The sequence below is a fragment of the Streptomyces solicavernae genome, from assembly GCF_029968095.1.
Classification (GTDB): Bacteria; Actinomycetota; Actinomycetes; order Streptomycetales; family Streptomycetaceae; genus Streptomyces; species Streptomyces solicavernae.
Genome location: NZ_JASCIR010000022.1, coordinates 1 through 56,911, shown reverse-complemented (window position 1 = coordinate 56,911; position 56,911 = coordinate 1). Strand labels below are relative to the sequence as shown.

The following is a 56,911-nucleotide window of genomic DNA, read 5'->3' as shown; positions in this document are numbered from 1 at the left end:
GGCCCAGGCGCTGCGCCGCGTCGACGTTCCCGCCCAGCCGGACGCCGAGCCCACCGGGTCGCTCACGGTGCTGCTCAGCGGCCGCGAGTCAGCCCTGCCGGGACCGGCCCTCAACTACGCCGAGGGACGCCTGCTCGGGCAGCTCAGCACCGCTCGCTGACCCCTCAAGGGAGGGCGGTCACGCCGCCTCGGAGGAGGCGCGGTCACGCTCGGTGCGCACCTGCCTGCGGAGTGGGACACGAGTAGCCTTTTCGGTATGAGGCACCATCCGCACACCGCGCGGGGCGCCGATCAGCGCCCGCCGGAAGTCTGGATCGGACACGCGAGCAACCGCCTGCAGTGGGTGCTCGCCCTCGCGGGCGCCGCCTGCCTGGCGCTCGGCATCCAGCTCGCCGTCGGCTCGTCCTGGACCTCGGGAAGCGGGGCGCTGGTGATGGCCGTGGTCGGCTGCGTGGCCGCCGGACTCCTCATGCTGTTCGGCACGCTCGCGTTCGTCCACGTCGCTGTGCGCGTCGACGAGGAATCGATCGAGGTGCGCTGCGGTCACATCGGTCTGCCCCGGCGCCGTATCCCGCTGTCGCACATCGTCGACGCCGAAGTCGCTCCTCAGGTGTGCCCGCGCCAGTGGGGCGGCTGGGGCTATCGCTGGCGGCCGGAGAAGGGCACGGCGGTGATCGTGCGGCGGGGCGAGGCCGTGGTGCTGAACCTCGGTGACGGGCACAAGTTCACGGTCACCGTGGACGACGCGGAGTCGGCGGTGCGCGTCATCCAGGACCGGTTGCGGATGCGCTCGACGGGGCCTGCGGCGGGTTTCTGACGTTCACGCGCAGGCGCAGGCGCAGGCGCAGGCGCAGGCTCACGCTGACGCGCGGTGACGGTGTGGGTGCTGTTGGGGATGCCGGTGTGGTGCCGCCGCTGGTGCCGGTGCCGGTGCCGGTGGCGAAATCGTGCACCTACGTTGTGGTGACTGATCTCGTGGCCGCAGTAGGCGCCTCGTCCGACAGCTCCTCGCGCAGGCGACGCGCCGTGACCAGCCCCGCCAGGGCACCCGCACCGACGGTCACCGCCGCGAAGCTCAAGGTGTTGCCGACCGTGGCCGTGGCGCCGACCGAGGTCAGCGCGAACCCGCGATCACGTACTCACGCGCGTGCTGCCCTCCGACCGGCGCCGCCCGGCCGGGTGGGTGGCCTGGACCACCATGTCCGCATGTCAGTGCCGCGCCGTAGACTCCGCGAGGTGACAGCCACCACGACCTCCACCGACGTGCCGGGACCGCAGGAACCGCAACCCGAGCGCTCCGTGCGCGACAAGCTGCTGCGGCGGTTCGTGCCGCCCGTGGCCGCCGTGGCGTCGGGGCTGCTCATGTACGCAGCGTTCCCGCCGCGCGAGCTCTGGTGGCTCGCACCGATCGCCTTCGCCCTGTTCGGCCTCGCCGTGCACGGGCGCCGGGCGCGCGCCGGCTTCGGCCTCGGCCTGCTCATGGGGCTCGGCTTCCTGGTGCCGCTGCTGTCCTGGACGGGTGTCGACGTCGGGCCGCTGCCCTGGCTGGCGCTGGCCGTCACGGAGGCCCTGTTCGTGGCTCTGGGTGCGGCAGGCATCGCCTTCGTGACGCGGCTGCCCGGCTGGCCGCTGTGGGCGGCGGCCGTGTGGATCGTCGACGAGGCGCTGCGGGCCCGCTTCCCGTTCGGCGGCTTCCCCTGGGGCAAGGTCGCGTTCGGGCAGCCCAGCGGCGTCTTCCTGCCGCTCGCGTCGATCGGTGGGACACCGCTGCTCGGGTTCGCGGTCGTGCTCTGCGGGTTCGCGCTGGCCGCTCTCGCACGTCGCGTCGTCGCGGTGAAGCGAGTGTGGGACCGGGGCGTGATCGCCGCGGCCGCGTTGACGGCCGCGCCGGTGATCGCGGGGGCCGCGGTGCTGCCGACGGTGTCGAACGAGGCGGAGAACGGCACCGCGCGTGTGGCCGTCATCCAGGGCAACGTGCCCCGCATGGGGCTCGATTTCAACGCGCAGCGGCGGGAAGTGCTCGACTACCACGTGCGCGAGACCATGAAGCTCGCCGACGCCGAGGTGAAGCCCGACCTGGTGGTGTGGCCGGAGAACTCCTCGGACATCGACCCGTACGTCAACCCCGATGCGTACGCCGAGATCGACAAGGCCGCCAAGGCCGTCGGAGCGCCCATCTCCGTCGGCGCCGTCGTCACGGCGGAGGACGGCACCACGCGTAACCGGCAGATCCTCTGGGACCCGGAGACCGGCCCGGGCGCGGTGTACGACAAGCGGCAGCTGCAGCCCTTCGGCGAGTACATGCCGTACCGGAGCTTCTTCCGGATCTTCAGCGAGGACGTGGACCGCGCGGGCAGCTTCGTCCCCGGCGACAAGCCGGTGGTGTTCGACATGGCGGGCACCGGAATCGGGCCCGTGACCTGCTACGAGGCCGCGTTCGACGGGGTCGTGCGGGACCAGGTCGAGGCCGGTGCGGAGGTGCTGTCCGTGCCGAGCAACAACGCGACCTTCGGGCGCAGCCAGATGACGTACCAGCAGCTCGCCATGGACCGGGTGCGGGCGGTCGAGCACGGACGCGCGGTGCTGGTTCCGGTCACCAGCGGGGTCAGCGCGGTGATCCGCCCCGACGGGTCGATCGCGCAGGACACGGGGATGTTCGTGGCGGACACCCTCGTCGCCGAGGTGCCGAAGCGCACGTCCCTGACCGTCGCCACGCGCGTGGGCGCCCTGCCGGAGGCGCTGCTCGTCGCGGTCGGGGCCGGCGGCCTCGGTTGGGCCCTGGCGCGTTCCGTCAGGGCGCGGCGTCGGGCGGCCTGAGGCTCGTCCGGCGCGGGCGCTCGCGCGCACGGCGGGGAGTGTCGTAGGCGCCGGTTAGGGTCGACGGCATGGCGATTCCTGAGTTCCTTCGTGAGATCCGCGCCTCGGCGGGGCAGCAGCTGCTGTTTCTGCCGGGCGTCACCGCGATCGTGTTCGACGACGAGGGCAGAGTGCTGCTCGGCCGCCGCTCCGACACCGGGAACTGGGCGGTCATCGGCGGCATCCCCGAGCCGGGCGAGCAGCCCGCCGAGTGCGCGGTGCGCGAGGTGTACGAGGAGACCGCGGTGCGCTGCGAGGCCGAGCGGATCGTACTCGTGGAGACGCGAGAGCCGATCCGGTACCCGAACGGCGACGTCTGCCAGTTCATGGACATCACGCTGCGCTGCCGCGCGTTGACCACGGAGTGCTACGTGAACGACGACGAGTCGCTCGAAGTGGGCTGGTTCGAGCCCGACGCGCTGCCGCCGCTGGAGGAGTTCGGCACGCATCGGATCAAGCTTGCGGCGGGGGAGGGGCCCACCACCTGGTTCCAGGGGATGCCCCAGGGCTGAACTGGGCTCTCGTACGGTGCCCGCGGCACCGGCAACCGAGTGTTCGGCACCGCCGTTCGAGGAGTGCACCTTCGAGGAGTGCACATTCGACGAGTGCACAGGGGACGAGCAGTCCCGCGGCGGGTGCCCCGGTCCGTGCCGTCCCCCAACCGGGGGTGCGTCGGCCGGTCGTGAAGGCGTGTCCGGGTGGGCGGGCGCGCAGGGGGTGTTTCGATGGCGGCTCGTTGCACCCCTTGGAGCGGAGCGTGGTCCGATGCTGCTGACACTGCACGAGCGCGAGCGCCTGATGATCTACATGGCCGCCAAGCTCGCCGCCGAGCGCAGGGACCGCGGTGTGAAGCTCAACCTTCCCGAGGCGACGGCCCTGATCACGTCGTTCCTGTTGGAGGGCGCGCGGGACGGCCGGTCGGTGACCGATCTCATGGAGGCCGGCCGTGACGTGCTCGGACGGGACGACGTACTGGAGGGCGTGCCCGAGATGCTCGCCCAGCTGCAGGTGGAAGCGACCTTTCCCGACGGCACCAAGCTGATCACCGTGACGGGGCCGATCTCATGACCCGCGGAGAGCACCCCAGCGACGACCCGGGCGGTTCGGGACGCAAGGGCGCGTCGCGGCACCCGCACAGCGGTCCGAGCACTCCGAGCCTCCCCCGGCGGGCCGGGACGGGCGAGCGACAAGCACCTCGGCACCACTACACCGGCGAACAGCCGCACATCGACCGGCCGTTGGTCCCCGGCGAGATCCTCTACGGCGACGGCCCGGTGGTGATCAACGAAGGCAGGGACACGGTCACCATGCGCGTGATCAACACGGGAGACAGGCCCGTACAAGTCGGGTCGCACTACCACTTCGCCGAGGCGAACCCTGCGCTGGAGTTCGACCGGCAGGCGGCGTGGGGCAGGCGGCTGAGCGTGCTGTCCGGCGGATCGGTGCGGTTCGAGCCGGGCGCGCTGGTGGAGGTGGTGCTGATCCCGATCGCGGGACAGCGCGTCGTCGCCGGGCTGCGGGGAGAGTGCGGAGGGCCGCTCGATGGCTGACGTCCAACGCCGGGAGTACGCGGCGGCGTTCGGCCCCACCACCGGGGACCGCATCCGCCTGGCGGACACCAATCTGTTCATCGAGGTCGAGGAGGACCGCTGCGCCGGCGGTGACGAAGCGGTCTTCGGCGGCGGCAAGTCCATCCGCGAATCGATGGGCCAGTCCCGGGCCACCCGGGCGGAGGGGACACCCGACCTGGTCATCACCGGCGCCGTCGTCCTGGACCACTGGGGTGTGGTGAAGGCCGACGTGGGCATCCGCGACGGCCGGATCACGGCTCTGGGCAAGGCCGGCAACCCGGAGACCATGGACGGCGTCCACCCCGACCTGGTCATCGGACCGTCGACGGAGATCGCCGCGGGCAACGGCATGATCCTCACCGCCGGAACGATCGACACGCATGTGCACTTCGTCGGCCCGGACATGTTCGAAGAGGCCCTGGCCGCGGGCACGACGACCGTGGTCGGCGGCGGCACCGGCCCGACCCAGGGATCGCTCGCGACGCTGGCGACCCCCGGCGCGTGGTGGCTGGAGCGGATGCTGGAGTCGTTCGAGCCATGGCCGGTCAACGTGCTGTTCCTGGCCCGCGGCAACACGGTCTCCCACGACGCGCTGTGGGAGCAACTGCGGGGCGGGGCGGCGGGATTCAAGGTCCACGAGGACTGGGGGGCGACCCCCGCGGCGATCGACGCGGCCCTGACCGTCGCCGACGCGGCCGGAGTGCAGGTCGCGATCCACAGCGACACCCTCAACGAGGCCGGATTCGTGGAGGATCTGCTCGCCGCGGTCAGCGGCCGTACGTTCCACGCCTTCCACACCGAGGGCGCGGGCGGCGGCCACGCTCCGGACATCATCCGGATCGCTGCGGAGCCGTACGTACTGCCCGCCTCCACCAACCCCACCCGGCCGTTCACGCACAACACCATTGCCGAGCACCTGGACATGGTGATGGTGGCCCACCACCTCAACCCGCAGGTCCCCAACGACCTGGCCTTCGCCGAGAGCCGGGTCCGGACGGGCACCATCGCCGCCGAGGACGTGCTGCAGGACCTGGGCGCGCTGTCGATCATGTCCTCGGACGCACAGGCGATGGGCCGGATCGCCGAGGTCGTGTCCCGGACCTGGCAGACCGCCCACCGGATGAAGGCGCTGCGCGGGTCACTGCCGGGCGACGGCCCGGCCGACAACCACCGGGCCCGCCGCTACATCGCGAAATACACCATCTGTCCGGCCGTCGCCCACGGCTTGGAAGGCGAGGTCGGCTCGGTCGAACCCGGCAAGATGGCCGACCTGGTGCTGTGGCAGCCGGCCCTGTTCGGAGTGCGGCCGACCATGGTGTTCAAGGGCGGCATGGCGGCTTCCGCCGCGCTCGGCGACCCCAACGCGTCGGTACCCACTCCGCACCCGGTCCTGCCGCGGCTCGGGTTCAACGCCAAGAGCCCGTCGGCGGCCTCGACCAGCGTCGCGTTCGTCTCGCCGGCCGCGATCGAGGACCGTCTGTCCGAGCGGCTCCCGCGGGTCACCCGCCCGCTCGTGGCGGTCCGGAGCGTACGCGGCCGGGGCAAGGCGGACCTGCCCGAGAACACCGCGCTGCCCCGCATCGAGGTCGACCCCGACACGTACGGAGTCCGCGTCGACGGCGAGCTGATCGAACACGAACCCGCCCACGAGCTGCCCCTGACGCAGCGCTACTTCCTCTTCTAGATGACCGCATCGACCACCACGGCGACACCAGCGGCGCCGACCGGATCCGACTGTCCCCCACCACCGCCGGCACAGGGCTCGTTCGCCGCGCTGCTCCTGCTCGCCGACGGGCGTCTCCCCGCGGGGGCGCACGCGCATTCCGGAGGGCTTGAGGCGGCTGTCGCCTTGGAGGGCATACAGGACCTCGCCGGGCTGGAAGCGTTTCTGCGCGGTCGGGTGGCAACTGTGGGCCACGTCGCCGCAGCGTTCGCGGCCGCTGGTTGCGCGGCGGTGCGGTCCGGCGGCGAGGCGCAGGCCGGGAGCGGTTCTGTCGTCGCCGAACTGAGCCGACTCGACGACGAGTTGGAGGCGCGCACACCGTCCCCCGCCCTGCGCACCGCGTCCCGCCGACTGGGCCGCCAACTGCTGCGCTGCGCCCTGCGGGTGTGGCCGCACAGCACCCTCGACGAGCTCGCCGCGGCCGCGCCGCGCGGCCCGCACCAACCGGTCGCGCTGGGTGCCGTCGCGGCCGTCGCCGACCTGGAACCGCAGGCCGTCGCCTGGGCTGCCGTACACGACGCGGTCATGGTCCCGGCGACCGCCGCTGTCCGGCTGCTCGGGCTCGACCCCTACTCCGTCTACGCGGTACTCGCCCGGCTCGGCGACCAGCTCGACGCCGTGGCCACCGCCGCAGCCGCGCAGGCACACGACACCCCGGCGGATCTGCCGGCCCGGGGTGCACCGCTGCTTGACATCTCCGCCCAACTGCACGCCACCTGGGAGGTGCGTCTCTTTGCATCTTGACCACGCACGATCCGACACGTACGACCAAGAGCGGTCCGAGCGGCAGCCGGACGGCTCCCGGTCCCCCGCGGACACGACGCCGTCCTCCCCGGGACGGGCCGTTCAGGCCCTGCGGGTCGGGATCGGCGGCCCCGTCGGCTCCGGCAAGACCGCTCTCGTGGCCGCGCTGTGCCGCGTGTTGAGCGCCGAGTACGAGCTGGCGGTCGTGACCAACGACATCTACACCACCGAGGACGCCGACTTCCTGCTGCGCCATGGCGTGCTGCCCGCCGAGCGGGTCCGGGCCGTCGAGACCGGCTGCTGCCCGCACACCGCCATCCGGGACGACATCTCAGCCAACCTGGAAGCCATCGAGGAGCTCCAGGTGAGCCTCCCGCGCCTTGACCTCGTACTGGTCGAGAGCGGCGGGGACAACCTGACCGCCACGTTCAGCTACGGTCTGGTCGACCGCCAGGTCTTCGTCGTCGACGTGGCAGGCGGCGACAAGGTGCCGCGCAAGGGCGGCCCCGGAGTCACCCGGGCCGACCTGCTCGTCGTCAACAAGACCGACCTCGCGGTGAACGTCGGCGCCGATCTGACGGTGATGGCCCGCGACGCCCACGCGCAGCGCGGCGACCTGCCGGTGCTGTTCACCTCCCTGACCGAGGACCCGGGCGCCACCGCCGTCGCCGCATGGGTCCGCGAACTCCTCACCGTGCCCGCCCGCTGATGCGGGCCCGCGCCGAACTGGCGGTCGCGCTCACCGCGGGTTCCGGCGGCCGGGGCCGCAGCCGGGTCGCCCGGCTGCGGTCGGACGGCCCGCTGCTGCTGCGGCCCGCCATCGCCACCGGCCCCGAGCCGCTGCGGCGTTGGAGCCTGGCCGGCCAGAACACCGCCCGGATCTCCCGCGCGGCCGGCGCGGGCGGCCCCCTGGGCGGCGACGACCTGCGGTTCCACGTAGAGGTCGGCGCCGACGCCGCCCTCGTCCTGCGGGACGTGTCGGCGACCCTGGCCCTGCCCGGTCCGCACGGCGAGCCGTCCCGGATCCGGACGACGGTACGGGTGGGCCGGAACGCCACCCTGGTGTGGCTGCCCGAGCCGGTCATCGCCGCGCGCGGCTGCGACCACCACAGCAGCACACGTGTCGTACTGGAGCCGGGCGCGCGTCTGCTGCTGCGCGAGGAGCTGCTGCTCGGCCGGTACGGGGAGCATCCCGGGACCGTCAGGCAGCGGCTCCGGGTCTGCCAGGGAGACCGGCCGCTGTACGACCAGGAGCTGGCGGTCGGCCCCGGCACCCCCGGCTGGCAGGGGCCGGCCGTCACCGGTGGGCGCCGGGCGCTGGGTTCCCTTCTCGTGGTCGATCCGCGGTGGAGCGCCGAGCACGACGGCCCGCCCGCTGTCACGGCCAGGCCGGACACCGCGGTCCTTCCGCTGTCCGGTCCCGCGGTGCTGGTCACGGCCCTGGCCGAGGACGCGATCGGCCTTCGCCGCCGGCTGGACGACGGTGCCGCGGAGCTGGAGCAGACGGCGGCGGCGCCGGCCCGGTAGCCGGGGCGGGCGACCCCGCACCCGACACCCCCGCCTGCCAGTTCTCCCAGACCGCGGCCAGTTCCGCGTCGATCTCCGGGGCCACCGTGTCCAGGAGCCGTACCTGTGCCGCAGGACCCGCCAGCTCCATGCGGTACGGGTGGTGCGGGCCCTGCGGGCGGAAGCCGAGGGCGGTGACCGCACCGATCACGCGGTGGGGCCCCAGGACGCCGGGGAGTTCGCGTACGTCCGGGTCCGTCAGGTCCAGGTCCTCGACCAGCAGGTCGTGACCGTCGTAGGCGGCGCGGGTGGTTGCCCGGACGCTGCCGCCTCGCTCGCCGGAGCGTCCCAGGACCAGGGTGTCCCGCCACAGCATCCGCGCTCCGGCGGCCAGGGAGACGTCCATCGACCGTGTCACCCGGGCGCCGTCGCAGACCACGAACGGGCGGGCGTCCCAGTGCAGTTCACCGTACGCGGCGATGTCGACGCGGGCCCGCCACCGGGAGGTGCCGCCGCGGTGGTCGTAGGCGACCAGGCCGGACGGTTCCACCAGCTCCAGGCGGGCCCCGGGGCCGACCGAGATGTGCAGCACCAGATCGTCGCCGGCGAGCAGCCCGGCCCGGGTGCCGACCAGGGCGATCCGTACGCGGTCGGGGGCCGGGAGCAGGGGGCGGGGGGCGAGGAAGGCGCCGGGGCGCAGTTCGCGGACGAGGGTGCTGCCGTTGCGGGCGCGCTCCACGGTGACGACCGTGGGGTCGGCCGGCTCGGCGCCGGCCTTCGGGTGCCGGGTCACGAGTCGTGGCTGTGGGCGTGGCTGTGCGCGTGACTGGGGGCGTGACTGTGGGGTGCCATCGGTCCCGGGTCGCTGGGGATGTGGGTGCCGTCGCGGTGGCGGGCGAGCACCGACCGCACCCAGTCGGCGAGCTCGGCGACCGACCCGGGGTCCTTCCTGGAGAGCGCGAGGACCGGCAGACCGCCGCGGGCGCTCCGGGCGTCGGCGACCATGGCGGCCACGTCGACCTCGACGTACGGCGCCAGGTCGGTCTTGTTGACGATCAGCAGGTCGGCGCCGGTGATGCCGGGGCCGCCCTTGCGCGCCACGTCGCCGCCGCCCGCCACGTCGATGCAGAACAGCTGGGCGTCGGCGAGCGCCGGGCTGAAGGTGGCGGTGAGGTTGTCGCCGCCGCTCTCGACGAGCACCAGGTCGAGTGGCCCGTACGCCTCCTCCAGGTCCTCGACGGCGTCGAGGTTGGCGCTGACGTCGTCACGGATCGCGGTGTGCGGGCAGGCGCCGGTCTCCACCGCCCGGATGCGTTCCGTGGGCAGTACGCCGGCCGAGCGGAGGAAGCGGGCGTCCTCGTCGGTGTAGATGTCGTTGGTGACCACGGCCATGGCGAGTTCACCGGCCAGCTCACGGCACAGGGTGGCGAGGATCGAGCTCTTTCCGGTGCCGACCGGGCCCGCCACCCCGAGCCGGAGGGCGCGCGGGGTGCCGGTCGGCCGGTCGTGGTGGTCGCCGGGCTGCTGCTGGTTGGGCTGCTGCTGGGTGGGTGGCTGCTGGGTGGGCTGCTGCTGGTCAGGCAAGGAAGAGTCTCCGTTCTCGTCGTGCGTGCTGGAGCGCCCACTCTTCGGTGAGCGGGGCTGTACGGGCGGGCAGTTCGGCCGGGGTCCGTACGGCGAGGGCCTCGTGCGCCGCGGCCGTGGCGTCCGGCTCGGCGGCGAGGACCCAGGCGACCGTGTCGAGGGGGTCGCCGGGCAGCAGCTTGAGCGCCGCCGAGGTGATGGTCTGCAGTTCGTCGTAGACGACCGCGTGCGCCAGGTCTTCCTCGGACACGTTCAGGACGGCTCCGAGGGCGCCGAGCGTCACCGGCCGCAGGGGGCGGGGCCGGACCGCGGACAGGGCGGTGACCGCCGGACGGTCCGGGGCCAGCCGGCGAGCGAGGCGGTGCACTCCGCGGCCGAGTGCCGCCGACGCCTCGCGCAGGGGCGCTGCGGGAGTGCGGGCGGCCAGGGCCCGTTGTACGGGACCGTAGTCCACCAGGTCCTGTCCGGCGGCCCGCAGGGCGAGGACGGCTGCGGCCGCCTCGGTGACGGCCGCGGTGCGCAGCCGTGCCCGCAGCAGTGCGGGAATACGGTCGCGGGTGAGCCCTGCCGCGACGGCCGGTTCGAGTCCGGCGCTGTAGGTGTACGCGCCGACCGGGAGCCGGCCGTCGCCGAGCAGGAGGGGTGCCAGGCCCGGCATCAGAACAGGGAGTACCGCTGGGCGAGCGGCAGTTCGGCGGCCGGGGCGGGCTCGACGAGCTCTCCGTCGATCCGGATGGCGAAGGTCTCCGGGTCGACATCGATGTCGGGGAGCGCCGTGTTGTTCGGCAGGTCGGCCTTGGTGAGGTGGCGGGTGGGCCGCACCGCGACCAACTCCCGTTCCAGGCACAGCTGTTCGGCGAGGCCGTGCTCCAGGGCCGCCGGGGCGACGAAGCTGACCGAGAGGTGCGGGGCGGCGCCGGCCGCGGCGGTGGGGCGGAGCAGCACGGGCTGGGTGGTGGGGATGGCGGCGTTGGCGTCGCCGAGGGGCGCGTACACCACCATGCCGCCCTTGAGTACGGCTGCGGGGCGGATGCCGAAGAAGGCCGGGTCCCACAGCACGAGGTCGGCGAGTTTGCCGGGTTCGACGGAGCCGACGACGTGGTCGATGCCGTGGGCGACGGCGGGGCAGATCGTGTACTTGGCGACGTAGCGGCGGGCGCGCTCGTTGTCGGCGGGCAGGGCCTTGTCGGCGGGCAGGTCGCTGTGGCGGTCGCCGAAGCGCTGCTTCATGGTGTGGGCGACCTGCCAGGTGCGGCAGATGACCTCACCGATGCGTCCCATGGCCTGGGCGTCGGAGGAGGTGATGGACAGGGCTCCGATGTCGTGCAGGACGTCTTCGGCGGCGATGGTGGTGGCGCGGATGCGGGACTCCGCGAAGGCGAGGTCCTCGGGGACGCGCGGGTTGAGGTGGTGGCACACCATCAGCATGTCCAGGTGCTCGGCGACGGTGTTCACGGTGTGCGGGAGGGTCGGATTGGTGGACGCCGGGAGGATGTTGGGGTGGGAGGCGACGGTGATGATGTCGGGCGCGTGGCCTCCTCCGGCGCCTTCCGCGTGGAACACGTGGATGCCGCGTCCGGCGATGGCGTCGAGGGTTCCTTCGACGTAGCCGACCTCGTTGAGGCTGTCGGCGTGCAGGGCGACCTGCAGACCGTGGGCGTCGGCCGCCTTCAGTGCGGCGTCGATGGCGGCGGGGGTGGCGCCCCAGTCCTCGTGGACCTTGTAGCCTCCGGCGCCGCCGAGCGCCGCTTCGCGCAGGGCCTCCTCGCCGACGGTCGAACCCTTGGCGAACAGCATGATGTTGAGCGGTACGCGGTCCAGGGAGCGGTGCATCATCGCGAGGTTCCAGGCGCCTGGGGTGACCGTGGTGGCCTTCGATCCCTCGGTGGCGCCGGTGCCGCCGCCGATGACGGTAGTGGTGCCGGTGGCGAGCGCCTCGTGCAGGGTCTCGGGCATCAGGAAGTGGACGTGGGTGTCGACGGCTCCTGCGGTGAGGATGCGGCCCTCGCCGGAGACCACGTCGGTGCCGGGGCCGATCACCAGGTCAGGGTGGACGCCGTCGCTGATGTCGGGGTTGCCGGAGCGGCCGAGGGCCACGATCCGGCCCGCCCGGACGCCGACGTCCGTCTTGACGACGCCCCAGTGGTCGAGGACGACGACATTGGTGATGACGAGGTCGAGGGCGCCGCCGGCGCGCGAGGTGGTGGCCTGGCCCATGGATTCGCGGAGGGACTTGCCGCCGCCGAACACGGCCTCGTCGCCGCCGAAGCAGCGGTCTTCCTCGACCTCGATCCAGAGGCCGGTGTCGGCGAGGCGGACGCGGTCGCCGGTGGTGGGTCCGTAGAGCGAGGCGTAGCCGGCTCGGGTCAGTTGTGCCATGTCACCTGTTGTCCGTTCGTGCGGTCCGGGTGCCGGGCACGACGATGCCGGGCACCGCCCGACGGCCGCCCAGTTCGACGAGGCTGACCTCGGCACCGACTCCGGGTTCAAAACGCAGGGACGTTCCGGAGGGAATATCGAGCCGGAAACCTTCGGCAAGGGATCGGTCGAAGGAAAGTGCGGGATTTGCGTCGGGGAAATGCAGATGGGAACCGATCTGAATGGGGCGGTCGCCCTCGTTCACCACGGTCACATGAAGTTGAGTGCGGGTGTCATTTATTTTGAGTACGCCGGACCCGGTCCGGATCTCACCGGGGATCACGGGATCGGCGAGGTGATCGTGACGAGCTTGCGCCCATCGGGGAAGGTCGCCTCGACCTGGACGTCATGCAGCATCTCCGGGATGCCTTCGAGCACGTCAGCACGGGTGAGGACCTGTCGCCCCTCGGCCATCAGGTCGCTGACGCGGGCACCCTCGCGGGCCCGTTCCAGCGCCCAGCAGGCGAGCAGCGCGACGGCCTCCGGGTAATTGAGTCGCACGCCGCGCGCCCGCCGGTCACGAGCCACCATCCCGGCGACATTCAAAAGCAGCTTTTCCGTGTCGGACGGAGTCAGAAACATGGGGAACCTCCGGGGGAGGTCGTCACCGGAATTCCCGGAATTACTTCACTCACGCTCTTCTTATAAGCCTCCCGACGCCGTCGTGGCAACTCGCTCCGCGCCTTGATAAGTCCTTTTCTACCCTTATCGCCCTCCATATACGGGCAAACAGGGCAAAAATTTTTACCTTGCGACTCAGTGTTCGCAGAGGGAGAACTCTCGCTCGTAGAGCTCCTCGTTGTGTTCGTCGACGAAGAACTTGCGTTCGTGCATGAGCTGTTCGCGGTGGCCCTTGGCCTGCTCCAGGGTCATGGTCGAGGTCTCGGCCCAGGGTTGCTGCGGCGGAATGTCGGAGGTCGAGACGATCTGCTGATCCGGGTCGACCAGGAAGAACGCGAGGATCTTGCGGTGTCCCGGCCGGGTGGGGTCGGCGAGGCGGAACGAGCCGACGCGGTGCTGCAGGATGTTCGGGAACGCCAGGCAGCGGCCCTCCGGCGTCGACGCCGAACCGAGGACCTGGTTCAGCGGGTCCTCGTCGTCCAGGCCGTAGACCTCGCTCACGCCGGCGTCGTCGCTCTGCTCGTAATCCGGGTCGTCGAGCGCGGCGCGGAAGCTCAGCCGGCTGTCGGTGATGTTCTCGCTGTCCCAGTAGTGGATGGCGGTCGAGACGATCCGCTCGTTCAGCATGCCCTCGACGTGCCAGGAGCCGCCGGCGTACTCGGGCTTGTCCGGGGTGAGCCGGATGGTGGCGAGCTTCGCTATGACCTGCAGGCGCCGGCCGCGCAGGTCGGCCCGGGCGGTCGCGTCGGGTGCCGGGGGAGCGATGAACTCCGGGGCGTCCGGGACGACCGGGCGGCGGTTCTCCCACCAGCCGTCCATGGCTTCCTCATAGGCGGCGTACGCGTCTTCGTCGTCGCTGTCGGGCTCGACCGGTTCGCTGCCGTCGTACCAGGAAAACGGGTCCGCCTCGATGCGCAGGGGCCGTGGGTGGCGCAGGTCCGTGAGGACGTTTTCGAGAAGCGGGAGCATGCGGCCGAGCAAGTCCGGCAGTACAGCGGCGAGTTCGCGGTGGTGCACGGGGTGGACGTTGTTGACGTACGAGAGGAAGCAGACGTCGCCGTCGGCGCCGACCTGGACGTCGGTGGGCAGCCACTGGAACTTCTCCGAGAACTGGTACTTCGTCCAGTGCTTGTCCGCCGGGCTCTTCCACGCGTGCTCGGGTCCGCCGCTCACCTCGCGGACGTTGCAGAACAGGGAGGGGTGGACCAGGTCCAGTACCTGCCCGTCGGATCCCGGGTGCCAGTCCTTCTCCGCTTCGGGGACGTCTTCCAGGACCCGGACCGCCGCACGCAGCCGGGACTTGAGCTCGTCGTCGACCAGGGCGTCCGACTGCCACACGCCGTCGACGGCGGACACCTCGATGCCCGTACGTGCGTCGCGCAGCTCGGCGTAGTGCGCGAGTTCGGCGAGTACGTAGCGAATCTGTGCCTCGGTCATGCCCTGGTCGGCGGCTTCCCGCGTCCAGTTGGCGACGATGCCGGAGTCCTGCATCTTGGCGAACCAGTCCGGCTTCGAGCGTATGTGGGCGCTGCACTGGATCATCTCCAGTTCCCGCCGGGTCCTGGGCGGCGCCATCGGCATCGCGTGGGCAGTGGTGAAGGGCAGGGGGAACGTGGCCATGCCGGTCAACTCGCTGGATCCTTCCGGGTGGTGGGCAAGTGCCGGGAAGGCTACTTGAGGCTACTGACATCGCCCTTGCCCTCGCCCTCATGGTCGACGAGGTTCACCCCTCACCCCTCACCGCTCACCGCTCACCGCTCACCGCTCACCGCTCACCGCTCACCGCTCCGTGAGTCTGCGCAGGCGTCGGGCCATGGGCGGGACTGAGCGGGCTCGACGTGCGAGTCCTGTCCACGGGTTGCCGTCGAGACGGTCGCCGAGGTCGGTCAGGGTCCAGCGCCGGGCGGTGAGGTCCGGGGCGTCCAGCTCGTCCCAGGCCAGCGGGACGGCGACCGGGGCGCCGGGTCTGGCGCGTACGGCGAAGGGGGCGACGGCGGTCTGGGCGTAGCCGTTGCGGGTGACGTCCAGGTACAGGCGTCCGCGGCGGGCGGCCTTGCGGGTCTGGGTGGTGAGCTCCTGCGGATGCCGTGCTGCCAGCACTTCCGCGGTGTCGCGGGCGAAGGCGAGCACGTCGTCGGCGTCGTCCCGCCGGTTCAGCGGTACGAGGACGTGCAGGCCGCGGGAGCCCGTGGTCATCAGGCCCGAGGGGATGTCCAGCTCTTCCAGTACGTCGTGCAGGAGGTGGGCCGCCCTGCGGACCGGTTCGAAGTCGTCGTCCGGGGGGTCGAGGTCGAAGACAAGGCGGTCGGGGCAGCGGGGCCGGTCCGCGCGGCTCAGCCAGCGGTGCGGGGTGATGCACGCCTGGCTCGCGAGGTAGACCAGGGTCGCGGTGTCGTCGCAGACCACGTGCGTGACTTCGCCGCCCTCCTTGGGCACCCGGACGCGCCGCACCCACTCGGGGAAGTAGTCGGAGGCTTCCTTCTGGTAGAAGCCCTCATCCTCGATCCCGTCCGGCATCCGCTCCAGCATCAGTGGCCTGCCGCGCAGTTCGGGCAGCATCCGCGGCGCCACGCGACGGTAGTGCGCGACGAGGTCGGCCTTCGTGATCGCGTCCTGCGGAAACAGCTCCTTCCCGGCCCGCCTCACCTCGACCGACCGTCGCCCGGCCCGCACGACACGCCTGCCACTCACGACCTCACCGCCTCAGCTCCCCGTCCACGTCTCAGCTCTCCTCGTGGCTTCTCTGGCTTCTCCGGCTCTCTGGCTTCTCCGGCTTCTACGGCTTCTCCGGCTTCTACGGCTTCTACGGGACCGAAGCCCTGCCGCGCCTCCGTGAGTGCATGAAAGCAGTTAATCCGGGAACTTCGCTTGTGCAAGAAATGCAAGAAGCGGGGCGAGAACTGGAGCGAGAAGTGGAGGCAGACATGATTGTCCTCGGACTGATTCTCCTGGCCATCGGTCTGGTCGCCGGAATTTCCATTCTCACGACCATCGGCGCGGTTCTGGTCGTCATCGGCGCGGTGCTGTGGCTCCTCGGCTCGCTGGGGCACGCGGTGGCCGGGCGTCGGCACTACTGGTAAAAAACCGGGCACTACCGGCAAAAGCCCGGCGCACATTTCCCCGTGATCGATCAGCGGGGTGCGGTGCGCCGGGCTCCTGCCGCGGAATCACATGGCGGAATCACATGGGGTCGGTGGGCTTCTCCGGCATGGAACGGCGCGCCTCACGTGCGCGCTCCTGGGCCTTGCCGCGGAGCTTCTTCGCCTCGCCGCGGGCCTGTTCCGCCTTGCCCTCGACCTGCTGCTCGCGATTTCCCGTGACCTTACCGGCCACTTCCTTCGCTTTTCCCTTTGCCTTGTCCATGCCGCCCTTGTCGGCCATGGCTCCTCCTTGTTCGGAAAGGCTGACGTCGTTGTTCGGAAAGGCTGACGCTCCCAACCTAGGCCGGAGCGGCGCCCCGCACATCTTGGAGCTTGTCCGGCGCCCACTTCGGAGCGTCGGGGTCCTCGGCGACCTGGCGCAGGGTGCGGCCACTGCGTGCGGAACGGGCACGCCGCGGATCAGGGGTGCCACGGCCCGGACTGCGCCCGGATCCGGTCCGTACGAGGAGCCACACCGGCTGGGCGGAGGCGGCACCCCCGGCCGTTTCCTCGCGGCCGTGGAAGCGGGTGAGCGCGTACTGCCCGCGCAGCTTGCCGCCGTGCAGTTCGAACGTGACGTGCCCGCCTTCCAGGGCCTGGGCGAACGGCACCGGGCGGTGGCGCCTGTCGTGGCTCGTCGACCTGTAGGTGCCGCGGTCCCAGACGATGACGGTTCCGCCGCCGTACTCGCCCTGCGGGATGACGCCCTCGAAGTCGCGGTACTCCAGCGGGTGGTCCTCGGTGGGCAGCGCGAGTCGCTTGTCCCGCGGATCGGTGGAGGGGCCCTTGGGGACCGCCCAGGACTTCAGTACGCCGTCGACCTCAAGCCGGAAATCGAAGTGCAGCGTCCGCGCGTCATGGATCTGCACCACGTACGCAGGCTCCTCGTCGTACACGGGCTCCTCGTCGTACACGGGCTCCTCGTCGTACACGGGCTCCTCGTTGTACACGGGCTCCTCACCCGAGGCCCGCGCGTGCTGCTCCCGGGCGGTGCGCTCGCCACTCGGCTCACTCGTCGTGTCGAAATGTCGTCTGCCGCGGTACGTCCGCAGCCGGTCCTTGCCGCCCACGGCGGTTCCTTCCTCCCGCGCCTGCTCGTCGGGGGCAGCGCGTCGGCTGCCCTCCCCGTCTTCGTCCGATGCTCAGGAGGCGCATGTTCGTCACGGTCCCGGGCATGGATTAGAGCCGGCCCTGCACCCGGAGGACCGGCCGGGCGGCGTGCGCGCACCGATACGGGGCCTTTCGTCTGGACATAGCCGGGATATCGCTCTACGTCATCAGGTGTCGCAATCGTCACCAGATTTCACCCACGTAAAGCCGGCCGGTGTTGTGTTCACGACATTCATCGGAAAGGTCTTCCTCGGAGTGCTGCTCACGGGGTGAAGTGGGGCCGCGTGATCCCGATCAACGGCGGGCGTGCCGCCATGCCCGTCAAGCCGGGCGTGCCGCCATGCCCGGATCCGGGCGCCCACCCATGCGCACTTCTATGTCGAGTTGGAGGCAGGCCGATGACGGCAAGCACAGCGAACGGAGAACCCTGGTGATCGTCGGAGTCCTCAAGGAGGCGCGGGCGGGCGAGAGTCGGGTGTCGGCGACACCCGTCACCGTCGAACAGATCCGCAAGCTGGGGTACGAGGTCGTCGTGGACCCGGGCGCGGGCGTCGCGTCGAGCTTCGCTGACAGCGCGTACGAGGCCGCGGGCGCGACCATCGGCGACGCGGCGGCCGCGGACGTCGTCCTCGGTGTGAACGCCCCGAGCCCCGCACAGCTGGACGGGGTGCGGGCGGAGGCGACGGTGATCGCCCTGTTCTCGCCGGCCTTCGACCCGGAGATGGTCGAGGCGTTGGGGCGCCGTCCGTTCACGGCGCTGTCGATGGACGCGGTGCCGCGGATCAGCCGCGCGCAGTCGATGGACGTGCTGTCGTCGATGGCGAACATCGCCGGCTACCGGGCCGTGGTCGAGGCCGCGCACGAGTTCGGGCGGTTCTTCACCGGCCAGGTGACCGCCGCGGGCAAGGTGCCGCCCGCCAAGGTCCTCGTCGCGGGCGCGGGCGTCGCCGGACTCGCCGCGATCGGTGCCTCCGGCTCGCTCGGTGCGATCGTACGGGCGACCGACCCGCGGCCCGAGGTGGCCGAGCAGGTGCGGTCGTTGGGCGGCGAGTACCTGTCGATCGAGTCGCCGGAGGCGGAGGTCTCGGCGACCGGCTACGCCAAGGAGATGGGCGACGACTACAAGGCGCGCGAGGTCGAGCTGTACGCCTCGCAGAGCCGCGAGGTCGACATCGTCATCACCACCGCCCTGATCCCGGGCCGCCCCGCGCCGAAGCTGATCACCGCGGAGATGGTGGCCGGGATGAAGCCGGGCTCGGTGATCGTCGACATGGCGGCGGCCAACGGCGGCAACGTCGAGGGCACCGTGAAGGGCGAGAAGGTCGTCACCGAGAACGGCGTGACGATCATCGGGTACACCGACCTCGCGGGCCGGCTGCCCGCGCAGGCCTCGCAGTTGTACGGCACGAACCTGGTCAACTTGTTGAAGCTGATGACGCCGGACCAGGACGCGCAGCTGGTCCTCGACTGGGACGACCCGGTCCAGCGCTCCATCACCGTCGTACGCGAGGGCGAGTTGGCGTGGCCGGCCCCGCCGGTGCAGGTCTCGGCGGCCCCGGCGCCCGCGGCCTCGGCGCAGCCCGCGCCGCAGCAGCAGCCCGAGAAGGCGCCGATGACGGCGAGGCAGCGGTTCGGCGGGGTGGCCTTCGGGGCGCTCGCGCTGTTCCTCGCCGCCGCGTTCGCACCGCCGGCGCTGCTGCCCCGCGTCACCGTTTTCGTACTCGCGATCGTGATCGGCTACTACGTGATCGGCCATGTCCACCACGCGCTGCACACGCCACTGATGTCCGTGACCAACGCGATCTCCGGGATCATCGTGGTCGGCGCGATGCTGCAGATCGGGCACTCGACCAGCACGGCCGTCATGGTGCTGTCGTTCGTGGCGATCCTTCTGGCCACCATCAACATCGTCGGCGGCTTCGCGGTGACGCGTCGCATGCTCGGCATGTTCAGCAGGAGTTGAGATGTCTGCGACCATCGCCGCCCAGGCGGCCTACCTCATTGCCGCGCTGCTGTTCATCCTGGCGCTTGCGGGTCTTTCGAAGCACGAGTCGGCCCGGCTCGGCAACGCCTTCGGCATGCTCGGCATGGGAGTCGCCCTGGTCGCGACGCTCGTGCTCGCCGCCGCCGGTGACCTCAGCGCCGCCGGCGTCGGGCTCCTCGCCGTCGCGATGCTGATCGGCGCCGCCATCGGCCTGCAGCGGGCCCGCCGCGTCGAGATGACAGGAATGCCCGAACTCATCGCGCTGCTGCACTCGTTCGTCGGTCTGGCGGCCGTCCTTGTCGGCTGGAACGGCTTCCTGGCCGTCGAGAACCACCCGGGCGGCGCCGAGGCCAAGGCCCTGGACGCGCTCGGCACACTCGGCATCCACCATGCCGAGGTGTTCATCGGGGTGTTCATCGGCGCGGTGACCTTCACCGGCTCCATCGTGGCGAACCTCAAGCTTGCCGCGAAGATCAACTCCAAGCCGCTGACGCTGCCCGGCAAGAACGCCCTGAACGTCGGTGCGCTCGTGCTGTTCCTCGCGCTGACGGTGTGGTTCGTGATCACGCCGTCGCTTGGCCTGCTGATCGCCGTGACGCTCGTGGCGCTTGCGCTCGGCTGGCACCTGGTCGCCTCGATCGGCGGCGGCGACATGCCCGTCGTGGTGTCGATGCTCAACAGCTACTCGGGCTGGGCCGCTGCGGCCTCCGGTTTCCTCCTGGAGAACGACCTGCTGATCGTCACCGGTGCGCTGGTCGGCTCCTCCGGTGCCTACCTCTCGTACATCATGTGCAAGGCGATGAACCGCTCGTTCCTGTCCGTGATCGCGGGCGGCTTCGGCATCGAGGCGCCGTCGGGTTCGGACGTGGACTACGGCGAGCACACGGAGATCACCGCCGAGGGCGTCGCCGAACTCCTCGCCTCGGCCCGGTCGGTGATCATCACGCCCGGGTACGGCATGGCCGTGGCGCAGGCGCAGTTCCCCGTTGCGGAATTGACGTCGAAGCTCCGGGCGAAGGGCGTGGACGTGCGGTTCGGCATCCACCCCGTGGCGGGCCGGCTGCCGGGCCACATGAACGTGCTGCTCGCCGAGGTGAAGGTGCCGTACGACATCGTCCTGGAGATGGACGAGATCAACGACGACTTCGCCGAGACGGATGTCGTCCTCGTGATCGGGGCCAACGACACGGTCAACCCGGCCGCGGCGGAGGACCCGGGCAGCCCGATCGCCGGGATGCCGGTGCTCAGTGTGTGGAACGCGGGCAAGGTCATCGTGTTCAAGCGGTCGATGGCCTCCGGGTACGCGGGCGTTCAGAACCCGCTGTTCTTCCGCGAGAACACCTCGATGCTCTTCGGCGACGCGAAGGACCGCGTCGAGGACATCGTCGGCGCACTGGGCGACCGCGGCCCGCGCCGTGCCGAGGCGGGGGCTTCGGTCAAGGCTTCCGTGTAGCCGGAGTGGCCGGGCCGGGCCGGTGTGCGTCCGTCGTGGCGCGCACCGGCCCGGCGGCGTTTGCCGCACACACATGGTGTGGCCCCAGCTCTCCGCCTCGAAGTGTGGGTTCTGACCACATGGGGGCGGTCGTATGTGCTGCCTAGGGTGCCTGCATGAGCGCCTCACCCAGCACCCGCACCCCCTTCGTCGCCGAGGACCCGGCCCGCCGTACGGTCTCCCTCGACCTGGCCGGACGTACCGCGCTGGTCACCGGGGCGGCCTCGGGCATCGGCCGCGCCTGCGCGCTCCGCCTGGCCGCCGCCGGTGCGCGGGTCAGGGCCGTGGACCGGGACGCCGACGGGCTCGGCGCACTGGCCGACGGGAGCGTGGACGGCGCCGGTGCCATCGAGCCGTACCCGCTCGACCTCACCGACCTCGACGCCGCCGAGTCCGCCGCCGCGGGCTGCGACGTCCTCGTCAACAACGCCGGGCTCCAACTGGTGCGCCCCATCGAAGAGTTCCCGCCCGAGGTCTTCCACACCGTCCTCACCGTGATGCTGGAGGCCCCGTTCCGCCTCCTGCGGGGCGCGCTGCCGCACATGTACGGGCAGGGCTGGGGGCGTGTAGTCAACATCTCGTCGGTGCACGGGCTGCGTGCTTCGCCGTATAAATCCGCGTATGTCGCCGCCAAGCACGGGCTGGAAGGACTGTCGAAAACGGCGGCGCTCGAAGGCGCACCGTACGGCGTGACATCGAACTGTGTGAACCCCGGGTACGTCCGCACGCCCCTGGTGGAGAAGCAGCTCGCCGACCAGGCCGCCGCGCACGGCATCCCGGAGGAACAGGTGCTCAGGGACGTGCTGCTGCGCGACAGCGCCGTGCGGAGGCTGATCGAACCGGAGGAGGTCGCCGAGGCCGTGCTGTACCTGTGCGCCCCGCAGGCCTCCTTCATCACCGGCACCTCGATGGTCGTCGACGGAGGCTGGACGGCGCACTGACGCGGAGGCCGGGGCCGGCCGGGCCCGCGGTCCCGCGCTCGCGACGACCCAGTGACACGGGCCGGAAAGGAGTTATCCACAGGCCTGGCGGCGATGTCGGCCGCGTCGGTCATGCTGTTCTCATGTCCATCGATCACCCGCCGACCGCCGTCAGCGCGGAGGCCCCCTACCTCAAGCTGCTCGCGCGGGACGCCGACGCCGAGGCGTACGAGCAGCCGGTCCGGACGGCCCGAGCCGAGGGCGCGTCCGCCGGCCGGATCGCCGAGCTCGAACACGCCAAGCTCCTCGCGCTGCGGGTGCGCGCCGAGCTGGAAGGCCGCAGACGGCGCGAGGCCGAGCTATCGGCCCTGTTCGAGACCGCCCACGACCTGGCCGGGCTCCGCGATCTCGACGAGGTGCTGCAGGCGATCGTGCACCGGGCGCGCTCCCTGCTCGGCACGGACATCGCGTATCTCTCCCTCAACGACCCGGTCGCGGGCGACACCTATATGCGGGTCACTGAAGGCTCCGTCTCGGCCCGCTTCCAGCAGGTGCGGCTCGGCATGGGGGAGGGGCTCGGCGGCCTCGTTGCGCAGACGGCCCGGCCCTATGTGACCGACGACTACTTCCGCGACGAACGCTTCCGCCACACCTGTTCCATCGACACGGCGGTGGAGGACGAAGGCCTGGTCGCGATCCTCGGAGTGCCCCTGCTGCTCGGCACGGACGTGATCGGAGTGCTGTTCGCCGCCGACCGCCGGGCGCGGGTCTTCGAGCGGGAGCAGATCGCGCTGGTCCGCTCCTTCGCCGCGCTCGCCGCAGCCGCCATCGACTCGGCGAACCTGCTGGCCGAGACCCGCACGGCCCTCGCCGACCTGGAGCACGCGAGCGACATCATCCGGGACCACAGCGGCGTCATCGAGCGCGCGTCCGACGTGCACGACCGCCTCGCCCAGCTGGTGCTGCGCGGCGGCGGAGTGCAGGACGTGGCGGCGGCCGTCTCCGAAGTCCTCGGCGGCACGGTCGAGTTCACCGACAGCTCCGCCGCCCCCGCCCAGGCCCTGGAACGCTCCCGCGCGGACGGCCACGCGGTGCCGCACGGCGACGACTGGACCGCGGCGGTCGCGGCCGGCGGCGAACTCCTCGGCGCCCTCGTCATGCGCGGCCACCCCGCGCTCGACCCGGTCGACCAACGCACCCTGGAGCGGGCCGCGATGGTCACCTCGCTGCTGCTCCTCGCCCGCCGCTCGGCCGGAGAAGCCGAGCGCCGCGTCCGAGGAGAACTCCTCGACGACCTCCTCGACGGCCGGGACCACGACCCACGCCTGCTCCGCGAACGGGCGGCACGCCTGCAGGCCGACCTGGACTCCCCGCACGTGGTCCTCGCCGCACACCTGGGCTCCGGCGCGACGACCGGCGACCGCGAGGGCGCGGCCCGCGGCAGGCTCTGGGCCGCCGCCTCGCACCTGGCCGCCACCCGGCACGGCCTGGCCGCCGAACGCGACGGCGGTACGGTCCTGCTGCTCCCCGTCGAAGAGCGGTGCACCGCGGCCGAGTTGGCGCAGGAGGCGGCCCAGAGCCTGAGCGCCGCCGCGCGGGAACCGGTCACCGTGGGTGCCTCCGGCGCGGTGCGCACCCCGGCGGCCGACCCCGAGTCGGTCACCGTGGGGTACGCGGAGGCGCGACGCTGCGTGGACGCGCTGCGGCTCCTCGGGCGCACGGGCGAGGGAGCGGCCACCGAGGACTTCGGATTCCTGGGACTGCTGCTCTCGGACGGCCGGGACATACCCGGCTTCGTGCGCCGCACGATCGGCGAGGTCGTGGCGTACGACGAAAGACGCAGCACGGACCTCGTCCGCACCCTCGACGCCTACTTCGCCTCCGGCATGAGCCCGGCCCGTACGAAGGACGCGCTCCATGTGCACGTGAACACGGTGGCGCAACGCCTGGAGCGCATAGGCCGCCTGCTCGGGGAGGACTGGCAGAGCCCGCCCCGGGCCCTGGAGATCCAACTGGCTCTGCGCTTGCACCGGTTGGGGGCGGCGGTGGGGCGGTAGCCCATGGCGCTCGCCGGAGGGGCTGACGTGCAGCCCCTCCGGCGGCCCCCGGCCCACCCGGACGATGCGTGCGTCAGCCTCGGACGGTGCGTGCGTCGGCCGGCGGCGTGGCCGGCTCGTCGATCGCGTCGCCGGAGGTCGCGTCGACCTCGCTGAGGTCCTGGTGCCGGGTCTCGCGGGCCAGGCCGACGGCGAGCAGGGTGAGCAGCGCCGCTGCGATCACGTAGAGGGCGATGGGGGTGGAGCTGCCGAAGTCCGCGAGGAGAGCGGTCGCGATCAGCGGGGCCGGGGCGCCCGCGGCGACGGAGGAGAACTGGGCGCCGATGGAGGCCCCCGAGTACCGCATCCGGGTCGCGAACATCTCGGCGAAGAAGGCGGCCTGGGGTGCGTACATCGCGCCGTGCAGGACCAGGCCGACGGTGACCGCGAGGAGCAGGCTGCCGAAGGTGCCGGAGTCGATGAGGGAGAAGAACGGGAACATCCAGGCGCCGATGCCGGCCGCGCCGAACAGGTACACCGGCCTGCGCCCGATGCGGTCGGAGAGGGCACCCCAGGCGGGGATGACCGCGAAGTGCACGGCGGAGGCGAGGAGCACGGCGTTGAGGGCGGTCTGCTTGGACACACCGGCGGAGGTGGTCGCGTACACGAGGATGAAGGCGGTGACGACGTAGTAGCTGATGTTCTCCGCCATGCGGGAGCCCATGGCGATCAGGATGTCGCGCCAGTGGTGGCGCATGACGGCGACCAGCGGCATCTTCTCGACCTGCTCCTTGCCACGGGCGGCGGCCTTCTTGGCCTCGGCGCGGGCCAGGGCCTCCTTGAACACGGGGGACTCGTCGACGGAGAGCCGGATCCACAGGCCGACCATGACGAGCACGCCGGAGAGCAGGAACGGGATGCGCCAGCCCCAGGAGACGAAGGCCGACTCGGAGAGGAGCGCGGTGAGCGCGGAGAGGACACCGGTGGCGAGCAACTGCCCTGCGGGGGCACCGGTCTGGGGCCAGGAGGCCCAGAACCCGCGGCGGCGGGCGTCGCCGTGTTCGGAGACGAGGAGCACGGCGCCGCCCCACTCGCCGCCGAGCGCGAAGCCCTGGACCAGGCGCAGCACGGTCAGCAGGATCGGTGCGGCGGTCCCGATGGTGGCGTGCGTGGGCAGCAGTCCGATGGCGAAGGTGGCGCCGCCCATCATCAGCAGGCTGAGGACGAGCAGCTTCTTGCGGCCGAGCCGGTCGCCGTAGTGGCCGAAGACCAGCGCGCCGATCGGCCGGGCGGCGAAGCCCACGGCGTACGTGAGGAAGGAGAGGAGGGTGCCGACGACGGGGTCGGACTCGGGGAAGAACAGCTGGTTGAAGACCAGGGCGGCCGCCGAGCCGTACAGAAAGAAGTCATACCACTCGATCGTCGTGCCGATGAGGCTCGCGGCGACGATGCGCTTCAGGTTGGACGGCGTTGGTGGAGCGGTTGCTGCGGAGGCCATGTGCACCACTTCCTGGCGGTGAGCGGGGGACGTGTATCTGCTGGTACGTGCTGGCACAAGGTAGGAACACGCAGGTCAGTGGCACATGTGGTGGGACACCATAGTTCGGCGGGTGACTATGGCGTTGCGACCGCCCTCTCGCCGCGGTCAGCCCGAGGAGTCCGACCCCACCGCCAGCTCGTCCCGCAGCACGTGCTTGGTGATCTTCCCCGAAGGCGTGCGCGGCAGTTCCGGGCGGAGGATCAGCTCACGCGGGAGCTTGTAGCGGGCGAGCCGGGGCTCCAGCCAGGTGCGCAGCTCCGCGAGGCCGAGCTCGGCGCCCGCGCGCGGCACGACCACGGCGACCACCGTCTCGCCCCACTGCGCGTGCGGCCGGCCGACGACGGCGACGTCGAGCACGTCGGGGTGGCCGCGCAGCGCGCCCTCCACCTCCTGGGACGCCACGTTCTCGCCGCCGGTGATGATCACGTCCTTCATCCGGTCGACGACGGTCACGAAGCCGTCCTCGTCGACCCGCCCCAGGTCACCGCTGCGGTACCAGTCCCCGGCGAACACCTCGGCCGTCGCCGCCGGATCGTCGAGGTAGCCGGTCATGCGGGTGTCCGCGCGCAGCCAGATCTCGCCGGTCTGCCCGGCCCCCGCATCGGCCCCGTCCGCCCGTACCACTCGCAGCGCGACCCCCGGGATGCCACCGCGGCCGATCGAGCCGGCCTTCTCGACCTGCTCGGCGGGGGAGAGGGACGAGCCGACCGGGCCCATCTCGCTCATCCCGTACACCTGGTGGAAGTCGTCCGAGCCGTAGGCCTTCATCAGGCGGCGCGCGGTGTCCGCGTCCAGGGGGCCCGCACCGTAGATCCACGCGCGTACGGAGGACACGTCGAAGTCGGCGAAGTCGGGGACCGACTGGACCGGGGCGATGAGGGCGATCGGGGCGCCGAACAGGGCGGTGATCCGCTCGCGCTGGATGGTCTCCAGCATCTCGCGTGGCTCGTACTCGCGCTGCAGCACCACCGTCGCGCCGAGCAGCAGGGTGCCGAGCGCCCAGTTGTTGAGCGGGGACGCGTGCCAGATCGGCATGCAGATCAGGAAGCGCTCGTCGCGGTGGAGCGGGATGCCCGCCGCGGTGTACGTGGCGGTCAGGGCGATGCCGCGGTGCGTGTGCACACAGCCCTTGGGGCGGCCCGAGGTGCCGGAGGTGTAGAGGATCTGCGCGACGGCGTCGTCGGGTCCCTGTTCCCCCTGCCAGGGTTCGGCGGCCGCGACGAGGGACTCGAACGCCTCGGCCGGGCGCTCGGCCGCGCCCGCGTCCGGGTGGCTGACCAGCCAGCGCACCGGCACGTCCGCGGCCGTCGCCCGCTCCGCGATCTCCGCGTCCACGACCGCCAACTCGGCCCCGCAGTGCCGCAGTTGGTGCTCCACCTCGGCGGTCTGCAGCTTGTGGTTGACCGGCACGAGCGTGGCCCCCGCGTACCAGGCGCCGAACGCGGCGAACAGGAAGGCCGGAGTGTTGTACGTCATCACCGCGAGCCGGTCGCCCGGTCGGAGGCCCGCCTCCCGCAGCACGGTCGCGGCGCGGCGGGCGGCGTCGGCGAACTCCCGGTAGGTCCAGCGCTGGGTGCGGTGGACGACGGCTTCTCGGTCGCCTGCCGAGCGGACGGCGTTGTCCAGCAGGGTGCTGAGGTGCATCACGTTCTCCTGACGGGCGGGAGCCGGTGCGAGCGGCTCTGGCGGAACGGCCGGCGGTGCGGGGGACGGCTCCGTGGACGGCTCGGTGGACGGCTCTGGCGGGAAGTTCTGAATGATGGTTCACTCCTTTCATGGCCTACCGCAAGACCCCTGCCGAGATCGCCCGCCTCGATGCCGCCCGCGAGCGGCTGGTCAGCTGTGCCACCGAGGTCGTCGCCGACGTGGGCTGGTCGCAGGCGTCCGTGTCCGCGGTCGCCGACGCGGCCGGGATCGCCGCCGGCTCCGTCTACCAGCACTTCCCGTCCAAGGCGGCCCTCGCCGTCGAGGTGTTCCGGCGTGCGGCGGGGCGTGAGCTGGAGGTGATCGGCGAGGTCCTGCACGCGCCGGGCGAGCCCGTCGAGCGGCTGAGCCGAGCCGTCGAGGTGTTCGCCCGCCGCGCCCTGGAGAACCGCGGCCTCGCGTACGCGCTGCTCGCCGCCCCGGCCGAACCCGCGGTCGGCGCCGAACGCCTGGAGTTCCGCCGTCGCTACCGCGCGCTGTGGGCCGAAGCAGTGCGCGAGGGCATGGCCACGGGCCGGTTGCCCGAGCAGAACGCCGAGATCAGCGCGGCCGCGCTCACCGGAGCCATCGGCGAGGTCCTCGTCGACCCGCTCGGCGCGCCCGAGGAGAGCGCCGTCGGGGACCTCATCGCCGTACTGACCACGACGGCGCTGCGCTGCGTGGGCGCCCCACGCGACTGACCCGCGCAGCGACCGCCGCCCCGCCCCGCCCCTACGGAGGAGCCCCCATGACCACAGCAGCCCCCAGCAGCGACCCGACCGCCGCCCCCAGCGCTGACCCCACCACCGCCCCCGACACCGGCAACCCCACCACCGCCCCCGACACCGGCAATCCCACCACCGTCCCCGACACCGGCAACCCCACCACCGCCCCCGACACCGGCAATCCCACCACCCCCCACAGCCACCCCACCGCCGCAACGCACCAAGTCACCAACCAGGCACCGCCGTTGAGCGGCCATGACGCCGCCGACGACCCGGTCCTCATCGAGGGTGTGCGCCGCGAGGGCGCAGCCTGGCACCTGGACGACCTTCACCGCTTCGGCCGCTACGCCGGCAGCGAGGAGGCCCGCACCTGGGCCGACCAGGCCAACCGCTTCGAGCCCGAACTGCGCACCCACGACCGCTACGGCCACCGCGTCGACGAGGTCGACTTCCACCCCGCGTACCACTCGCTCATGTCCGCCACCGTCGGCGCGGGCGCGGCCGGTTCGGCGTGGGCGGACCAGCGGCCCGGCGCGCATGTCGCGCGCGCGGCGACGTTCATGGTGGCCACCATGCTGGAGCAGGGCCACATGTGCCCGGTCTCCATGACGTACGCCGTCGTCCCCGCCCTGCGCCACGCCCCCGGCCTCGCCAAGACGTACGAGCCGCTGCTCACCAGCGCCGTCTACGACCCGGGCCTGCGCACCCCGGCCGGCAAGCGCGGGCTGCTCGCCGGGATGGGCATGACGGAGAAGCAGGGCGGCACCGACGTACGCGCCAACACCACCGCCGCCACCGAACAGGCCGACGGGACCTGGCGGTTGCGCGGCCACAAGTGGTTCACCAGCGCCCCCATGAACGACCTGTTCCTCGTCCTCGCACAGGCGCCCGGCGGCCTCTCCTGCTTCCTCGTGCCGCGCGTCCTGCCCGACGGCAGCCGCAACACGTTCCGCATCCAGCGGCTCAAGGACAAGCTCGGCAACCGCTCCAACGCGTCCAGCGAGCCGGAGTTCGACGACACGGTGGCCTGGCTCGTCGGCGCCGAGGGCAAGGGGGTGCGCACCATCATCGAGATGGTCACGATGACCCGACTCGACTGCGTGCTCGGCTCCGCGGGCCACATCCGCGAGGCCCTGGCCCAGGCGGCCCACCACACCCGGCACCGCTCGGTGTTCGGCGCCAAGCTCATCGACCAGCCGCTGATGCGGAACGTCCTCGCCGACCTCGGCCTGGAGTCGGAGGCCGCGACCACCCTCGGCCTGCGCCTCGCCGGGGCCGCCGACCGGGCGCAGCGGGGCGACGCCCAGGAGCGCGCGTTCCTCCGCCTGGCCACCGCCGTATCCAAGTACTGGGTGTGCAAGCGGCAGCCCGCGATCGTCGCCGAGACCCTGGAATGCCTCGGCGGCAACGGCTACGACGAGGCCTCCGGCATGCCGCGCCTCTACCGCGAGGCCCCCCTCAACGGCATCTGGGAGGGCTCCGGCAACGTCAACGCGCTCGACATGCTGCGCGCCCTGACCCGCGAACCGGAGTCCCTGGAGGCGTTCCGTACGGAGATCGAGTCCGCGCTCGGCGCCGACGCCCGGCTCGACGCCGCCTGGCGGGAGTTGCAGGACCAGCTGACCCGCACCGAGGACGCCCCGCTGCGGGCCCGCCGCGTCATCGAACGGGCGGCCCTCGTCCTGCAGGGCTCCCTCCTCGTACGGAACGCACCCGCCGCCGTCGCCGACGCGTTCTGCGCGTCCCGGCTTGCCGGCGACCAGGGGCTGGCCTTCGGGACGCTGTCGCCGGGGACGGACTTCGGGGGGATCCTGGGGCGGCTGCCCGCGTGAGCCACCGGTCTCGCGGGGCGGCCCGCGTGAGGCACGGGTCTGAGGGTCCGGCCCCCGCGGCTGCCCGCGTGAGGCACCGGTCTGAGGGTCCGGCCCCGCGGGCCCTCAGATCTCCGGCCGCCGCTGCAGATCCAACGGCACCGTCCCCGTGGAGAACCCGCGCCGGTCCAGGCGGCGGCCCGCCAGTTTGTACGGGCGGATCACCACGCTGCGATCCACGACGTCGATGTGCGGCAGCTTCCGCATGATCGACGTCTCAAGCCGCTGCCCGTCGCTGATCGTCCGCAGCCACACCGCGATCAGCAGGTTGAACGGGCCCGCCGCCGACAGGATCGCCCGCACCTCACCGACCGTCGACAACGTGGCCGCCGCCTCGTCCAGGCGGTCCGACGGCACCCGCGCGAACAGCCACTCCGACACCGACCAGCCGGTGAGCGCCCGGGCCAGCTCGCAGCGGAGCCGTACGTTCCCGCTGCCGATGAGGTGGTTGAGGCGGCGCCGGGTCGTGCTCTCGCTGGTGCCGCCCACCCGCGCAAGCTCGCTCAGCGGGGCCCGGCCGTCCACCGAGAGCGCCGCCGCCAGCTCCCGGTCGGCCGCCGTCGGCAGATAGGCGCCGCCGTCCTTCGGCGGCTTCGGAAGCCCGGACAGCAGCGCCCGCTCCTGCCCCCGGCTCAGCGCCCGCAGCCGCCAACGGCTCGCGTCCGTGTACGTACGCACCAGGATGTGGCTCTGCACGCGCAGCACGTACGGCACCCGGGCCAGGCGCTCCAGGAGGTACCAGGACAGCTGGTCCGAGTCGTCGCACACCACCGTCACCAGCAGGTCGCGCGCGCCCGCCGACACGTCGATCGTCATCGCCTGCGGATCCCCGGCCAGCGCCTCGGCCACCTCCAGGCTCCGCCCCGGCTCGTTGACGATCTCCACCAGGGCCATCGCCGGATCCGGCACGAACAGCGGCTGGCACGACACCCAAGCCGCGCCGTGCCCTTGCAACCGCGCCCAGCGGCGCGCCGCCGTCGACGCGTCCACGTCCAGGGCGCGGCCCACCGCAGCCCAGGACGCGCGCGGACTGATCTGCAGCGCGTTCACGATCTCCAGGTCCAGCTCGGAGAGCTTGAAGGAATCCAGTGATTCTCTCGGTTCCATGACGGAATCATGCATGTTCACGGGTGGTTCTGGCACGCGTCCCACCCTGGTCGGCACCAACCGTACGAGCCACGACCCGAGGGGCCCGACATGACGACCCTGGCCGACCAGGAGACCACCGCGGACATCGGCGAAGCCGTCGTCGCCGAGATCGCCGGACTCCGCGACCGACTCGTCCGGCTCAGCCACGACATCCACGGCTACGCCGAGCTCTCCTTCGAGGAGCACCGGGCCGCCGCCGCCCTTGCCGACGCCCTCGTCGGCGCCGGTTTCGATGTCGAACGCGGCGTCGCCGACCTGCCCACCGCCTTCAAGGCGTCGTACGGGACGGGCGACCTGGTCGTAGGCATCTGCGCCGAGTACGACGCGCTGCCCGACGTCGGCCACGCCTGCGGCCACAACATCATCGCCACCACCGCCCTCGGCGCCGCCCTCGGCCTCGCCACCGTCGCCGACCGGCTCGGCATCACCGTGAAGGTCCTCGGCACGCCCGCCGAGGAGCACGGCGGCGGCAAGGTCCTGATGATCGACGCGGGCCTCTTCGACGACCTGACCGTCGCGATGATGGTCCACCCCGGCAACGCCGACACCCACCCCGCCGACACCGCCACGCAGGGCGTCAGCCGCTGGGCCGCCACCTTCACCGGCAAGGCCTCGCACGCCGCCGCCGCGCCCCAGCTCGGCGTCAACGCCGCCGACGCCGCCGTCGTCACGCAGGTCGCCCTCGGCCTGCTCCGGCAGCAGCTGCCCGCCACGGCCCGCGTCGCCGCGTTCGTACGGGAGGGCGGCCGGGCCACCAACATCATTCCCGAGCGCACCGTCGTCGACTTCGAGGTCCGCGAGTTCGACCTGGACGCCCAGCGCGGACTGCACGCCCGCGTCCTCGCCTGCTTCGAGGCGGGCGCCCTCGCCACCGGCTGCACCCTCGAACTCGAAGAGACCGAGCCCGAGTACGCGCCCCTGCGGCAGGACGCCCGCCTCGCCGACCGGTACGCCGCCGCCCTCGGCCGCGTAGGCCGCCCCATCGCTGACCGCTCTCCGCTCAGCGGCGGCTCCACCGACATGGGCAACGTCTCCCAGCTGCTGCCCAGCATCCACCCCATGATCGCCGTACGCGGCAGCGAGAACCCGCCGCACACCCACGGCTTCGCCCGGGACGCGGTGAGCGCGGAGGCCGACGCCACTGTCGTCGACGGCGCCACCGCGATGGCCCTCACAGCGGTCTCCGTCGCCCAGGACGAGGCACTGCGCCGCGAACTCCTCGCCGAGCAGCGCGACCGCACCGCCCCCACCACGGACCGGAGCCGGCGATGAGCACGAACCCGCCGAACACCTCGAAGACCACGAACACGCCGAACACCACGAAGACCACGAACACCTCGAACACCTCGACCCACACACCCCGCAGCACGACCGTGACGACGCACCGCCTCGCCTCGTACGCCCCGCTCGTCCTCACCGCCCTCGTCCTCACCGCCGTCGCCGAGCTGATCGGCCCGCACACCTTCGACCTCGGCGTCGGCGAGGTCACCCTGCACCCGCTGGTCTGGGGCATCCTCATCGGCGGGGTCGTCAGCGTGCAGAAGGTCAAGGCGCTGCCGGTCCGGGTGCAGCAGCTCGCCACGCAGACCGTCCAGGTCGGCATCCTGCTGCTCAGCGTCCGGCTCAGCTTCCTCGTCGGCGAGAACCTGCCCGTGCTCGCCGACGCCGGACCCGCCCTGCTGCTGCAGGAGTTGGGCCACCTCTTCGGCACGGTGGTGTTCTCGCTGCCGCTCGCGGTCCTCCTCCGCATGGGCCGCCCCGCAGTCGGCGCCTGCTTCTCCATCGACCGCGAGGGTTCCTTCGCCATCGTCTCCGAGCGGTACGGCGCGGACTCCGACGAGTACCGCGGCGTGCTGTCGATGTACGTCTTCGGCACCATCGTCGGCGGCCTCTACGTCACCCTGCTCGCCTCGTTCCTCGCGGGCACGGGCGTCTTCGACCCGCTGGCCCTCGCGATGGGTACGGGCGTCGGCTCCGGCTCGGTGATGGCGGCCTCGTCGGCGGCGATCGCGGCCCAGCACCCCGAACTGGCCGACCAGATCCTGGCGTTGGCGGCGGTCAGCAACCTGATCACGAGCCTGCTCGGGCTGTACGTCGGGATGTACGTGGCGCTGCCGATGGCGGAACGGTTCTACCGGTTCCTCGCCCGCAGGCGGAGGCAGCCGGAGGCGACGGCTCCCGCGGCCCCCGAGGCCGCGCCCCCCGAGGCCGCGCCCCCCGAGGCCGCGACCCCGGTGGCCGCGACCCCCGAGGAGGGCACCCCCAGGGCCTCGCTCCGCTTCGCGCTCCCTCTGGTCGTCGTCCTCATGCTGCTGTCGACCGTCCTCTTCAACCAGGGCTTCGACTGGCGTATCCTCGCCGGCTACGTCCTGATGACGGCCGTGGTGCTCGCGGCGCTCGCGCTGCGCAAGTACACGAAGCTGTCACCGATCATCGGCGTCACGACGCTCGGCATCCTGCTCAGCTCGCCCTGGTCCCCGGTCGGCGACCAGGTCTCGGCCCTCCTGAAGCCGGTCGAGTTCCTGGCCCTGACGACCCCGGTCCTGGTCCTCGCGGGCCTGGGCCTCGGCAAGGACTTCGGCACCCTGCGCCGCGTCGGCTGGCGCATCGTCCTCGTCGGCCTGGTGTCGTTCGCGGCGTCGTTCGTGGTGTCGGCGCTGATCGCGGAGGTCACGTTGGGGGTGGGGTGAGGTTTCCCCACCCCACCCCACCCCACCCCTTCCCGAGCCTGCGGCGGCTTCGGGGGCGCTGTCCCCGGGCCCCCAGGCCCCCGCCTTGAGCACAGTCGTTCGGCTGCCGCGCCGCTGTGGCTGGTCGCGCAGTTCCCCGCGCCCCTGCCGGGGCACGGAGGGGGAAAGCTCAAGCCCCCCGGCCCGCCACAAGCTCCGCCAACTCCTCCGCTGTACGCGGAAGTTCACCGTCCCCGACCGCCGATCCGCGCAACAGCCCCGCCACCGCCACCCCCCAGGGCAACCGCAGCCCCGCCTCCGCAAGGAGGGGACGGTCGGCCAGCATCACCGGGGTCGGCCCGCACCGCACCCCCGACGGAGTCAGCAGTGCCGCGTCGTCCGCCCAGCGCAGGGCGAGGTCCACGTCGTGGGTGGCCATCACGACCGTCGTACCCGAAGCCCGCAGCCGTGCCAGGGTGCCCAGGAGGCGTTCCTGCCCGTCGGGGTCGAGCCCGGCCGTGGGCTCGTCGAGGATCAGTACGCGCGGACGCATCGCGACGGCCCCGGCGATCGCCGCCCGCTTGCGCTGCCCGTACGACAGCAGATGCGTGGGCCGGTCGGCGAGCCGGTCGATGTCGAGGGCGGCAAGGGCCTCGGAGACCCGCGCCCGCACCTCCGGCTCCGCAAGCCCCAGGTTCAGCGGACCGAACGACACGTCCTGCGCGACGGACGCCGCGAACAGCTGGTCGTCCGGGTCCTGCACGACCAGCTGGACGGCGGTGCGCAGCCGCAGCAGCCCCTTGCGGTCGTACGAGACGGGGGCCCCGTCGACGCTCAACTGCCCGGCGTCCGGCCGCAGTCCACCGCTCAGCAGCCGCATCAGCGTCGTCTTGCCGCTGCCGTTGCGGCCGAGCAGGGACAGGGCGCGGCCCTCCGGCACGTCGAAGTCGAGCCCTCGAAGCACGGTCGGGCCGTCCTCGTAGGCGTAGCGGGCGCCCCGCAGGGAGACCAGGGGCACGCTCATGGCAGAAGCCTTTCCAGTACGAGAGTGAGGGCCGTGAGGGCGAGCAGCAGCGCGAGCGACAGGGCGACGAAGCGGCGCGAGACGCGGACGTCGGGCACCAGGACGTGCAGCGTGCCGTCGTAGCCGCGCCCCGCGAGCCCGGCCTGCAGGCGGCTCGCCCGGTCGAAGGCGCGCACGAACGCCGTCGCGCCCAGGCCCGCGAGGGACCGCCAGGTCGCCGCGCGCGTGGTGTGGCCGAGCCGCGCGGCCTGCGCCTGGCGGACGCGGCTCATGGAGTCGAGGAGGAGGAAGCTCATCCGGTACGTCACCAGGGCCACGTCCACCACCGGCGCCGGCACCCCGGCCCTGACCAGGCGGGGCAGCAGGTCCGACAGGGGTGTGGTGAACGCGAGCAGCAGCACCCCCAGCGAGGCCGCCGAGGTGCGCAGGAGCAGTTCGCCGGCCCGGGCCGCACCGCCGTCGGCCCAGCCCACGTACCCCTCGGGGCCGCCGACTTGGACGAGCAGCGTCAGCGCGCCGGTGACGCAGAAGCCGAGCGGAATCCGGTACGCGCGCCAGAGCTTGCGTGGCGGCACCCCGGCCGGGCCGAGCAGCAGCGCGAGCGCGGCGGCGAGGACCAGCGCGGCGCCCGGCCACGGCGGCAGGGAGATCGCGAGTGCCGTGAGGCCGAGGCCGAGGACGGCCTTGTCCACGGGGTGGCGGCGGCGCCAGCGACTGCTGTGCGCCGCCGCGTCGATGGGCAGCACGAGCGACTACTCCTCGTCCCGCCCGGCCGGGGTGACCTCCGCCGCCCTGGCCCGCGTCTCCCCCTGCCGCCGTCCTCTGCGCAGCCCGAAGTAGTACGCGAGGACGCCCGCGCCGATCGCCGCCTGCACCGCGAACAGCGCCGACTCGACCTCGCCGGACGGCGGTTCGTACAGCGGCGAGAACCAGGGCTCGTACTCCGGGTCGAGCTCCGCGATCGCGGTCTCGGCCTGCGCGTCGGCGCCCGTGAACGGTTCCTTCTTGTGGTCGCCGAGCCCGAGGGCGAGCGGCAGCACCGCGAGCGCGGCGACCAGGAGGATCAGAAGCGCGTTGATCTTTGCGTTGCGGCTCATCAGGCCTTCGCCTCCGTCTCGGACCGCGGCGCGGACGCCTGCCGCCCGCGCTGCAACAGCACGCCCAGGCGGGTCAGTTCACCCTTGCTCGACTGCACCAGGAGCCGCATCACCAGGACGGTGAGCAGGCCTTCGCTGACCGCGAGCGGGATCTGCGTGACGGCGAAGATGGAGCCGAACTTGGCCAGCGCGCCGGGGAACCCGCTGCCCGGGTCCGGGAACGCCAGGGCGAGCTGGACGCTGGTGACGCAGTACGTCGACAGGTCGGCGACGAACGCGCCGAAGAACACGGCGACCATCAGCGGCACGTCGTAGCGCTTCAACAACCGGTACACGGCGTACCCGGCCCAGGGGCCGACGATCGCCATGGAGAAGACGTTGGCGCCGAGCGTCGTGAGGCCGCCGTGGGCGAGCAGCAGCGCCTGGAACAGCAGCGTGATCGTGCCGAGGACGGCCATGATCGGCGGCCGGAACAGGATCGCGCCGAGTCCCGTGCCGGTCGGGTGCGAGCAACTGCCCGTCACGGAAGGGATTTTCAGGGCGGACAGGACGAATGTGAAGGCCCCGGAGGCACCGAGGAGCAGGGTGCTCTCGGGGTGCTCCCTGACCTCACGGGTGAGGGAGCGCACTCCCTGGACGACGAACGGGGTGGCCGCGACGCCCCAGGCGATCGCGTGTGCCGGTGGCAGAAAACCTTCGGCTATGTGCATGGCTCAGCAGACCCTCTCCAGCACCTCGTGGATGGCAACGTGCCCTGGCCGGTCTCCTGGCTGACGGGTCGTACCGCCCGGACTCCGCCTTCCCGGGCGCTGACGCGCCCAGTGGCTGCCCGCGGGGGGCTGGAGCCGGACTTCCCGATCACAGTGGCGAGGGCCGCACCGGCATCACACCGGATTTCCCGTACACCAAGGCCAGGCGACCTTATTGCGTCGCCGGGAGGTTGACAACCAGGGGTCCGGGGCGGTGGTGGTGATGGCCGCGGGTCTTCGGGCCGCAGTCCGGCTCGACTCACGGCCGTCCGGCCCGGGATCGCCCCAAGTTCCGTGTGCAGCGGGACTGTTGCTTCCGTGATGTCCGGTACGCGCGGGGAGTGGATGTCGTACACGCCGGGTCCGGACCAGGGCGGGGGCCTCAGGGTTCGATGAGGCCCGAGCGGATGGCGTACCGGGTGAGTTCCAGGCGGTCGCGCATGCCGAGCTTCTGCAGCAGGTTGGCGCGGTGGCGCTCGACCGTCTTGGGGCTGATGACCAGCATGTCCGCAATCTGCTGCGAGGTGTGGCCCTCGGCGACCAGCTTGAGGATCTCCTCCTCGCGGTCCGTGATCGTCTTCGTCGGCAGGTCCGCGCCGTCCTTGGCCCGGTCGAGGAAGTCGCGGATCAGGGCGTTCACCGCGCCCGGGTAGATGAACGGCTCGTCCCGCATCGCCGCCCGGCAGGCCTCGACGAGGTCGCGGTCGGCGACCGACTTCAGGACGTAGCCGCACGCCCCGGCCCGCAGCGCCTCGAAGAAGTACTGCTCGTTGTCGTACATCGTCAGGATCAGGATGCGGGTCTCCGGGACCAGGCGGGACAGCTCGCGGGCCGCCTGCAGTCCGGTGAGCCGGGGCATCGCGATGTCGAGGATCGCCAGGTCGGGGCGGTCCGCGCGGGCCCGCTCGATCGCCTCGGCGCCGTCCCCGGCCTCCGCGACCACCGTCAGATCCGGCTCGCTGTCCAGGATGAGCCGCACCCCCCGCCGTACGAGTGCGTGGTCGTCGGCGAGCAGGATGCGGGTGGGCGGCGTACGGGGCGACGGCTCGGGCGAAGTGCCGGGCGCGGGCGCGGAGTCGGGCCCGGCGGGGGCGGGCTCGGGTGTGGGGGAGTGCACGGGCTCGGCGGGGGCGGGCTCGGGTGTGGGGGAGTGCACGGGCTCGGGCATGGTCACTCGCCCCTCTCGCGCAGCGGCGCCGTGAGCCGGATCTCCGTACCGCCGCCGTCCGGCCCCGGCCCCACCGACAGCTCGGCGCCGATCAGCAGGGCGCGCTCCCGCATGCCGCGGATCCCGGCGCCCTCGGCCGCGCCGCCGGTGCCGTGGCCGTCGTCCCGGATCAGCAGGACCAGGGCCCCGCCCTCCCGGCGCAGGCTGAGGTGGGCGCGGCGGGCTCCGGAGTGGCGCACGATGTTGGTCAGGCTCTCCTGCGCGACCCGGTAGAGCACCAGCTCCTCGTCCGGGCCGAGCGGCGGCAGGTCGGCGTCCAGATGGTGGCGCACGGTCAGCCGGTCCGGGGTGGTGCTCTCGCCGGACAGCGCCCGCAGCGCGCTCGTCAGGCCCAGCTCCTCCAGGACTCCGGGGCGCAGCCGGCGGGCGATGCGGCGGATCTCGTCGAGGCTGCTGCGGGTGGTCTCCTGCACCTGGTGCAGCTCCTCGCGCAGCGCGTCCGGGGCGTGGTCGGCGGCGGTCTTCAGGCCGAGCAGGACCGCGGTGAGCGACTGGCCGACCTCGTCGTGCAGCTCCTGGGCGATCCGGCGGCGCTCCGCCTCCTGCGCGGACAGGGCGAGCCCGCTGCTCGCGGCCCGCTCCGTCTCCAGGCGGTCCAGCATCGTGTTGAACGTCCTGATCAGGCCCGCTATCTCGCCGTGCCCGGCGACCACCGGACGGCTGCCGGGGCGCAGCAGGTCCGTCGTGGACATCGCCCGGGTCAGCCGCTGCAGCGGCGCGAGGCCGAACCGCAGCAGCGCGGCGTTGGCGATCAGCATCACGACGAGCCCCGCGCACAGGATCAGCGCCTCGGTGAGCAGCACCGGGGTCGACACCGTGACCGGCCCGAGCAGCAGCAGCGAGGCGGCCGCGAACAGCACAAAGGCGTTGAGCAGAAAGATCCGCCAGAACAGGGACACAGCTGCGCGGGCTCCTCGCGGTCGACGGTGTGGCAGTGCACCAGCAAGCCTCCGTGCCCCGGAGTGGATCTGTCCATCGGGGCCACCACCCATCTCCCGCGCCCGCGCCCGTACGGGTGCGTCCGCCCGCGCCCGTACGGGAGGTGAGGGCCGGGCTGCGCGGGGCCGTGCCGATCGTGCTCGCGACGTTCCCCGTCGTGGCCGGGGTCGAGGGCGCCCGGCACCTGCTGAACATCGTGTTCGTCCTGGTCGCCTTCTTCACCCTGGTCCAGGGCCCGACCCTGCCCGCCGTCGCCCGCGGCCTGCGCCTGACCCGCCCGGACGCGCTGCACGACGTACGGGTGGAGACGGCGCCCCTCGACGTCCTGCACGCCGACCTGCTCACCGCGACCGCCCCGCCCGGATCGCGGATCGCGGCTCGCGGGCGTCGCGGTGTTCGAGCTGCGGCTGCCGTACCCGACGGCCGTCACCCTGATCGTCCGCGACGGCACCGCGCTCGTCCCCGGCCCGCAGACGGTGCTGCGTAACGGCGACGAGCTGCTGCTCATCACCACCCCGGAGGCCGCGGAGTCCACCGAGCGCCGGCTGCGCGCGGTCGGCCGCCGCGGCCGCCCCGCGGGTACGCCCGTGCCCGCCCGCCCCGCGGGGAAGAACGTCGACGCGGCGGGTATCAAGGAGGCATGGCCCCTTCCGCGTACCGATCCGTCCGCTCGGTCCGTCGTCTGCTGCGGCGCGCCGACCACGCCGTGTTCCGGGAGGTCGCCGTGCGGTCCTGGCCTGCGGCCGAGCCGGTGCTTCCGCGGCTGAGCCGCGCCGCCAACCACGGGCTGCTGTGGGGCGGCGCCGCCGTCGGCATGTGGGCGCTCGGCGGGGCGCGCGGGCGGCGGGCGGCCGTGCGCGGCATCGCTTCGCTCGCCCTCGCCTCGGCGACCGTGAACACCCTCGGCAAGGGCGCGGTGCGCCGCTCCCGCCCCGTCCTCGACGCCGTACCGGTCATCCGGCACCTGCCGCACCAGCCGCTGACCAGCAGCTTCCCCTCCGGCCACGCCGCGTCCGCGGCCGCCTTCGCCGCCGGTGCGGCCCTGGAGTCGCGCGCTCTGGGCGCGGCGCTCGCGCCCGTGGCGTTCTCCGTCGCGTTCTCGCGCATCTACACCGGCGTGCACTACCCGAGCGACGTCCTCGTCGGCGCCACCCTCGGCGTGACCGCCGCGCTCGCCGTCCGCGGCCTCGTCCCCTCCCGCGACCAGCTCCCGCCGCCCGCCCGCCGCCAGGTGGACGCCCCCGCGCTGCCGGACGGCGACGGCCTGTACGTGGTGGTCAACCCGTCGTCCGGAGCGCAGCCCCAACTCGTCGACCCCGTAAGACAGTTGCAGTCGCTGCTGCCGCAGGCCGAGATCGTCCTGTACGGCGACGACGCGGGGCCGCTGCCCGAGGTCCTGGAGGCGGCGGCGCAGGACGCGGCCCGCAAGGGCGGGGTGCTCGGGGTGTGCGGCGGCGACGGCACGGTCAACGCGGCCGTCGAGCCGGCGCTGCGGTCCGGGGTCCCGCTCCTCGTGCTGCCCGGCGGCACGTTCAACCACTTCGCGTCCGACCTGGGCGTCGACACGGTCCCGGACGCCTGCGCCGCCGTCGCGGAGGGGCACGCCGTACGGGTCGACGTGGGCCGCATCACCCCGCTCACCGACCCCGCGGCGGCCGCGGACGCCAGGGCCGAACCGGCGTACTTCCTCAACACGTTCAGCCTCGGCACGTACCCGGAGCTGGTCCGCCACCGCGAGCGCTGGTCGCCCCGGATCGGCGGCCCGGCGGCGACGCTCCTCGGCATCGCGCGCATCCTGCGCACCGCGCGCCCGCTGCGCGCCGTGGTGAACGGCCGCCGCCGCGCCATGTGGCTGCTGTTCGCGGGCAACGGCGTCTACCGCAGCCTCGGCATCACCCCGATGCGCCGCCACGACCTCGCCGACGGGCTCCTCGACATCCGCATCGCCCACGGCGGCCGCCTCGCCCGCACCCGCCTGCTCGCCACGGCCCTGGTCGGCGGGGTGGCCAGAACCCGTACGTACGCGTCCGCGCACGTACCCCGCCTGCTGGTGTCCGGCCTGGCCGAGGGCACGCGGATGGCGTACGACGGCGAGGTCGTCCCCGCCCCGAGGGCCTTCCGCGTGGACAAGCTGCCCGAGGCCCTGACCGTCTACCGCCCCCTCGGCGAACCACCGCACCTCGACCACCCCGGCCGCTGAAACACCACCCCTGAAACACCCACCCCTGAAACACTCCACCCCTGAAACGCCCCGGCCGCACCCCCGAAACGCACACCGCCCGGCCCCCGCCCCCGAAGGGACGGTGGACCGGGCGGTGTGGAACCGGTAGCCCGAAGCCGCGGGTCAGGCCACGGGGGCCGGGTACGTCGGGTACTCGACGCCCGAGACGTGCTGGACGACCCGGATGACCTGGCAGGAGTAGCCGAACTCGTTGTCGTACCAGAGGTAGAGGATCGCGTTGTCGCCGTCGACCTTGGTGGCGCCGGCGTCGACGATCGAGGCGTGGCGCGAGCCGATGAAGTCGTTGGAGACCGCCTCGGGCGAGTCCGTGAAGTCGATCTGGCGCTTCAGCGGGGAGTTCAGCGACACGTCGCGCAGGTACTCCAGGACCTCCTCGCGGTCGGCCTCGCGGCCCAGGCGCAGGTTGAGGATCGCGATGGACACGTCCGGCACGGGCACGCGGATCGAGGACCCGGTGATCGGCGCCTTCAGGTCCGGCAGGGCCTTCGCGACGGCCGAGGCGGCGCCGGTCTCCGTGATGACCATGTTGAGCGGCGCGGAGCGGCCACGGCGGTCGGCCTTGTGGTAATTGTCAAGCAGGTTCTGGTCGTTGGTGAACGAGTGCACCGTCTCGACATGACCGCGCAGGACGCCGTACTGGTCGTCCATCGCCTTCAGGGGCGGCACGATCGCGTTGGTCGTGCAGGATGCGCAGGAAATGATCTGCTCGTCCGGCTTGATCATGTCGTGGTTGACGCCGTGCACGATGTTCGGAACATCGCCCTTGCCGGGGGCGGTCAGGACGACCTTGTCGACGCCCGGGCGCAGGTGCTGCGAAAGGCCCTCGCGGTCCCGCCACTTGCCGGTGTTGTCGATGAGGATGGCGTCCTTGATGCCGTACGCCGTGTAGTCGAGCTCGGACGGGTCGTTGGCGTAGATCACCTTGATCTCGTTGCCGTTGGCGACGATCGTGCTGTTCGCCTCGTCGACGGTGATCGTGCCCTGGAACTGGCCGTGGATCGAGTCGCGGCGCAGCAGCGAGGCGCGCTTCACCAGATCCTCGGCGGCTCGCCCACCGCCGCCGCGCACCACGATCGCGCGCAGCCGCAGACCGTTGCCGGAGCCGGCCTTCTCGATGAGGAGGCGGGCGACGAGGCGGCCGATGCGGCCGAAGCCGTACAGGACGACGTCCCGGCCCTCGCGGCGCTCGATCTTGTTGGCGCCGGTGGCCCCGGCGACGGCCTCGGCGGTGAACTCCTCGACCGACAGGCCGCGGTCGTCGGCCCGGTGCGCCTCGGCGAGCAGGCCGATGTCGACCTGCGAGGGGCCGAGGTCGAGCGTGGTGAGCGCCTGCAGGAACGGCAGCGTCTCGGTGACCGAGAGCTCCTCACCGGCGATCTGGCGGGCGAAGCGGTGCGTCTTCAGGATGCTGACCACCGACTTGTTCACCAGGGAGCGGCTGTGCAGCAGGACGGTGACGTCCCGCTCGCGGTGCAGCTTCCCGATGATCGGGATCATCGACTCCGCGATCTCCTCGCGGTGCTTCCAGTTAGTGAACGAGTCCTCGTTGACAGTCACGTTGTTATCTTTCGAGCTAGGCGGTGCTCATATGCTAACCCTCCCGCATCCGGGCCCCGCGTGGGGCCTTTGTGTCCGGATTCACAGGGGTTTGCCCGTACGGGAGGGTGTGCGCGGGGCCTACGCAGGGCCTACGCAGGGCCTACTCGAAGGGGGCCTCGCGGGGGCTACTCGAAGAGAGTCGTCGGACCCGCGCCCCTGCGGACGATCTCGGCCTCGCCGCCGGAGAAGTCGATCACCGTCGTCGGCTCGGTCCCGCAGTCGCCGGAGTCCACCACCGCGTCCACGACGTGGTCCAGGCGCTCCTTGATCTCCCAGCCCTGCGTCATCGGCTCGTCCTCGTCGGGCAGCAACAGCGTGCTGGACAGCAGGGGTTCGCCGAGCTCGGCGAGGAGGGCCTGGGTGACCACGTGGTCGGGGATGCGTACGCCCACCGTCTTCTTCTTCGGGTGCATCAACTGGCGCGGCACCTCCTTCGTGGCGGGCAGGATGAAGGTGTAACTGCCGGGCGTGGCCGCCTTGATCGCACGGAACACGTCGTTGTCGAAGTAGACGAACTGGCCGAGCTGTGCGAAGTTCTCGCAGACCAGGGTGAAGTGGTGGCGCTCGTCGAGGTTGCGGATCGACCGGATCCGGCTGATGCCGTCTCGGTTGCCGAGCTGGCAGCCGAGGGCGTAGCAGGAGTCCGTCGGATACGCGACGAGGGAGCCGGAGCGGATGCCGTCGGCCACGTTGGTGATGATGCGCCGCTGCGGATTGTCGGGGTGCACGTCGAAGTACTTCGCCATTGGCCGAGCGTATGGGATCCGGCCCGCCCGGGGGCCCTCACTCGCTGATCGCGCCGAGCAGCGCACGGGCGCACAGCTCCCTGACCTCGTCCCGGCCCAGGTCCGGCTCGTCCAGCCAGTCCAGGCAGACCGTCACCAGGAACGCCAGCCAGCCGCGCACCGCGAGCCGCAGCGCCGGGCCGTCCGGCGCACCGTTTGGGCGGGACCCGGCGAGGGCACCCAGGATCTGCTGCTCCTGCGCGGCGAGGCTCGCCCGGTACACCTCCCGCACCGTCGGGTCGCCCGCCGCCTCGGCGCGGTGGAAGGCGCGGAAGCCCTCGGCGTGCTGCTCGACGTAGGACAGGAACAGGTCGATGCCCGCGTCGATCTGCTCGCGCAGCGGGCGGCCCGGCACGGCCGCGGTCAGCCGCAGCATGCGCTCGCTCTCCTGCCGTACGACGGCCGCGAAGAACTCCCTCTTCGTCGGGAAGTAGTGGTAGAGCAGGCCGCGCGAGACGCCGGCGATCTCGGCGACCCGCTCGATCCACACGTCGTCGTACGGGCTCCGCGCGAACAGGCGCGAGCCGACCGAGAGCAGTTGCTCGCGGCGTTCCTCGGTGCTCAGCCGGCGGCGCGGGCGTGCGGTGCTCCCGGTGCGTGAGCTGCGGTTCGCTGCCATGGGCAAGGACCGTACTCGACGCGTTCCCGGGCCGAAGGGCGATCTCGTCCGCCGTACCTCCTTGACGGAGATTCAGTGGCGCGACGACACTGGCGACAGCTATTGAACCGAAATGCAATAACGCAATCGGCGGGCGCGGCAGGGGAGTTGGGGCAGGATGGCGCAGATCACCGAGGCGGCGGCGCACGACGAGGGCGCCGCGCTGCCCAAGGGCTTCCGCAGCGCACAGCAGGGCTGGCCGGAGCTCGACCGCATCCCGCACCCGCCGCGCCGCATCCCGCTGCTCGGCGACGTGGTCGGGGCGGACGTGCGCAGGCCCATGCAGGACTCGATGCGGTTCGCGCGTGAGCTCGGCCCGATCTTCCGGCGGAAGGCCTTCGGCAAGGAGATCGTCTTCGTCGGCGGGGCGGGCCTCGCGGCGGACCTGGCCGACGAGTCCCGGTTCGCCAAGCACGTCGGGCTCGGCGTGGCCAACCTGCGGCCGGTCGCCGGGGACGGGCTGTTCACCGCGTACAACCACGAGCCCAACTGGCAGCTGGCGCACGACATCCTCGCGCCCGGCTTCAGCCGCGACGCGATGGCCGGCTACCACCGGCTGATGCTCGACGTGGCCGGGCGGCTCACCGCGCACTGGGACGAGCGGGAGCGCACCGGGCGGGCCGTGGACGTGCCCGGCGACATGACGAAGCTGACCCTGGAGACCATCGCCCGCACCGGATTCGGCCACGACTTCGGCTCGTTCGACCGGGAGCGCCCGCACCCCTTCGTGACCTCGATGGTCGGCACCCTCGCCTTCGCCCAGCGCCGCAACCTGGTGCCGGGCCCGCTCGCCCCGTTCCTGCTGCGCGCCGCGACCCGGCGCAACGACGCGGACATGGCGTACCTGAACCGCACCGTCGACGAGGTGGTCGCCGCGCGCCGCGCGGAGGGCCGCGGCGGGGAACCGGACGACCTGCTCGACCGGATGCTGGCGGTCGCCCACCCCGAGACGGGCGAGCGGCTGAGCGCCGAGAACATCCGGCGCCAGGTCATCACGTTCCTGGTCGCCGGCCACGAGACCACCTCCGGCGCGCTCTCCTTCGCCCTGCACTACCTCGCCCGCAACCCGCAGGTCCTCGCCCGCGCGCAGGACGAGGTGGACCGCGTATGGGCGGGCAAGGACGAGCCCGCGTACGAGGACGTGGCGAAGCTGCGCCATCTGCGGCGGGTCCTCGACGAGTCCCTGCGCCTGTGGCCCACCGCGCCCGCGTTCGCCCGCGAGGCGCGGCAGGACACCGTGCTCGGCGGGGAGCATCCGATGCGCCGCGGGGCGTGGGCGCTGGTCCTCGCCATGACCATGCACCGCGACCCGGAGGCGTGGGGCGAGGACGCGGACGAGTTCGACCCGGACCGCTTCGAGCCGAAGGCGGTACGGGCCAGGCCCGCGCATGTCTTCAAGCCGTTCGGCACCGGGGCGCGGGCCTGCATCGGGCGGCAGTTCGCGCTGCACGAGGCGGTGTTGGTGCTGGGGTTGTTGTTGCGCAGGTACGACCTGCACGCGGACCCCGGGTACCGACTGCGGGTCGCGGAGCGGCTCACGTTGATGCCGGAGGGGCTGCGGCTGCGGCTCGGCCGGCGGTGAGTCCTGCCCTCCCCGCCCCTTCCCGGCTGTGTCCGATTTGCAGCTGGCGCCGCGTGCCCTGCGGACAGCCCCGGGGCTCCGCCCCGGACCTCGTGTCGCCCTTCGAGCTCGTCCTCAAACGACGGGCAGCGGCAGCCCCAGGAGGGGTGAGGGCGGCGGTCCGGCGGGGCGTTCGACGGCCGTGCGGCGCGCCCGCCCGGATAGGCCACCGGGCCCCCGTGATCAAGACAAGGCCGGAGAGGGCAAGGTCACAGCGGTTGCCCCTGCTGCTCATGAGTGAACGTGCCCTAACATCCGAGCCATGACGGTCCTGCCTGACGACGGGCTTTCGCTGGCCGCCGAGTTCCCTGATGCGACCCACGAGCAGTGGCAGGCCCTGGTGTCGGGCGTGCTGCGCAAGTCGGGCAAGGAATTCTCGGGCACGGCGGCCGAAGACGCCCTCTCCACCGCACTTGAGGACGGGCTCAGCACCCGCCCCCTCTACACGTCCCACGACCCCGCGCCGGACACCGGCCACCCCGGCTTCGCCCCGTACGTACGGGGCGGCAGGCCGCAGGGCGGTGCCGCCGCGGGCTGGGACGTACGGCAGCGGCACGCCGACGCCGACCCGGCCCGCGCCAACGAGGCGGTCCTCGCCGACCTGGAGAACGGCACCACCTCCGTGTGGCTCACCGGCATGCCCGCCTCCGGCCTCGCCCGCGCCCTCGACGGCGTGTACCTCGACCTCGCCCCGGTCGCCCTCGACGCGGGCGCCGGATACGCCGGGGCCGCCGCGGAGTTGCTGCGCCTGTACGCCGAGCGCGGCGTGACCGGCGAGCAGGCCGCCGGCACCCTGGGCGCCGACCCGCTCGGCCACGAGGCCCGCACCGGCGAGGAGTTGGACGCCGCACCCGCCGCCGCACTCGCCGCCCGCTGCGCCCGCGACTACCCCGGCATCCGCGCCCTCGCCGTGGACGCCCTGCCGTACCACGAGGCCGGTGCCTCCGCCGCCGAGGAGCTCGGCTGCTCCCTCGCCACCGGGCTCGCCTACCTGCGGCAGCTCACCGCGGCCGGGCTCGACCTCCGACAGGCCCTCGGTCAGCTGGAGTTCCGGTACGCGGCCACCGCCGACCAGTTCCTGACCATCGCCAAGCTGCGCGCCGCGCGCCGCCTCTGGGCGCGGATCGCGGAGGTCTGCGGGGCACCCGCGGACGGCGCGCAGCGCCAGCACGCCGTCACCTCGTCGGTGATGATGACGCGGCGTGACCCGTGGGTGAACATGCTGCGCACCACGGTCGCCACCCTCGCCGCCGGGGTCGGCGGCGCGGACTCCGTGACCGTGCTGCCCTTCGACGAGGCGCTGGGCCTGCCCGACGCGTTCGCCCGGCGCATCGCCCGCAACACGTCCACGATCCTCCTGGAGGAGTCGCACCTCGGACAGGTCATCGACCCCGCGGGCGGCTCCTGGTACGTGGAGCGGCTGACCGACGAACTCGCCCACGCCGCCTGGGAGTTCTTCCAGGAGATCGAGCGCGAGGGCGGCCAGGCCTCCGCCCTGCGCTCCGGTTTCGTACCCGACCGCCTCGCCGCCACCTGGGCCGCGCGCAGCGCCAAGCTCGCCACCCGCCGCGAACCCGTCACCGGCGTCAGCGAGTTCCCGCACCTCGCCGAGAAGCCCGTCCTCCGCGAGCCCGCCCCGGCGCCGCTCACCGGCGGACTGCCGAGGGTGCGCCGCGACGAGCAGTACGAGGCGCTGCGCGCCCGCTCCGACGCCCACCTCGACACCACCGGCGCCCGCCCCAAGGTGTTCATCGCCGCGCTCGGTTCGGCCGCCGCTCACACCGCGCGCGCCACGTTCGCCGCGAACCTGTTCCAGGCGGGCGGCATCGAGGCGGTGCACGACCCGGTCTCCGTGGACGCGGACACCGTCGCCGAGGCGTTCAAGGCCGGCGGCGCGGGCGTCGCCTGCCTCTGCTCCAGCGACGCGCTGTACGAGGAGCAGGCGGAGGCCGTCGCCAAGGCCCTCCAGGCGGCCGGCGCCCAGCGGGTGTTCCTCGCCGGGAAGCCCGCCGAGCGCCCCGGCGTCGACGCGTACGTGCACGCCGGCTGCGACGCGGTCACCGTCCTCACCTCCACCCTCGACCGCATGGGAGTGGCGTGATGCCGAACCAGCAGGCGAACCAGCAGCCGAACCAGCAGCCGAACCAGCAGCCGAACCAGCAGCCGAGCCAGCAGAGCAGTGGCAGCGGCCCGCAGATCCCGGACTTCTCCGTGATCGGCCTGAACACCGGCGCCCCCGCGGGCTCCGAGGACGAGTGGCGCGCCGCCGTGAAGGAGTCCACCGGCAAGTCGGTGGACGACCTGACGTGGGAGACCCCGGAGGGCATCGCCGTCCAACCCCTGTACACGGGGCGGGACTTGGAGGGCCTGGACTTCCTGGAGACGTACCCGGGAGCGGCGCCGTACCTGCGTGGCCCGTACCCGACGATGTACGTCAACCAGCCCTGGACGATCCGGCAGTACGCGGGCTTCTCCACGGCCGAGGAGTCCAACGCCTTCTACCGGCGCAACCTCGCCGCCGGTCAGAAGGGCCTCTCCGTCGCCTTCGACCTGCCCACGCACCGCGGGTACGACAGCGACCACCCGCGCGTGACCGGTGATGTCGGCATGGCGGGCGTGGCGATCGACTCCATCTACGACATGCGGCAGCTCTTCGACGGCATCCCGCTGGACAAGATGACCGTGTCGATGACGATGAACGGCGCGGTCCTTCCCGTACTGGCGCTGTACATCGTGGCGGCGGAGGAACAGGGCGTACCGCCCGAGAAGCTGGCCGGGACCATTCAGAACGACATCCTCAAGGAGTTCATGGTCCGCAACACCTACATCTATCCGCCGAAGCCGTCGATGCGGATCATCTCCGACATCTTCGCGTACACCTCGCAGCGGATGCCGCGCTACAACTCCATCTCCATCTCCGGCTACCACATCCAGGAGGCGGGCGCGACGGCCGACCTGGAGCTGGCGTACACCCTCGCGGATGGCGTGGAGTACCTGAGGGCGGGGCAGGAGGCGGGCCTGGACGTGGACGCGTTCGCGCCCCGGCTGTCCTTCTTCTGGGCGATCGGCATGAACTTCTTCATGGAGGTCGCCAAGCTCCGCGCCGCCCGCCTGCTCTGGGCGAAGCTGGTCAAGCAGTTCGACCCGAAGAACGCCAAGTCCCTTTCCCTGCGCACCCATTCGCAGACCTCGGGCTGGTCGCTGACCGCGCAGGACGTCTTCAACAACGTGACCCGTACGTGTGTGGAGGCGATGGCCGCCACCCAGGGCCACACCCAGTCCCTGCACACCAACGCCCTGGACGAGGCGCTGGCCCTGCCCACCGACTTCTCGGCGCGCATCGCCCGCAACACCCAGCTCCTCATCCAGCAGGAGTCGGGCACGACGCGGACGATCGACCCGTGGGGCGGCAGCGCGTACGTGGAGAAGCTCACGTACGACCTCGCGCGGCGCGCCTGGCAGCACATCCAGGAGGTCGAGCAGGCCGGCGGCATGGCCAAGGCCATCGACGCGGGCATCCCCAAGCTCCGCATCGAGGAGGCCGCGGCCCGCACGCAGGCCCGCATCGACTCCGGACGGCAGCCGGTGATCGGCGTGAACAAGTACCGCCCTGAAAACGCAGCGAGCGACGAGCAGATCGAGGTCCTCAAGGTCGACAACTCCTCGGTCCGCGCCCAGCAGATCGAGAAGCTGCGGCGCCTGCGCGAGGAGCGCGACGGCCGGGCGTGCCAGGACGCCCTCGACGCCCTGACCCGCGCCGCCGCCGAATCCACCGGAAACCTCCTGGAGTTGGCGGTGAACGCGGCCCGCGCCAAGGCGACCGTGGGTGAGATCTCCGACGCACTGGAGAAGGTGTACGGGCGGCACGCGGGCCAGATCCGTACGATCTCCGGCGTGTACCGCAACGAAGCAGGCCAGTCCCCGTCCGTGGAGCGGACCCGCGCCCTCGTCGACACCTTCGAGGAGGAAGAGGGCCGCCGCCCGCGCATCCTCGTCGCCAAGATGGGCCAGGACGGCCACGACCGCGGCCAGAAGGTCATCGCCTCCGCCTTCGCCGACCTCGGCTTCGACGTCGATGTCGGCCCGCTCTTCCAGACCCCGGCGGAGGTGGCCCGTCAGGCCGTCGAGGCGGACGCGCACATCGTCGGCGTCTCCTCGCTCGCCGCCGGGCACCTGACCCTCGTACCGGCGCTGCGCGAGGAGCTGGCCGCCGAGGGCCGGGAGGACATCATGATCGTGGTCGGCGGTGTGATCCCGCCGCAGGACGTGCCCACGCTCCTGGAGATGGGCGCCACGGCGGTCTTCCCGCCCGGCACCGTCATCCCGGACGCGGCGTACGACCTGGTGGCGCAGCTGGGCGGGCAGCTCGGCCACGAGCCTGCCGGGCGTTGATCCGATGCCGAAGCCGATCGACATCGACAGCTGTGCGAAGGGTGTCCTCGACGGGAAGCGGGCGCACATCGCGCGCGCCATCACCCTCGTCGAGTCCACCCGGCCCGACCACCGCACCCACGCCCAGGAGTTGCTGACGCGGCTGCTTCCGCACTCCGGGCGGGCCCGGCGGATCGGCATCAGCGGGGTGCCGGGGGTCGGGAAGTCGACGTTCATCGACGCGCTCGGCACGCTGCTCACCTCACTCGGCCACCGGGTCGCGGTCCTCGCCGTCGACCCGTCCTCGACCCGTACGGGCGGCTCCATCCTGGGCGACAAGACCCGGATGGAGCGCCTGTCCGTCGACCCGAACGCGTTCGTGCGGCCCTCGCCGAGCGCGGGCACGCTCGGCGGGGTGGCGAAGGCGACGCGCGAGTCGATGGTGGTCATGGAGGCGGCCGGGTACGACGTGATCCTCGTGGAGACCGTCGGCGTCGGGCAGTCCGAGACGGCCGTCGCCAACATGGTCGACTCGTTCCTGCTGCTCACGCTTGCCCGTACGGGCGATCAGCTGCAGGGCATCAAGAAGGGCGTCCTGGAGCTGGCCGACGTGCTCGCCGTCAACAAGGCGGACGGTCCGCACGAACGCGACGCCCGCGCGGCCGCGCGTGAACTCGCGGGCGCGCTGCGCCTGATGCATCCCCAAACTCTCGGCTCCGCTCGACCAGGGGAGACCCCACTCGCCGACGCCGCCTGGACCCCGCCGGTCCTGTCGTGCAGCGCCCGCGAGACCACCGGCCTCGACACGGTCTGGGAGCGCCTGGAACAGCACCGCGCACTCCTCGACTCCACGGGCCGCCTCGCCGCGAAGCGCCGCGACCAGCAGGTCGACTGGACCTGGAACATGGTCCACGACGTCCTGATGGAACGCCTGCGCGCCGACCCGAAGGTACGGGAGGTCGCGCCCGACCTTGAACAGCGCGTACGCGAGGGGGAGTTGACGGCCACGCTGGCGGCGGAGGAGATCCTGCGGGCGTTCCGGGACTGAGGTCCGACCCCCGGGGCTCGGCCCCGGACCCCGGCCTTCTTTCGGCTTTCGCGCCGTCGTGGCTGCGCAGTTCCCCGCGCCCCTAACAGGCTCACGCCGACGCCATGGCCGCCACCAGCAGGATCGCCTGGACCACGGGCAGCAAGGCCACCGCGAGTGCGGTGCCCGCTGCGATCATGCGCGGTCCCGCAGACCCGCCGAGGGCGTGATCCGGCAGTACAGCCACACCGAACTCGGCTACCGGGAGGCGCGGGCGCTGCTCGGCAACCCGCGCGTCGACAAGTTCAGCACCGTCACCGCCGGGCTCGGCCGGCCCACGCTCACCACCCCGGTCGGCGTGACCGAACGCCTCAAGGGCGAGGGCCTGTTGTGGGCGCAGACCCTCGGGCACGCCCTCACCCGCGCCATGGCCTGGGTGCTCGGCGTGGCGGGTGCGCTCGGTGTGCTGCGGCTGCTGCTGCTCGCCGTGTTCGCGCGCGCCCATGTGCGCCGCGTCGACCGGCTCAGGCCCGGCGCGCCCCGGCTGCGGGAGGTGCTCGAACCCGTCACCGTCCTCGTGCCCGCGCACAACGAGGAGGCTGGCATCGGCGCCACCGTGCACTCCCTGCTCGCCTCCCGCTACCCGCGCCTGCAGATCGTCGTGATCGACGACGGCTCCACCGACCGCACCGCGGAGATCGTCGACGCCATCGACGACCCGTGCGTCACCCTCGTCCGCCGACCCAACGGCGGCAAACCCGGCGCCCTCAACACCGGCCTCGGGCACGCCCGGCACGACATCGTGGTGATGGTCGACGCGGACACGGTCTTCGAGCCGGACGCGCTCCACCGTCTCGTCCAGCCGCTCGCCCACCCCGCCGTCGGCGCGGTCAGCGGCAACACCAAGGTCGGCAACCGCCGTTCCCTGCTCGGCCGTTGGCAGCACCTGGAGTACGTGATCGGCTTCAACCTGGACCGCCGCATGTTCGAGGTCCTGGAGTGCATGCCGACCGTGCCCGGCGCCATCGGCGCGTTCCGGCGCGACGCCCTGATGGGCGTGGGCGGTGTCAGCGAGGACACCCTCGCCGAGGACACCGACCTCACCATGTCGCTGTGGCGGGCGGGCTGGCGCGTGGTGTACGAGGAGTGCGCGATCGCCTGGACCGAAGTCCCCAGCACCCTCGGCCAGTTGTGGCGACAGCGCTACCGCTGGTGCTACGGCACCCTGCAGTCGATGTGGAAGCACCGCAGGTCCCTGGCCGAGGTGGGTCCGGCCGGGCGGTTCGGCCGCCGTGGGCTCACCTATCTCACCCTGTTCCAGGTGGTCCTGCCGCTGTTCGCGCCGGTCGTGGACGTGTTCGCGCTGTACGGGCTGTGCTTCCGCGACCCCACCGAGGCCCTGGTGGTGTGGCTCGGCTTCCTCGTCGTACAGCTGATCACCGCCGGGTACGCGCTGCGGCTCGACGGGGAGCGGCTGCGCGCACTGTGGTCGCTGCCGCTGCAGTTGTTCGTCTACCGGCAGCTGCTCTACCTGGTGGTCATCCAGTCGGTGATCACCGCGCTGCTCGGCACCCGCCTGAAGTGGCAGCGCATGCTCCGCTCCGGCACCGGCGACCAGCACCTCCTGGAGGAGTCCGGCCGCCGCCCGCTGACCTCAGTCCGTTGACGCCGTACGACGAAGGGAGACGATCCCGTCATGCGTGAACCGCGCGACGCAGGGCCGGTGGTGCAGGTGGCCGGGCCGCTTCGGCAGGAACAGCGCGAGGAGGAGGTGCCGCTCCGCCCGCCGCCGCGCCGGGCCCGCTCCCGGCCCCGTCGCCGCAGGCGACGCCGGCCCCTGCGCCGCGCGTTCCTGTTCCTGCTCGCGCTCCTCGTGGCCACCCCGCTCGGCACGTACGCCTGGGCCGGGACCCGCCTCAACCGCGACGTCGACCTCGGCGCGTACGGCCACCGCCCGCCGCCCGGCAAGGGCACCACGTACCTGATCGTCGGCTCCGACAGCCGCGCGGGCCTCACCGCGGAGGAACAGCGGGAGCTGCACACGGGGTCGGTGTCCGGGCGCCGGACGGACTCCATGATCCTGCTGCACACCGGTGCCTTTGGCACCACCATGGTCAGCCTGCCCCGCGACTCCTGGGTGACGGTGCCCGCGCATCTGCGCACCTCCACCGGCAAGCGCACCGAGCCCGCGAAGAGCAAGCTCAACGCCGCCTTCTCCCGCGGCGGGCCCGAACTCCTCGCCCGTACTGTCGAGTTCAACACCGGGCTGCGCATCGACCACTACGCGGAGATCGGCCTCGCCGGGTTCGTGAAGGTCGTCGACGCGGTGGGCGGCGTACCGATGTGTCTGCAGCGCGACATCCGCGACGAGAAGTCCGGCGCCGACCTGCGGAAAGGCTGCCGGCTCCTGGACGGCGCCCAGTCCCTCGCGTTCGTACGGCAGCGCCACCAGGAGGCCGACGGCGACCTGGGCCGCACCCGCAACCAGCAGAAGTTCCTCACCGCCCTCGCGAAGCGCGCCGCCGCCGCGGACACGGTGCTCGACCCGACGGCCCTGTACCCGGCGCTCGGCGCGGGCCTGGACGCCCTCGTCGTCGACCGGGACATGACGTTGCGTCAACTGGCGTCGATGGTACGGGCGGTGCGGGGCGTCACGGACGGCAGCGGCCGGCGCATCACCGTGCCGGTGGCGGCCGTCGGTATCCCCACCCCGCAGGGCAGCGCGATCCGCTGGGACGAGCCGGCCGCGCGGGAGCTGTTCGACCGCCTCCGGCGCGACCTGCCGGTGCCGGAACGGCGTCCGCGCGGCTGAGGCGGGACTACGCACCCCCGGCAGCGCCCGGAACACCGCGTCCACGGCCGACCGGACGCGCCCGGCGACCGCCTCCGGCGAGCAGGCGTCAAAGGCTTGCCGCAAGTCCCTCGCGTCGGCCACGACGATGGCCCAGGAGGCCGCGGGATTCCGGAGCGGCAGGCCGCGGGGAGGCCCGGTGGCGCGGCCGCCCTCAAGCCGTCGCGATCCGCGAGAACCGCCCCGCGATCCGCAGCTCCGCCTCGATCCGCGCCGCCGTGGCCCGCAGCTGAGGCAGTACCTCCGCCCGGACCTGCGCGGGCGTGCGCCGGCTGCTGTGCATGGCGACGTTCACGGCGGCCACGGCCCGCCCGGACGCGTCCCGCACGGGCACCGCGAGGGAGCGCAGGCCCTCCTCCAACTCCTCGTCGACCAGGGCGTGCTGGGCCGTACGGACATCGTCGAGGAGGGCGTCGAGTGCGGCTCGTTCGGTGACCGTGTGCGGGGTCAGGGGGCGTAGTTCACTGCCGTCGAGCAGCGTCGCGCGCTCCGCGGCGGGCAGGTCGGCGAGCAGGACGCGGCCCAGGGACGCCGCGTACGCGGGCAGGCGGGTGCCGATGGTGAGGTGGACGCTCATGATGCGGCTGGTGGCGACGCGCGCCGTGTACCGGATGGCGTCCCCGTCGAGCACGGCGAGCGACGCCGAGTCGTGCACCGTCCGTACCAGCGCGGCCAGATGCGGCGCGGCGATCTCCGGCAGCGTGCAGCGCGACAGCGGCGCGTGCCCGAGGTCGAGGACGCGCGGCGTGAGCCGGAACTCCCGCCCGTCGCGGCGGACCAGACCGAGGTGCTCGAAGCTCAGCAGGGCCCGGCGTGCGGTGGCGCGGGCGAGCCCGGTGGCCTCGGCGACGGCGGACAGGCTGAGCGCGTCCCGGCCCTCGTCGAAGGCGGTCAGTACGGTCAGGCCGCGGGCCAGGGACTCCACGAACCCGGAGCCCGACTCCTGCTTGGACGCGGCGGTCCAGCCGGCGAGCCCCGGTTCCGGGCGGGCGCGCGGGGCGACGGGCGCCCGCAGGGCCCGCTCCATCGCGGCGACCGTGCGCCGCGCCCCGGGCAGCAGCGAGCGGCGCAGGGACGCCGCGGTGTGCCGACTGGTGTGGCTGACCACGCTCAGCGCGCATACCGTACGGCCCTCCGGGTCGCGCACCGGCAGCGCGAGCGCGACCAGGCCCGGCTCGATCAGCTGGTCGTCGACGGCGAGCCCGGCGCCCCGCGCCTCGGCGGCCCGCGCCTCGAACTCCTCGGCGGGAACGGCGAGTCGAGGCCGTTCGGCGTCGGCCGCAGGGCGCTCCGGAACGGCCGGGAAGCCCTGGTCCAGCGGGTCGGCGGCGCGCCGCTCGCGCCAGCCGGTCCACTGCTCGTCGGTCCAGTCGGCGGCGAACAGGGCGCCGGGCGCGGTGCGTTCGGCGGGCAGCAGGTCGCCGATGCGGAACGACAGCGACAGGGCGCGGCGGCGCGCCGACTGGTGCACGAACCGGATCCCGTCCCGGTCCGGCACGGCCAGGGACACCGACTCGTCCAGCTCGTCGGCGAGTTGCTCGGCGAGCGGCCCGAGCGGACCCGGCACGTGCGACGCGGCGAGGTAGGCGTTGCCGAGCTCCATCAGGCGCGGGGCGAGCGTCGCGCTGTGCCCGTCGAGGCGTACGTACCCCATACGGGCCAGCGTCGCGGTGGCCCGGTCGACGGTGGAGCGGGCCAGACCGGTGGCGCGGACCAGCTCGCCGACCGGGCGGCGGCCGTCGGCGGCGGCCAGGGCGCGCAGCACGGCGACCCCGCGCAGCAGCGGGCCGACGGCCTCCGGTGGCGGTCCGCCCGGGTCGGCGGACGGGGGTGTGACGGTCATGGGCTGCTCCGCTGTGATGCCGTCGAGCCGTACGCCGGACCGGGCCGTTGACATCGGGACCGGGCGCGCGCAGACTCGGGGCGCTTCAGGAATGAATCAAAGTTCACTGTGCGAACACAGCTTACCAGGAGGCCTCTCAGATGCATCCCGAGCACACGAGTGTCGCGATCGTCGGCGCGGGACCGGCCGGCCTGCTCCTCGCCCGGCTGCTGCACCGCGCCGGCGTCGACACCGTCGTCCTGGAGAGCCGGGACCGGGCCTACGTCGAGCGCCGCCAGCGCGCCGGAATCCTGGAGCAGCCCACCGTGGACGCCCTGCGCGCCGCCGGTGCCGGGGCCCGCCTCGACCGCGAGGGCATCGAGCACGACGGCATCGAGCTGCGCTTCGGCCGCCGCGCCCACCGCGTCGACTTCCCCGCCCTGACCGGCGGCCGGCGCGTGACGGTGTACGCGCAGACCGAGGTCGTCAAGGACCTCGTCGCCCTCCAGCTCGCCGAAGGCGGCCCGCTGCTGTTCGAGGCCGAGGTGCGCGAGGTCACCGGCGCGGACACCGCACGCCCTGTCGTCCACTACCGCCACGAGGGCCGCGAACACACCCTCACCTGCGATTATGTCGTCGGCTGCGACGGCTTCCACGGCGTCGTGAGGAACGCCGTCCCGGACGCGGTGCGCAGCACGTACGAACGCGTCTATCCCTACTCCTGGCTCGGCATCCTCGCCGAAGCCCCGCCCGTCTACGACGAGTTGATCTACGCCCACTCGGAGCGCGGCTTCGCCCTCGCCAGCATGCGCTCGCCGAGCGTCAGCCGCCTCTACCTCCAGGTTCCCAACGGCACCGACCCTGCGGACTGGCCCAACGAACGGATCTGGGACGAGCTGGACGCCCGCTTCGCCCTCGACGCCGAGCCGGGCCGGCGGCTGCAGCGCGGCCCCGTCACCGCCAAGTCGGTCCTCCCGATGCGCAGCCACGTCACCGAACCCATGCGGTACGGGCACGTCCTGCTCGCCGGCGACGCCGCGCACATCGTGCCGCCCACCGGCGCCAAGGGCCTCAACCTCGCCGCGGCCGACGTGATCGTCCTGGCCCGCGCCCTCGCCGCCCGGTACCGCGACGGGGCCACCGGACTCCTCGACGCGTACTCGGACACCTGCCTGCGCCGGGTCTGGCGCGCCGAGCACTTCTCGTACTTCATGACGACGACGCTGCACACCGACCCCGGGCAGAGCGCGTTCGACACCCGGCTCCAGCTCGCCCAGCTGGAGCGGGTGGCGAACTCGACGCACGCGGCGGCCGAGCTGGCCGAGAACTACACAGGGTTGCCGATCCCCGACTGAGCGGGCGCGGGCACGGCGGTCGGGCCGAGCCCCGGCCGCCGCGGTCGGGCCGAGCCCCGGGGCGTCGCGCAGGGGCGGCATCACGGCGCCGCAGCTGTTCATGTCCATGCCGTCGAATGTTCACGTCCATCCTGTCTCCTTCGTGGGTACCCCCACCTTTAGGTGGGGGGGAAACGAAGCCGCTGCGGAGCAGGGCAAGGA

At 72.5% G+C, this 56,911-nt stretch carries 48 protein-coding genes, 3 pseudogenes and 1 riboswitch (1 of these 52 cut by a window edge); of the genes and pseudogenes, 28 read left to right on the top strand and 23 right to left on the bottom strand.

Translation table 11 applies throughout. The annotated features are described in order from the left end of the window. The 10 genes from QIS99_RS22895 to QIS99_RS22850 all read left to right on the top strand — a co-directional run. Positions 1 to 160 carry the 3' portion of a glutamate racemase gene (locus tag QIS99_RS22895; RefSeq protein WP_282515476.1) on the top strand. The gene continues 626 nt to the left of window position 1, outside the view, so 160 of the gene's 786 nt are visible here — the last part of the coding sequence; its start codon lies off the left edge, out of view; the stop codon is at positions 158 to 160. A gap of 96 nt (positions 161 to 256) precedes the next feature. Continuing rightward, positions 257 to 817 (top strand): hypothetical protein, encoded by a 561-nt coding sequence (locus QIS99_RS22890; protein ID WP_282515474.1) that lies wholly within the window; start codon positions 257 to 259, stop codon positions 815 to 817. Positions 818 to 1,236: 419 nt separating this feature from the next. Next, entirely contained in the window at positions 1,237 to 2,817 is a 1,581-nt protein-coding gene (gene lnt, locus QIS99_RS22885; protein ID WP_408909610.1) for an apolipoprotein N-acyltransferase, read from the top strand. 68 nt (positions 2,818 to 2,885) lie between these two features. Continuing rightward, on the top strand, positions 2,886 to 3,368 hold the full coding sequence (locus QIS99_RS22880; protein WP_282515472.1) for an NUDIX hydrolase: 483 nt from the start codon (positions 2,886 to 2,888) through the stop codon (positions 3,366 to 3,368). A gap of 253 nt (positions 3,369 to 3,621) precedes the next feature. Continuing rightward, on the top strand, positions 3,622 to 3,924 hold the full coding sequence (locus QIS99_RS22875; protein WP_282515471.1) for an urease subunit gamma: 303 nt from the start codon (positions 3,622 to 3,624) through the stop codon (positions 3,922 to 3,924). A 170-nt stretch (positions 3,925 to 4,094) separates the two neighbouring features. After that, on the top strand, positions 4,095 to 4,406 hold the full coding sequence (locus tag QIS99_RS22870; RefSeq protein WP_282515510.1) for an urease subunit beta: 312 nt from the start codon (positions 4,095 to 4,097) through the stop codon (positions 4,404 to 4,406). Further along, positions 4,399 to 6,111: an urease subunit alpha gene (locus QIS99_RS22865; protein ID WP_282515470.1), complete on the top strand. Its 1,713-nt coding sequence runs from the start codon at positions 4,399 to 4,401 to the stop codon at positions 6,109 to 6,111. The genes QIS99_RS22870 and QIS99_RS22865 overlap by 8 nt, the downstream gene beginning before the upstream one ends. Beyond that, positions 6,112 to 6,894, top strand: coding sequence for an urease accessory protein UreF (locus tag QIS99_RS22860; RefSeq protein ID WP_282515469.1), 783 nt, complete (start codon positions 6,112 to 6,114; stop codon positions 6,892 to 6,894). Further along, positions 6,884 to 7,603, top strand: a complete 720-nt coding sequence (gene ureG / locus QIS99_RS22855) for an urease accessory protein UreG (RefSeq protein ID WP_282515468.1) — start codon at positions 6,884 to 6,886, stop codon at positions 7,601 to 7,603. Before QIS99_RS22860 ends, ureG (QIS99_RS22855) begins: the two co-directional genes overlap by 11 nt. After that, positions 7,567 to 8,421 carry an urease accessory protein UreD gene (locus QIS99_RS22850; protein WP_282515467.1) on the top strand — a complete coding sequence of 285 codons (855 nt, stop codon included), beginning with the start codon at positions 7,567 to 7,569 and terminating at the stop codon, positions 8,419 to 8,421. Before ureG (QIS99_RS22855) ends, QIS99_RS22850 begins: the two co-directional genes overlap by 37 nt. On the opposite strand, the gene QIS99_RS22845 is transcribed toward QIS99_RS22850, so the two are convergent. The 8 genes and pseudogenes from QIS99_RS22845 to ligD all read right to left on the bottom strand — a co-directional run bounded on the left by QIS99_RS22845 (position 8,327) and on the right by ligD (position 15,714). Continuing rightward, positions 8,327 to 9,193, bottom strand: a complete 867-nt coding sequence (locus QIS99_RS22845) for an urease accessory protein UreD (protein ID WP_282515466.1) — start codon at positions 9,191 to 9,193, stop codon at positions 8,327 to 8,329. The two genes, QIS99_RS22850 and QIS99_RS22845, sit on opposite strands and share 95 nt — an antisense overlap. Beyond that, positions 9,190 to 9,867: an urease accessory protein UreG gene (gene ureG, locus QIS99_RS22840; RefSeq protein WP_282515509.1), complete on the bottom strand. Its 678-nt coding sequence runs from the start codon at positions 9,865 to 9,867 to the stop codon at positions 9,190 to 9,192. Before ureG (QIS99_RS22840) ends, QIS99_RS22845 begins: the two co-directional genes overlap by 4 nt. 109 nt (positions 9,868 to 9,976) lie before the next feature. Next, the gene (locus QIS99_RS22835; RefSeq protein WP_282515465.1) at positions 9,977 to 10,642 is read right to left on the bottom strand and encodes an urease accessory protein UreF; all 666 of its coding nucleotides are present in this window, start codon (positions 10,640 to 10,642) and stop codon (positions 9,977 to 9,979) included. Then, a complete protein-coding gene (locus tag QIS99_RS22830; RefSeq protein ID WP_282515464.1) occupies positions 10,642 to 12,363 on the bottom strand; it encodes an urease subunit alpha in 1,722 nt (573 codons plus the stop codon). The genes QIS99_RS22835 and QIS99_RS22830 overlap by 1 nt, the downstream gene beginning before the upstream one ends. Before the next feature lies 1 nt (position 12,364). Next, complete coding sequence (ureB, locus tag QIS99_RS22825; RefSeq protein WP_282515463.1) at positions 12,365 to 12,685, bottom strand: urease subunit beta; 321 nt, start codon at positions 12,683 to 12,685, stop codon at positions 12,365 to 12,367. Further along, positions 12,682 to 12,984: an urease subunit gamma gene (locus QIS99_RS22820; RefSeq protein WP_282515462.1), complete on the bottom strand. Its 303-nt coding sequence runs from the start codon at positions 12,982 to 12,984 to the stop codon at positions 12,682 to 12,684. Before QIS99_RS22820 ends, ureB begins: the two co-directional genes overlap by 4 nt. Before the next feature lie 174 nt (positions 12,985 to 13,158). After that, positions 13,159 to 14,661 (bottom strand): annotated as a pseudogene (locus tag QIS99_RS22815) (DUF4246 domain-containing protein); the annotation flags it as partial. A gap of 141 nt (positions 14,662 to 14,802) precedes the next feature. Further along, positions 14,803 to 15,714, bottom strand: a complete 912-nt coding sequence (gene ligD / locus QIS99_RS22810) for a non-homologous end-joining DNA ligase (RefSeq protein ID WP_282515460.1) — start codon at positions 15,712 to 15,714, stop codon at positions 14,803 to 14,805. 233 nt (positions 15,715 to 15,947) lie between these two features. Between ligD and QIS99_RS22805 the strand changes: the two genes are divergently transcribed. Next, positions 15,948 to 16,103 carry a DUF6131 family protein gene (locus QIS99_RS22805; protein ID WP_282515459.1) on the top strand — a complete coding sequence of 52 codons (156 nt, stop codon included), beginning with the start codon at positions 15,948 to 15,950 and terminating at the stop codon, positions 16,101 to 16,103. Between the two features lie 100 nt (positions 16,104 to 16,203). Here the strand turns inward: QIS99_RS22805 and QIS99_RS22800 are convergent, their stop codons facing one another. Next, the gene (locus QIS99_RS22800; protein WP_282515458.1) at positions 16,204 to 16,404 is read right to left on the bottom strand and encodes a CsbD family protein; all 201 of its coding nucleotides are present in this window, start codon (positions 16,402 to 16,404) and stop codon (positions 16,204 to 16,206) included. A 58-nt stretch (positions 16,405 to 16,462) separates the two neighbouring features. Then, positions 16,463 to 17,233: a DNA polymerase ligase N-terminal domain-containing protein gene (locus tag QIS99_RS22795; protein WP_282515457.1), complete on the bottom strand. Its 771-nt coding sequence runs from the start codon at positions 17,231 to 17,233 to the stop codon at positions 16,463 to 16,465. A gap of 416 nt (positions 17,234 to 17,649) precedes the next feature. On the opposite strand from QIS99_RS22795, the gene QIS99_RS22790 reads away from it, so the two are divergent. The 4 genes from QIS99_RS22790 (at position 17,650) to QIS99_RS22775 (ending at position 23,726) form a co-directional block, all read left to right on the top strand. Then, positions 17,650 to 19,236: a Re/Si-specific NAD(P)(+) transhydrogenase subunit alpha gene (locus QIS99_RS22790; RefSeq protein WP_282515508.1), complete on the top strand. Its 1,587-nt coding sequence runs from the start codon at positions 17,650 to 17,652 to the stop codon at positions 19,234 to 19,236. Position 19,237: 1 nt separating this feature from the next. After that, a complete protein-coding gene (gene pntB, locus QIS99_RS22785; protein WP_282515456.1) occupies positions 19,238 to 20,710 on the top strand; it encodes a Re/Si-specific NAD(P)(+) transhydrogenase subunit beta in 1,473 nt (490 codons plus the stop codon). A 155-nt stretch (positions 20,711 to 20,865) separates the two neighbouring features. Continuing rightward, a complete protein-coding gene (locus QIS99_RS22780; RefSeq protein WP_282515455.1) occupies positions 20,866 to 21,690 on the top strand; it encodes a 3-hydroxybutyrate dehydrogenase in 825 nt (274 codons plus the stop codon). A 122-nt stretch (positions 21,691 to 21,812) separates the two neighbouring features. Beyond that, entirely contained in the window at positions 21,813 to 23,726 is a 1,914-nt protein-coding gene (locus QIS99_RS22775; protein ID WP_282515454.1) for a helix-turn-helix domain-containing protein, read from the top strand. 73 nt (positions 23,727 to 23,799) lie between these two features. Here the strand turns inward: QIS99_RS22775 and QIS99_RS22770 are convergent, their stop codons facing one another. After that, positions 23,800 to 25,203: an MFS transporter gene (locus QIS99_RS22770; protein ID WP_282515453.1), complete on the bottom strand. Its 1,404-nt coding sequence runs from the start codon at positions 25,201 to 25,203 to the stop codon at positions 23,800 to 23,802. Positions 25,204 to 25,350: 147 nt separating this feature from the next. Then, positions 25,351 to 26,889 carry a class I adenylate-forming enzyme family protein gene (locus QIS99_RS22765; RefSeq protein WP_282515452.1) on the bottom strand — a complete coding sequence of 513 codons (1,539 nt, stop codon included), beginning with the start codon at positions 26,887 to 26,889 and terminating at the stop codon, positions 25,351 to 25,353. Positions 26,890 to 27,020: 131 nt separating this feature from the next. Between QIS99_RS22765 and QIS99_RS22760 the strand changes: the two genes are divergently transcribed. Continuing rightward, the gene (locus QIS99_RS22760; RefSeq protein WP_282515451.1) at positions 27,021 to 27,629 is read left to right on the top strand and encodes a TetR/AcrR family transcriptional regulator; all 609 of its coding nucleotides are present in this window, start codon (positions 27,021 to 27,023) and stop codon (positions 27,627 to 27,629) included. A 47-nt stretch (positions 27,630 to 27,676) separates the two neighbouring features. Next, complete coding sequence (locus tag QIS99_RS22755) at positions 27,677 to 29,485, top strand: acyl-CoA dehydrogenase family protein (protein ID WP_282515450.1); 1,809 nt, start codon at positions 27,677 to 27,679, stop codon at positions 29,483 to 29,485. A 105-nt stretch (positions 29,486 to 29,590) separates the two neighbouring features. Here the strand turns inward: QIS99_RS22755 and QIS99_RS22750 are convergent, their stop codons facing one another. Next, positions 29,591 to 30,631 carry an Lrp/AsnC family transcriptional regulator gene (locus QIS99_RS22750; RefSeq protein WP_282515449.1) on the bottom strand — a complete coding sequence of 347 codons (1,041 nt, stop codon included), beginning with the start codon at positions 30,629 to 30,631 and terminating at the stop codon, positions 29,591 to 29,593. Positions 30,632 to 30,721: 90 nt separating this feature from the next. On the opposite strand from QIS99_RS22750, the gene QIS99_RS22745 reads away from it, so the two are divergent. Together QIS99_RS22745 and QIS99_RS22740 are read left to right on the top strand one after the other, a co-directional pair. Next, positions 30,722 to 31,945 carry a M20 family metallopeptidase gene (locus QIS99_RS22745; RefSeq protein ID WP_282515448.1) on the top strand — a complete coding sequence of 408 codons (1,224 nt, stop codon included), beginning with the start codon at positions 30,722 to 30,724 and terminating at the stop codon, positions 31,943 to 31,945. Then, on the top strand, positions 31,942 to 33,363 hold the full coding sequence (locus tag QIS99_RS22740; RefSeq protein WP_282515447.1) for a DUF3100 domain-containing protein: 1,422 nt from the start codon (positions 31,942 to 31,944) through the stop codon (positions 33,361 to 33,363). Before QIS99_RS22745 ends, QIS99_RS22740 begins: the two co-directional genes overlap by 4 nt. Before the next feature lie 169 nt (positions 33,364 to 33,532). On the opposite strand, the gene QIS99_RS22735 is transcribed toward QIS99_RS22740, so the two are convergent. The 6 genes from QIS99_RS22735 to QIS99_RS22710 form a co-directional block, all read right to left on the bottom strand. Continuing rightward, positions 33,533 to 34,366 (bottom strand): energy-coupling factor ABC transporter ATP-binding protein, encoded by an 834-nt coding sequence (locus tag QIS99_RS22735; protein WP_282515446.1) that lies wholly within the window; start codon positions 34,364 to 34,366, stop codon positions 33,533 to 33,535. Beyond that, positions 34,363 to 35,112 carry a cobalt ECF transporter T component CbiQ gene (gene cbiQ, locus QIS99_RS22730; RefSeq protein WP_282515445.1) on the bottom strand — a complete coding sequence of 250 codons (750 nt, stop codon included), beginning with the start codon at positions 35,110 to 35,112 and terminating at the stop codon, positions 34,363 to 34,365. Before cbiQ ends, QIS99_RS22735 begins: the two co-directional genes overlap by 4 nt. 6 nt (positions 35,113 to 35,118) lie before the next feature. Continuing rightward, positions 35,119 to 35,463: an energy-coupling factor ABC transporter substrate-binding protein gene (locus QIS99_RS22725; RefSeq protein ID WP_282515444.1), complete on the bottom strand. Its 345-nt coding sequence runs from the start codon at positions 35,461 to 35,463 to the stop codon at positions 35,119 to 35,121. Next, positions 35,463 to 36,173, bottom strand: coding sequence for an energy-coupling factor ABC transporter permease (locus tag QIS99_RS22720; RefSeq protein ID WP_282515443.1), 711 nt, complete (start codon positions 36,171 to 36,173; stop codon positions 35,463 to 35,465). The genes QIS99_RS22725 and QIS99_RS22720 overlap by 1 nt, the downstream gene beginning before the upstream one ends. A 29-nt stretch (positions 36,174 to 36,202) precedes the next feature. Further along, positions 36,203 to 36,388: riboswitch (cobalamin riboswitch) on the bottom strand. Between the two features lie 206 nt (positions 36,389 to 36,594). After that, complete coding sequence (locus QIS99_RS22715) at positions 36,595 to 37,380, bottom strand: response regulator (protein ID WP_282515442.1); 786 nt, start codon at positions 37,378 to 37,380, stop codon at positions 36,595 to 36,597. Between the two features lie 2 nt (positions 37,381 to 37,382). Then, a complete protein-coding gene (locus QIS99_RS22710; protein WP_282515441.1) occupies positions 37,383 to 38,339 on the bottom strand; it encodes a sensor histidine kinase in 957 nt (318 codons plus the stop codon). A 149-nt stretch (positions 38,340 to 38,488) separates the two neighbouring features. Between QIS99_RS22710 and QIS99_RS22705 the strand changes: the two are divergent. Continuing rightward, positions 38,489 to 38,966, top strand: a pseudogene (locus tag QIS99_RS22705) (TrkA C-terminal domain-containing protein); the annotation flags it as partial. Positions 38,967 to 39,019: 53 nt separating this feature from the next. Further along, complete coding sequence (locus tag QIS99_RS22700) at positions 39,020 to 40,579, top strand: bifunctional phosphatase PAP2/diacylglycerol kinase family protein (protein ID WP_282515440.1); 1,560 nt, start codon at positions 39,020 to 39,022, stop codon at positions 40,577 to 40,579. Positions 40,580 to 40,723: 144 nt separating this feature from the next. Here the strand turns inward: QIS99_RS22700 and QIS99_RS22695 are convergent, their stop codons facing one another. From QIS99_RS22695 to QIS99_RS22685, 3 genes are all read right to left on the bottom strand, one after another. Next, complete coding sequence (locus QIS99_RS22695) at positions 40,724 to 42,178, bottom strand: glyceraldehyde-3-phosphate dehydrogenase (RefSeq protein ID WP_282515439.1); 1,455 nt, start codon at positions 42,176 to 42,178, stop codon at positions 40,724 to 40,726. Between the two features lie 167 nt (positions 42,179 to 42,345). Further along, positions 42,346 to 42,966, bottom strand: coding sequence for an L-threonylcarbamoyladenylate synthase (locus tag QIS99_RS22690; RefSeq protein WP_282515438.1), 621 nt, complete (start codon positions 42,964 to 42,966; stop codon positions 42,346 to 42,348). Positions 42,967 to 43,003: 37 nt separating this feature from the next. Beyond that, positions 43,004 to 43,624 carry a TetR/AcrR family transcriptional regulator gene (locus tag QIS99_RS22685; RefSeq protein WP_282515437.1) on the bottom strand — a complete coding sequence of 207 codons (621 nt, stop codon included), beginning with the start codon at positions 43,622 to 43,624 and terminating at the stop codon, positions 43,004 to 43,006. Between the two features lie 157 nt (positions 43,625 to 43,781). Between QIS99_RS22685 and QIS99_RS22680 the strand changes: the two genes are divergently transcribed. From QIS99_RS22680 to QIS99_RS22655, 6 genes and pseudogenes are all read left to right on the top strand, one after another. Further along, entirely contained in the window at positions 43,782 to 45,245 is a 1,464-nt protein-coding gene (locus QIS99_RS22680) for a cytochrome P450 (protein ID WP_282515436.1), read from the top strand. A gap of 301 nt (positions 45,246 to 45,546) precedes the next feature. Then, positions 45,547 to 47,385, top strand: coding sequence for a methylmalonyl-CoA mutase family protein (locus QIS99_RS22675; protein WP_282515435.1), 1,839 nt, complete (start codon positions 45,547 to 45,549; stop codon positions 47,383 to 47,385). Next, positions 47,385 to 49,676 (top strand): methylmalonyl-CoA mutase, encoded by a 2,292-nt coding sequence (scpA, locus tag QIS99_RS22670; RefSeq protein ID WP_282515434.1) that lies wholly within the window; start codon positions 47,385 to 47,387, stop codon positions 49,674 to 49,676. The genes QIS99_RS22675 and scpA overlap by 1 nt, the downstream gene beginning before the upstream one ends. Positions 49,677 to 49,680: 4 nt before the next feature. Next, entirely contained in the window at positions 49,681 to 50,703 is a 1,023-nt protein-coding gene (gene meaB, locus QIS99_RS22665; RefSeq protein ID WP_282515433.1) for a methylmalonyl Co-A mutase-associated GTPase MeaB, read from the top strand. A 184-nt stretch (positions 50,704 to 50,887) separates the two neighbouring features. Continuing rightward, positions 50,888 to 52,348 (top strand): annotated as a pseudogene (locus QIS99_RS22660) (glycosyltransferase family 2 protein); the annotation flags it as partial. Positions 52,349 to 52,378: 30 nt separating this feature from the next. Beyond that, positions 52,379 to 53,494, top strand: a complete 1,116-nt coding sequence (locus QIS99_RS22655) for an LCP family protein (RefSeq protein WP_282515432.1) — start codon at positions 52,379 to 52,381, stop codon at positions 53,492 to 53,494. 193 nt (positions 53,495 to 53,687) lie between these two features. On the opposite strand, the gene QIS99_RS22650 is transcribed toward QIS99_RS22655, so the two are convergent. Next, a complete protein-coding gene (locus tag QIS99_RS22650) occupies positions 53,688 to 55,376 on the bottom strand; it encodes an IclR family transcriptional regulator domain-containing protein (RefSeq protein WP_282515431.1) in 1,689 nt (562 codons plus the stop codon). 140 nt (positions 55,377 to 55,516) lie between these two features. On the opposite strand from QIS99_RS22650, the gene QIS99_RS22645 reads away from it, so the two are divergent. Beyond that, positions 55,517 to 56,710 carry a 4-hydroxybenzoate 3-monooxygenase gene (locus QIS99_RS22645; RefSeq protein WP_282515430.1) on the top strand — a complete coding sequence of 398 codons (1,194 nt, stop codon included), beginning with the start codon at positions 55,517 to 55,519 and terminating at the stop codon, positions 56,708 to 56,710. Positions 56,711 to 56,911: the final 201 nt, after the last annotated feature.

Coding starts and splice junctions, on each gene's coding strand:
- QIS99_RS22890 (WP_282515474.1), top strand. CDS start 257: ATGAGGCACCATCCGCACACCGCGCGGGGCGCCGATCAGCGCCCGCCG.
- QIS99_RS22880 (WP_282515472.1), top strand. CDS start 2,886: ATGGCGATTCCTGAGTTCCTTCGTGAGATCCGCGCCTCGGCGGGGCAG.
- QIS99_RS22875 (WP_282515471.1), top strand. CDS start 3,622: ATGCTGCTGACACTGCACGAGCGCGAGCGCCTGATGATCTACATGGCC.
- QIS99_RS22865 (WP_282515470.1), top strand. CDS start 4,399: ATGGCTGACGTCCAACGCCGGGAGTACGCGGCGGCGTTCGGCCCCACC.
- QIS99_RS22860 (WP_282515469.1), top strand. CDS start 6,112: ATGACCGCATCGACCACCACGGCGACACCAGCGGCGCCGACCGGATCC.
- QIS99_RS22850 (WP_282515467.1), top strand. CDS start 7,567: ATGGGTCCGCGAACTCCTCACCGTGCCCGCCCGCTGATGCGGGCCCGC.
- QIS99_RS22835 (WP_282515465.1), bottom strand. CDS start 10,642: ATGCCGGGCCTGGCACCCCTCCTGCTCGGCGACGGCCGGCTCCCGGTC.
- QIS99_RS22830 (WP_282515464.1), bottom strand. CDS start 12,363: ATGGCACAACTGACCCGAGCCGGCTACGCCTCGCTCTACGGACCCACC.
- QIS99_RS22820 (WP_282515462.1), bottom strand. CDS start 12,984: ATGTTTCTGACTCCGTCCGACACGGAAAAGCTGCTTTTGAATGTCGCC.
- QIS99_RS22805 (WP_282515459.1), top strand. CDS start 15,948: ATGATTGTCCTCGGACTGATTCTCCTGGCCATCGGTCTGGTCGCCGGA.
- QIS99_RS22800 (WP_282515458.1), bottom strand. CDS start 16,404: ATGGCCGACAAGGGCGGCATGGACAAGGCAAAGGGAAAAGCGAAGGAA.
- QIS99_RS22790 (WP_282515508.1), top strand. CDS start 17,650: ATGTCGAGTTGGAGGCAGGCCGATGACGGCAAGCACAGCGAACGGAGA.
- pntB (WP_282515456.1), top strand. CDS start 19,238: ATGTCTGCGACCATCGCCGCCCAGGCGGCCTACCTCATTGCCGCGCTG.
- QIS99_RS22780 (WP_282515455.1), top strand. CDS start 20,866: ATGAGCGCCTCACCCAGCACCCGCACCCCCTTCGTCGCCGAGGACCCG.
- QIS99_RS22775 (WP_282515454.1), top strand. CDS start 21,813: ATGTCCATCGATCACCCGCCGACCGCCGTCAGCGCGGAGGCCCCCTAC.
- QIS99_RS22770 (WP_282515453.1), bottom strand. CDS start 25,203: ATGGCCTCCGCAGCAACCGCTCCACCAACGCCGTCCAACCTGAAGCGC.
- QIS99_RS22765 (WP_282515452.1), bottom strand. CDS start 26,889: ATGCACCTCAGCACCCTGCTGGACAACGCCGTCCGCTCGGCAGGCGAC.
- QIS99_RS22760 (WP_282515451.1), top strand. CDS start 27,021: ATGGCCTACCGCAAGACCCCTGCCGAGATCGCCCGCCTCGATGCCGCC.
- QIS99_RS22755 (WP_282515450.1), top strand. CDS start 27,677: ATGACCACAGCAGCCCCCAGCAGCGACCCGACCGCCGCCCCCAGCGCT.
- QIS99_RS22750 (WP_282515449.1), bottom strand. CDS start 30,631: ATGGAACCGAGAGAATCACTGGATTCCTTCAAGCTCTCCGAGCTGGAC.
- QIS99_RS22745 (WP_282515448.1), top strand. CDS start 30,722: ATGACGACCCTGGCCGACCAGGAGACCACCGCGGACATCGGCGAAGCC.
- QIS99_RS22740 (WP_282515447.1), top strand. CDS start 31,942: ATGAGCACGAACCCGCCGAACACCTCGAAGACCACGAACACGCCGAAC.
- QIS99_RS22735 (WP_282515446.1), bottom strand. CDS start 34,366: ATGAGCGTGCCCCTGGTCTCCCTGCGGGGCGCCCGCTACGCCTACGAG.
- QIS99_RS22725 (WP_282515444.1), bottom strand. CDS start 35,463: ATGAGCCGCAACGCAAAGATCAACGCGCTTCTGATCCTCCTGGTCGCC.
- QIS99_RS22720 (WP_282515443.1), bottom strand. CDS start 36,173: ATGCACATAGCCGAAGGTTTTCTGCCACCGGCACACGCGATCGCCTGG.
- QIS99_RS22715 (WP_282515442.1), bottom strand. CDS start 37,380: ATGCCCGAGCCCGTGCACTCCCCCACACCCGAGCCCGCCCCCGCCGAG.
- QIS99_RS22700 (WP_282515440.1), top strand. CDS start 39,020: ATGGCCCCTTCCGCGTACCGATCCGTCCGCTCGGTCCGTCGTCTGCTG.
- QIS99_RS22690 (WP_282515438.1), bottom strand. CDS start 42,966: ATGGCGAAGTACTTCGACGTGCACCCCGACAATCCGCAGCGGCGCATC.
- QIS99_RS22685 (WP_282515437.1), bottom strand. CDS start 43,624: ATGGCAGCGAACCGCAGCTCACGCACCGGGAGCACCGCACGCCCGCGC.
- QIS99_RS22680 (WP_282515436.1), top strand. CDS start 43,782: ATGGCGCAGATCACCGAGGCGGCGGCGCACGACGAGGGCGCCGCGCTG.
- QIS99_RS22675 (WP_282515435.1), top strand. CDS start 45,547: ATGACGGTCCTGCCTGACGACGGGCTTTCGCTGGCCGCCGAGTTCCCT.
- scpA (WP_282515434.1), top strand. CDS start 47,385: ATGCCGAACCAGCAGGCGAACCAGCAGCCGAACCAGCAGCCGAACCAG.
- meaB (WP_282515433.1), top strand. CDS start 49,681: ATGCCGAAGCCGATCGACATCGACAGCTGTGCGAAGGGTGTCCTCGAC.
- QIS99_RS22655 (WP_282515432.1), top strand. CDS start 52,379: ATGCGTGAACCGCGCGACGCAGGGCCGGTGGTGCAGGTGGCCGGGCCG.
- QIS99_RS22650 (WP_282515431.1), bottom strand. CDS start 55,376: ATGACCGTCACACCCCCGTCCGCCGACCCGGGCGGACCGCCACCGGAG.
- QIS99_RS22645 (WP_282515430.1), top strand. CDS start 55,517: ATGCATCCCGAGCACACGAGTGTCGCGATCGTCGGCGCGGGACCGGCC.